Source organism: Streptomyces muensis, assembly GCF_021474425.1.
Classification (GTDB): Bacteria; Actinomycetota; Actinomycetes; order Streptomycetales; family Streptomycetaceae; genus Streptomyces; species Streptomyces muensis.
Map to the genome: position 1 here is coordinate 1 of NZ_JAKEIP010000001.1, position 54,296 is coordinate 54,296.

Genomic DNA, 54,296 nt, shown 5'->3' on the forward strand with positions numbered 1-54,296 from the left:
GGGCAGGGGCGTGTGCCGGAGGGGCGGGGACCTCGGCCGGGGAGCCGAAGTCGGCGCTGTCGGTGGCGTCCGTGGTGTCGGCGAAGAACGACTCCCCGGCGATCGGCGCCGTCGGCCGAGGCGCCGCGGCCGTTTCCGTCCTCGCCTCGGCCGGCTCCGCCGCCTGGCGTGCTCTCGCCTCCAGGTAGGGTCTCGCGCCCCAGCCGAGGACCGCCTCGGCCAGTGCGACGCCGAGCCCTTCGTTGAAGAAGAGGAGCTGGGCGGCGGTGTCACTGCAGTGCCCGCAGCGGTTCAGATGCCCGCGCAGGTCCGGGTCGACATCGACGCCGCCTCGCCGGTACGTCACGTCCAGCATCCGCAGGTACTGCCGGCACTCGTGCTCGGGGGCGAGTTCGCGGTGGACCTGGAGGCTCTCCTCGCGCAACCGCTCGCAGGCCCGGCCCAGTTCGAGACGGGCGGACTCCTCGTCGAGGCCGAGCAGTCCGGCCGGTACGGCCAGCGGTTCGGCCTCGACCTCGGTGTGCCACAGCAGGCAGCGGGCCGCCTGGGGAAGCCGCTGGAAGGCCCCGGAGAGCAGCCGTCGGTCGGCGGGCGGCAGCAGTCGGGCGGCGACGCGCTCCGCGCCCTGGGTCTCGGACCGCAGCTCGGGGTGGAGCAGTTCGCGACTGCGGTCGGTGTCCCATTCGGCGGCGATACGGCGCACGGTGACGAGGAGTTGGGGACGCCAGGCGGCCGTCGGTCCGGTCTGCCGCAGCGTTTCACCGAAGAGCCGGGTGAAGGCCGCGGTCGTGAGCATTCCCGCGGATCGGGCGTCGGCGGTGCACAGCCGTGCGTAGGTGAGGCCCGCTTCCCAGTGCCGATCGAGGAGTTCACCGACGGGGTGCAGCGCGGGCGACACCCCTGTCCACTTCTTCAGTTCGGCGCTCAGTTGAGCGTCCGTCACATCGAAGAGTCGGGCGTCGTCAGGCGAATTCGACAGGCCTGCGTCAGGCACGACGGCATTCCTCCGGAGGGCTTTCGGCATTGAAGGTCCATACCAACGGGTATGCTCCGGGCGCGACTCTTGTGAAGCCTGGGCACTGGGGAGCGAGGCACACCTTTGCACAGGTCAGGGACAGAGAACAAGCGATTCCAGTTTTTGTGCATTGCGTGCGCGACGATCACTGTTTGACGAATAGTCAATAACCCCGCAAGGCGATTACGACATCCGGGCGGGGCAATTGGAAACGGTATTCACTCAGCCCACTTCGCATGCGACCGAAAACCATTGAACGGCCGATCTCCGACTTTCATGCCTGGTCATACGGACGTACGGACCTTCACCGCGCCTTCACGAGTCATCCGCCAACCATTGGACCGCTCCCCCGGTACGCCCCCGGCGGCCGCCCGTACCGTTCACGGAACACCCGGTTGAAGTGAAAAGGACTGGCGAACCCCGAGGCGGCCGCCACGCGTTCCACTGACAGGTCGGTGCTCTCCAGCAGCCGGGCGGCGTGCCGCAGCCGGGCCTCGCGCAGCACGCGCATCGGTGACTGCCCGGTCTGCCGGGTGAAGAGGTGGGCGAACCGCGAGGGCGAGAGGGCGACATGCCCGGCGAGTGAGCGCACGGTGTGCGGTGCGGCCGGGTCGGCCGCGATCAGCGCCTGCGCCCGGCGCACCCGGGCGTCGATGCCGGGCCGGGGCGGCTGGGGCCGCGCGGTGCCGGCGGTCAGCAGGACGACCTCCTCCAGTGAGCACAGGGCGAGTTCGCGGGCCGCGGTGCCATGGGCCACGGCGACCGACTCGTCCCCCGCCTCGTCGCCCGGCGCCTCGCCCGGCTCGGGCAGGGGCGGCGCCTCCGTGCCCGTCCAGCGGGCGTCGGCGAGCATCCGGCGAAACGCCGCCTCGACGCGTCCGCGCACCGCGTCCGGCGTCGGTGTGACGACGTACATCCCCTCCCCGGCGTCGTACGGACGCAGCCAGGACCGCCAGGAGGGGCGGGCCTGGCAGTGCACCCACCAGAACCGCCAGTGCCGCGCGCCGGGCTCGACCTCGTAGCCGTGCGGAACGCCGGGTGCGAGCACCACGAGGTCCCCCGTCCCGGCCCGCGTCTCGGCGCTGCCGTGCCGCAGTCGGCCGCGGCCGCCGGTCGTCCAGGTGAACAGCCAACTGTCCGCGCCGCGCGGCCGGTTGATCCCGTACGTCGGCGGCTGATCGAAGTACCCGACGACCACCAGGCCTGGCGGCGGGGCGGGAACACCGGGCGCGGCAGTCTCGGGCAATCCGTCAGCGCTCACAGTCATCCTCCTGGGACGTGCGTCGGCCTAGCGTGGTCGGGCGAGGACACCTGACCGAGGAGGGCACATGACAGCCGACATGACAGTCACGGACAGGGGCGCGGCCGACGCCCCCATCCTGCCCGAGCGCGGGCTCCGGCAGTTCCAGGAGGAGGGCTTCACGGTCGTACGCGGGCTGTTCGGGAACGACGAGATCGACCGGCTCTGCGACCGGTTCGCGACGCTGCACGCGGCCGGGCCCGTGCCCGGGCACTTCGCGCCGCACCCGTCGGACAGCGACCCGCTGCGCGCCTACCCGAGGGTGATGCAGCCGCACGAGATCGACGAACTGTCACTGCGGGTACTGCTGGACGCGCGGTTGCGCGGGGTGCTGGAGGTGCTGCTCGGAGAGGAGGTGCTGGCCGCGCAGAGCATGTTCTACTTCAAGCCGCCGGGGGCGCGGGGGCAGGCGCTGCACCAGGACAACTTCTATCTGCGGGTCGAGCCGGGCACGTGTGTGGCGGCGTGGATCGCCTGCGATGTGATCGACCGGGAGAACGGGGGGCTCGAAGTCGTGCCGGGTACGCATGCGATGGAGCTGTTCTGTCCGGAGTTGGCGGACGAGGAGGTGTCTTTCGCGCGGGAGTACGTGGCGCCTCCGGCGGGGTTGGCCGCGGTTCCTGTCGACATGGAGCCGGGGGATGTTCTGTTCTTCAACGGCAGCCTGGTGCATGGGTCGCAGCCGAACCGTACGGGGGATCGGTTTCGGCGGTCGTTCATCGGTCACTATGTGGGGCGGTCGGCTGAGCGGATCGGGGCGTATTACCGGACGCTGTCGATGAGCGGGGATCGGGTGGCGTTGGAGGAGAGTGAGGGGGCGGGGCCGTGCGGTAGCGAGTTCGCGCCGTCCGGGCCCCACTAGTGTGTCGGCTGCGGGTGCGTCGTGGTTGATCGCGCCCGCGCGGCGGAGCCGCATATCGACACAGCCCCGCGCCCCTAAAGAAGGGGCGTTTCAGTGGCCGATGATCGGGTGGGGACTGTATGGCTGCTGTAGCTCCTCCAACTCCTTCTCCGTGAGCGTGAGTTCTACCGCCGCCACCGCGTCCTCGATGTGCTGGGACTTGGCGGCGCCGATGATCGGGGCCGTGACCGTGGGCTGGTGGAGGAGCCAGGCAAGGGCGATCTGGGCGCGGGGGACGGCGCGGTCGGTGGCGACGCGGGTGACGGCCTCGACGACGACGCGGTCGCTGTCGGCGTAGAGGCCGCTGCCGAAGTTGTCGGTGGCGCTGCGGTCGGTGACCGTGCCCCAGTCCCGGGTGAGGCGGCCTCGCGCGAGCGGGCTCCAGGGCAGGACGCCGACGCCCTGGTCCGCGCAGAGCGGGAGCATCTCGCGCTCCTCCTCGCGGTAGAGGAGGTTGTAGTGGTTCTGCATCGAGGCGAACTTCGTCCAGCCGTGCCGCTCGGCCGTGTACTGCATCTTGGAGAACTGCCAGGCGTACATCGAACTCGCCCCGATGTAGCGCACCTTGCCCGCCTTGACCAGGTCGTGCAGGGCCTCCATGGTCTCCTCGACCGGGGTGTGCGGGTCGAAGCGGTGGATCTGGTAGAGGTCGACGTAGTCGGTGCCGAGGCGGGTGAGGCTGTGGTCGATCTCGGTCATGACGGCCTTGCGGGAGAGGCCGGCGCCGTTGGGGCCGGGCCGCATGCGGCCGTTCAGCTTCGTGGCGAGCACGATGTCGTCGCGGCGGGCGAAGTCGCGCAGCGCCTTGCCGACGATCTCCTCGCTGGTGCCGTCGGAGTAGACGTTGGCGGTGTCGAAGAAGTTGATCCCGGCGTCCAGCGCATGGCGGATCAGCGGTCGTGAGGCCTCCTCGTCGAGGGTCCACTCGTGCGTGCCGCGGTCGGGGAGGCCGTAGGTCATGCAGCCCAGACAGATCCGCGACACGTCCAGGCCCGTCGAACCGAGCTTCACGTACTGCATCGTTGCTGCTCCTGCCTTCGCCGGTGGGGTACCTGGGGAGCGTACGTCGTCGGGTGCGGGCGCGGCCGGTTCGGTCACCGGTCCAGCAGGTCCAGGGCGCGCTCCCAACCGAAGTCCGGCCGGCCGCCGTCCTCCCCCGCCTCGCCGGCGTACGGCTCCCCGAAGCGCACGCCCATCGCTCGCAGCCGTAGCAGGCTGTCCCGGTAGGCGGGATGGGCGGCCAGCGCGTCGGCCACGCAGGGCAGGACGGCGATGGGGACGCCGAGGCCGTAGGCCTCGCACAGGGTGGCAAGGGCGAGGGTGTCGGCGATGCCGGCGGCCCATTTGTTGACCGTGTTGAAGGTGGCCGGTGCCGCGACGACGGCGTCCGGCGGCGGGAAGGGGCGCGGGTCGGCGGGGGTGCGCCAGGCCGAGCGGATCGGGCGGCCGGTGAGGGCCGCCACGGCCGCGGTGTCGAAGAAGCCGTTCATGGCGACCGGGGTCGCTATGACACCGACCTCCCAGTCCCGCTCCTGTGCGGCGGTGATCAGCTTGCTGACGTCGGCTGCGATGCCGGCGGCGCAGACGACGACGTAGAGGAAGGGTTTCCGGGCCTGTCCGGTCACGGCTGGCTCGGTCATGGCCTGTTCGGTCACGGCCTGTTCGGTCATCCGGGAACCCTACTCAAACGGGCTAGCGCAGCGGGAAGGACTGACCACGCTCGTCGTCCGGGCGCGGGCCGAAGACGCGGCGGTCCTTCTCCTCGATCGGCAGGTCGTTGATGCTCGCCTCGCGCCGGGTCATCAGGCCGTGCTCGTCGAACTCCCACAGCTCGTTGCCGTACGACCGCCACCACTGGCCCTCGGCGTCCCGGCACTCGTACTGGAAGCGGACGGCGATGCGGTTGCCGTCGAAGGCCCAGAGGTCCTTGCGCAGCGCGTACTCCCGCTCGCGCGCCCACTTCGCGGTGAGGAACTCGACGATCTCGGCGCGGCCGGTGACGAAGGTGTCGCGGTTGCGCCACACCGAGTCCTCGGAGTAGGCGAGCGCCACCCTGTGCGGGTCACGGGTGTTCCAGGCGTCCTCGGCGGCCTGCACCTTCTGAGCCGCGGTCTCGTGGGTGAACGGCGGCAGGGGCGGGCGGTCGGTCATGTCATCCTCCGGGGCCGGAACGGCGGTACGGAAAGCGGAGAACGAGCGTTCTCCGGCACGGCTGCTACCGTAGGAGAACGCTCGTTCTCGCGTCAAGGAGAGGTCGTACATGGACAGCGCCACCGCCCGGGAGCAGGCACTGGACGCCGCGGAGAAGCTGTTCTACGGGCGCGGCATCCAGTCCGTCGGCATGGACGACATCCGGGGCACGTCCGGGGTTTCACTCAAGCGGCTCTATCAGCTCTTCCCGGCGAAGGAGCAACTGGTCGAGGCCTATCTGGAGCGGCGCGACGTGCGCTGGCGCGGACGGCTCGCCGCCCACGTGGAGCGGCACACGGACCCCGAGCGGCGGCTTCTCGCCGTCTTCGACTGGCTGGAGGAGTGGTTCGGCGAGGAGGACTTCCGCGGGTGCGCCTGGATCAACTCCTACGGCGAACTCGGCGCCCGCTCGGAGCGGGTCGCCGACCAGGTCCGTGCCCACAAACGGGCGTTCCGCGACTACCTCGCCTCGCTGGTGACGGCGGCCGGGCTGCCAGAGGCGCTGACCGGGTCGCTGTATCTGCTGGCGGAGGGGGCGATGGTGACGGCGGGGATAACGGGCGGTACGCGTCCGGCGGCGGAGGCGCGGGAGGCGGCGCGGTCGCTGATGGCGGCGCGGTGAGATCGGCGGGCGGGGCGGCATCGGATACCGGCCCGCCCGCCGCCGTGGTCCACAGTGGTCTACGTACCCGGCGTCAACTCCCCGTTTCCGAGACGGTGATGGCACTCACCGGGCACGCCCGGGCCGCCTCGCGGACCATCGGGTCGCCGCCGCCGTTCTCGCGGCCGGGGAGCAGGGCGCTGAAGCCGTCGTCGTCCTGGGTGAAGACGGAGGGGGCGGCGAGGGCGCACTGGCCGGCACCGATGCAGAGGCCGTGGTCGATGTCGATGTGCAGGTTGTCTGATTCGCGCGTTTCGTTGTGCATGACCGGAGCCTCTTACCAGGTCACGGGGAGTTCCAGCATCCCCTGGATCGTGTCGCCGGGTTTGAAGGGGATTTCCTCCGCAGGGACCGCCAACCGGAGGGTCGGCAGGCGCTCGAAGAGGGTGCGCAGGGCGATCTCCATCTCGGCTCGGGCGAGGTTCTGGCCGAGGCACTGGTGGATGCCGAAGCCGAAGCCGACGTGGTGGCGGGCGGAGCGGTGCCAGTCGAGGGTGTCGGGGTCGGGGTAGACGGACTCGTCGCGGTTGATGACCGAGGTGGAGAAGACGACGCCCTCGCCCGCCCGGATGGTCGCGCCGTCCGTCTCGATGTCCTCGACGGCGACCCGCAGCATGCCGTCGGCGATGGACAGCATCCGCATCAGTTCCTCGACCGCAGCGGGCAGCAGCGTCGGGTCGGCCGTCAACTCGGCGAGGCGGTCGGGGTGTTGGAGGAGGGTGAAGGTGCCCAGGGAGATCATGTTTGCGGTGGTCTCGTGGCCGGCGACCAGCAGGATGGTCGCGAGGGCGATGACCTCCTCCTGGTCCAGCTCGCCCGTGCGCAGCTGCTGGTGGACGAGTTCGTCCAGTACGCCGTCGCCGGGTTCGGGCTGTTTCCGCTTCCGGTCGATCAGCTCCGCGAAGTAGGCCTCCAGCCGGTCGCGGGCGGCCATGGTGTCGGCCGCCGTGGGGCCGCGCAGCAGGCGTCGTGACTGTTCCTCGAAGAAGTCGTGGTCGGCGTAGGGGACGCCCAGCAGGGCGCAGATGACCATGGAGGGCACGGGCAGGGCGAAGGCGCTCACCAGGTCGGCGGGCGCTCCGCGGGCGATCATCGTGTCCAGCCGTTCGTCCACGATCCGCTGGATCTCGGGGCGCAGTTCGGCGGCGCGTCGCAGGGTGAAGCTGGGGACCATCATCCGTCGCTGGACCCGGTGTTCGGGGTCGTCGACGCCCAGCAGCGCGCCCTTGCGGTTGCGCAGCCCCGCGAACCGTTCGGTGGGCGCGGGGAAGTCGGGGCGGGTGCGGTCGGAGGAGAGCCGCGGGTCGGCCAGCAGGGTGCGGGCGAGCGCGTGTCCGGTGACCAGCCAGACCGGGCGGCCGTCGTAGAGGCTGATGCGGGCCAGCGGGCGGGTCTCGCGCAGGGGGTCGTAGGCCGTGGGCGGGTGGTAGGGGCAGGTCCGGCTCTGGGGGAAGGCGACGGTGTGCGGTTCCGTCATGTCCGTCATGGAAGACCTCGCAGACGAAGGTTGCGTCGTGCCGATCTTCATTAGATGCCTCAGGCATCTAGCGGACGACGCCAAGTTCGGCCAGATCAGCCGCCCGGGCAATCTGGCCGGGGATCGTCGCACAGAGCTTCGGGCACGGGGGCGTCCGGCCCGTCCCGCCGGTTCTCCCGGAGCCGGTCGCTGGAAAACCGCTTGTCGGCACGGGACCGCCGGCCACAGAATCCGGCCATGTCCACGACCCGCGCCTTCCTGCCGCCGACCGCCGCCGTCCGTCCGGTGGCGCTCCAGCAGCAGCCCGGCCGTCCATGGAGGCCCACGCTTCCCACGTCATGACGGCCGCGCTCGTCGCGGGGCTGATCGCGGGCTACGGCATCGCCGTCCCGGTCGGCGCGGTCGCGACCTACCTCGTCTCCCTCACCGCCCGAACCTCCCTGCGGACCGGGGTCTGCGCCGCGCTGGGCGTCGCGACGGCCGACGGACTCTACGCGCTCGTGGCCACCCTCGGCGGCTCCGCGCTGGCCGGCGCGCTGCGTCCGGTGCTGGTCCCGCTGCGCTGGGCATCCGCCCTGGTGCTGGCGGTGCTCGCGGTACGGGGCGCCGTCGTCGCCGTACGCCACTACCGCGACCGCCGCCTGGCCACCCGCTCCGCTTCCGCTGCTCCCCCGAGCCCGGCGCGGGCCTTTCTGGCGCTGCTCGGCATCACGCTGCTGAACCCGACCACCGTGATCTACTTCGCGGCCCTCGTCCTCGGCACGCGGGCGTCGGACACGGCAGCACCCCTGGAACAGGGGGTCTTCGTCCTGGCCGCGTTCGCCGCCTCGGCGAGCTGGCAGGTGCTGCTGGCCGGCGGCGGGGCGCTGCTGGGACGGGTACTGACGGGGCGTCGGGGGCGGTTGGTGACGGCGCTGGTGTCGAGCGGCGTGATCCTTGCGCTGGCCGTGGGGACGGCGGCGTAGGCGCGGCAGGATGATTTCCGCTGGTGCCTTTGTTGAAAGAGGGAACCAGTCAGCTTCAGGACACGACGATGGGACCGAAGCATGCCTCTCGACGGCGAGTACGAGCCCAGCCCGACCAAGTGGGTCCGCGACCAGGTGGAGTTGTACGAGAGCTCCGGCGGCACCCGGGGGACGACCCTGCAGAACACGGGGATGCCGGTGATCGTGCTCACGACCCGGGGTGTCAGGAGCGGCAAGATCCGCAAGACGCCGCTGATGCGCGTCGAGCACGAGGGGCGTTATGCCGCGGTGGCCTCGCAGGGCGGTGCGCCCAAGCACCCGGTCTGGTACCACAACATCAAGGGCGATCCCCATGTCGAGCTCCAGGACGGTCCCCTCAAGCAGGACATGAGGGCCCGCGAGATCACCGGCGCGGAGAAGGACGAGTGGTGGGAGCGGGCCGTGGCGGCGTATCCGCCGTACGCCGACTACCAGGAGAACACCGACCGGGTGATCCCGGTCTTCGTACTGGAGCCGCTCGACGAGGCCTGAACCGACCTCCGGAAACTTTTTCTCCGCACGGACGCATGAACCCCTCTTGGCCGGGCACACGTGCGTCAGGCCCCGCCGCGTTCCCCCGTCGCGGCGGGGCTTTCTCGGCCCTAGGTGTATTGACCCGCAGGGTTGTTCACGCGGGTGATGGGTGGGTGGCCGCCGAGTGCGGTGTGGCAGCGGTGGTGGTTGTAGGTGTGGAGGAAGTCTGTCAGGGCGTCGGTGCGTTCGGTGTTGTGGGTGTAGGGCCGTAGGTAGGCCCATTCGTCGAGCAGGGTGCGGTTGAAGCGTTCGACCTTGCCGTTGGTCTGCGGCCGGTAGGCGCGGGTGAGCTTGCCGGTTGCGCCCAGGTCGGCAAGTGCCTGCTGCCAGGCGAAGCTCTTGCGGTAGGGCCAGGCGTTGTCGGTCAGGACTCGCTCGATGCAGTCGATTCCCGACGTGGCGAAGAAGGCTGCGGCCCGGCGCAGGAAGCCGGCGCAGGTGGCTGCCTTCTCGTCCGGGTGGATTTCGCTGTAGGCGAGGCGGGTGTGGTCGTCGACGGCGGAGTGGATGTAGTCGAAGCCCATGGTGTTGCGGGTGGCGCGGCCGGCTTGGCGGCCCAGGACCTTGTGGCCGCCGCCGTCGGGGATCCGGCCGAGTTTCTTGACGTCGACGTGGATGAGTTCGCCGGGCCGGTCGCGTTCGTAGCGGCGGATGACCTGGCCGGTGGGCCGGTCCAGGTGGGCCAGCCGGTTCAGGCCGTGGCGGGACAGGATGCGATGCGTGGTGGAGGCGGGCAGGCCCAGGATCGGGCCGATGCGGGCTGGGCCGAGTTTGCGGTCCTGCCGCAGCCGGCAGACGCGGGCCTCCACGGTCGCCGCAGTGCGATGCGGTGTGGTCCGGGGCCGGCTGGAGCGGTCGGCGAGACCGGGCTCGCCCTCGGATCGCCAGCGCCGGATCCACTTGTGGGCGGTGGGACGGGAGATGCCCATCTCCGCGGCGACATGCGCGACAGGACGCCCTGAGCGGACACGTTCGACGAGCAGCCGCCTGCCGTGAACGGTCAGCCGGGCATTACGGTGGGACACGAAGGCCTCCGTGCGGTGAAGATTCGACACCTCCACCACACACGGAGGCCTTCGCCATGATCAAGCCCGCCCAGCGTTAACAACGCTCGTGATCAATACACCTAGGGCCTGTCCGGCGGATCATGCCGGCATCGCGGGGTCCGGCACGCACTCCCCCACACTCGAACCGGCTTCGTCCGGCTCGCGCGGGGGCACTCCCATCGCCCCGCTCGGCTCGGCTTGGCTGAAGCGGCGGACCGGGCGGTGCGCGGCGCTGCGGATCAGACTGCGGCTCTGGACCGTCCGCCTCACCCCCGCGCCGCTGACCCGCTGGACCGCCCGGACGACAGCTTCCGCGACGGCGATCAAGCGCACCGGCTCCCGCGTCGTCCTGACGACGTTGGCGGCCGGCGTGGTCTACCACCAGTCGGAGCACTTGGCCGGGGGGTCCGTGACCAGCGAGCCGCAGACCCGGAACTGGTACTGCGGGTCGGTGCTGGTCCGCCGGAAGGGCGTGGTCAGGCTCTGCCCCGCGGACCGGACGGTGAAGGGACCGCACTGGAGCCAGGGGTACACGGAGTCGGCGTTGTCCCAGCCGTTCGCCCGCCAGTCCATGTATGCCCAGGTGAGCGGTCCACTTCGAGATGCCGTTCGAGCCGGGAGCGAGGCGCGGGCGGCAGTGCCTCAGTCGGCGAGCAGGGCGTGCACCCACTGGTCTTCGCGCTGTTCGATGTACTCGGCGTCGCTTCGCCAGGCGTCGCCGTGGCCTGCTGCCCACAGTGTTGCCCAGGGCTGGACACCTTGGGCGGCCTGGTCGCGCAGGAAGTCGTGCATGGAACGCGTACGGCGGCCCAGCAGAGGGACCAGTCGACGGCGTTCGGCCTCATCGAGGCCGTAGGCGTTGGCAAAGACTCGTAGCCGGTCTCCCGCGTCGCGGCGTTGCCAGTCAGGATGCGCGGACAACGGGATGAACCCGTGCACGGCATACGCGACGTCCCACAGGCGGGAACCGGGGCCGGCTGTGTCCCAGTCGATGAAGGCCCACTGGGACTCGTCTGCGACCACAAGGTTCCATGGGGCCAGATCGTGATGGGCGATGATGTCGCTGCCCTCGGCGGGGATCAGCACCTGCCAGTGCGCGTCGGCTGGTGGTGTGAAGTCCTGCACTGCATCGTGGAACTCCCGGATCAGTCGTGCCACGCGAGCCAGTTGCAGAGTGGGTTCCAGCAGAGAGAACCCGTCGGGCCAGACCACATCTCCCGGCACGAAGGTCAGAACTTCGCGCCCCTGGTCGTCAATGCCCAGAGGACGAGGCGCCGCCCGGAATCCCACCTCGTGCAGGTGGGTGAGCAAGGCGTGCACTGCGGGAGTCCACGGTCCGGTCGGACGGCGGACGGTATCTCCGACTCGAACGACACCATCGCTCACGTTGCCGCCGGACAACGGCTGCTCTTCATCGTGCTGCACGTGCACACACTATGGCCTGCGCACGCTGCGACTTCTGCACCCCCAAGGACTCCACGAGAGCCCAACTCCCGGATGCCGAGGACAACTTGCAGAAATCCCGCAGGCCCGACACCCCGCGAACTCGACGAGCCGGCCACCGCACGCCTCCTGCCAAGTCATCGCCGTAAGGCAAGGCAGCGCAGGCCTGGGGTCGCGCTGATATCGGAGTGCGAAGTGGCTCGGGTGAGTGTCACAGTCACTGTCGTGACCTTGATGGACGTACTCGTCAGCTTCTCCCGTACCGGCCGGCTCGGGCCCCTGAACTGCGGAATGACCTTGGCTGAGGCTGAAGACCTCCTCGGCCCGGGGCGCCCGCACCCCGCCCACATCATGAAGGGGCCCGATATCGACGGTTATCCATACTCCTGGGACGGGCTGGGGCTGGTGGTCACTCAGCGGACCGTCAGCGGGATCTGGATCAACCTCCGGCCCGGTTCGGCCGCCAGACTTCCGCCGCTCGTCCTGCCCGATTCCGAGTCATTCGACGCCACCGTCCTCCGCGAGGAGTTGATCGCCGCCCTGGACAAGGCAGGCTGCCGGCATGCGGTCAACAGCACCCTCACCTTCGGCCGGCAGGCAAGCCTCATCACCCAACCCGCCGGCGTCTGCGCGGTCTTCAGCCTGCCGGGACGGGACGACGACGTGCCGCACCGCGATCGGCATTACCTCGACGTGATGCACAAGCACACGGCTTGACACTGCTGATTCCACGGAATGATCCGGTTGACGTGGCCCTCCACGGCGCCTGAGTCCCAGGTTGGGTGAGGTCGGCGACGACGGCGTCGAGAACGTCACAGATCGCCGGTTCTGACACGGCTTCTGAAATGCACCGCACCTCACAGCCGGCCTGATCCGCCGGACAGGCCCTCGCGTGCGGAGCGTTCGGTCACGTCGAGGAAGATCTGGTCGGCCTCCGCCACGGTTCGGGAGATGGAGCGCTTGATGCGGACGGCGACCTCCTCCACGTGTTCGCTGTCGAGGCCGGGTGCCAGATCGACCCGGGCCGCCACCAGGGCCGTTTCGAGGCCGGTCTTCATCGTGAACAGGGCTTCCACACTGTCGATCTCGGGTTGGGCCTCCAGCAGCGCGCGGATGCGGCCGGCCGCCTCGGGGTCGGCGGCCTCCCCGATCAGCTGGTCGCGGGCGTCGCGCCCCAGCCGGTAGGCGACGTAGACGAGGAGCGCGCCGATCGCCAGCGACGCGGACGCCTCCCAGACGACCTGCCCGGTGACCATGTGCAGTGCCATGCCCCCGAGGGCGAGGCTCACGCCGAGCACCGCCGTGGCGTCCTCGGCGACGACCGTGCGCAGCGCCGGGTCCCGCAGGCCGTGCGTGACGCCGCCCTGCCCGCGTACCTGGTACAGCGCCCGCACCAGCGACAGCCCCTCGGCGACGAAGGCGACACCGAGCACGATCATGCCCGCCACATAGCCGCTGAACTTCTCCTCGGAACCCCCGCGCAGCGCCTCGACGCCCTGGAAGAAGGAGAAGCACCCGCCCATCACGAAGATCCCGACGGCCGCGAGCAGCGACCAGAAGAAGCGTTCCTTGCCGTAGCCGAAGGGATGGCGGGCGTCGGCGGGGCGGCGGCTGCGGCGCAGTGCGGCCAGCAGGAAGATCTCGTTCATGCTGTCCGCCACGGAGTGCGCGGCCTCCGACAGCAGCGCGGGCGAGTGGGCGACGACTCCGCCGACGGCCTTGGCGACGGCGATGACGAGGTTGGCGGTGAGGGCGACCAGGACGGTGACCCGGGTCCTGCGGTCCGCCTTCGGTGCGTCGGGCGTGCTGCTCATTTTCCACCGACTGCCCCGGTCGATCCCGCTCACACCGTGCCGTCGGCGGAAATCGGGGGACTCGGTGGGATCAGGAACCCCGGCACGGGACGGGGACGTACGGCAGAGAGGAGCCGGGTCATGAGCGGCGGGGGCAACACCGCCTACGGGAGGAAGTCGTTCCAGCGGTCGAAGGCCCACTTCACGGACCGGATCACGGCCGACGGGCGGGAGGGCTGGCCGGTGGAGGCCGGTCGCTACCGTCTGGTGGCCAGCCGTGCCTGTCCGTGGGCGAGCCGGGCGGTGGTGTCCCGGCGGCTGCTCGGCCTGGAGGACGCCCTGTCCCTCGCGGTCGCCGACCCGATCCAGGACGACCGGAGCTGGCGCTTCACGCTGGACCCCGACGACCGCGACCCGGTGCTCGGCATCCGCTTCCTCAGCGAGGCCTACGACAGGCGGGAGACCGACTACCCGGGCGGCGTCAGCGTGCCCGCGATCGTGGACGTGCCCAGCGGCAGGCTCGTCACCAACGACTACCAGCGGATCACGCTCGATCTCGCCACCGAGTGGACGGCGCTGCACCGCGCGGGGGCGCCCGATCTCTACCCCGAGCCGCTGCGGGACGAGATCGACGCCGTGATGGCGGAGGTGTACGAGGACGTCAACAACGGTGTGTACCGGGCGGGGTTCGCCACCGGCCAGCAGGAGTACGAGGAGGCGTGCGCGCGGCTCTTCGAGCGGCTGGAGCTGCTGGGCGAGCGACTTGCCGGGCAGCGCTATCTTGTCGGCGACACGATCACCGAGGCGGACATCCGACTGTTCACCACGCTGGTCCGGTTCGACGCCGTCTATCACGGTCACTTCAAGTGCAACCGCTGGAAGTTGACGGAGCATCAAGTGCTGTGGGCGTACGCCCGCGACCTCTACCAGACGCCGGGATTCGGTGACACCGTCGACTTCGACCACATCAAGCGGCACTACTACCAGGTGCACAGCGGCATCAACCCGACCGGCATCGTGCCCCTCGGACCGGACCTGTCGGGCTGGCCGACCCCGCACCACCGTCAGGAGCTGGGCGGCAGGCCGTTCGGCGACGGGACGCCGCCGGGGCCGCCCACTCAGGCCGAGCGGGTCGCGGCGCGCGGACGACCCTGACCGACGAAGGAGGCACACGGACATGGCCAAGAAGCGGAAGAAGGCGAAGCTCCCCCTCGCCTACAAACCCCTGGGATTCGCCCTCGGCTGGGCGAGCGGCGCGCTGGCCGGGCTCGCCTTCCGCAAGACCTGGATGGCGATACGGCACGAGGAGGACGCTCCGGACGCGCTGGACCGTGAGCGCGGCTGGGGCGAGATCCTGCTGGCGGCGGCGGTCCAGGGCGCCCTGTTCGCGATGGCCCGCAGTCTGGCGGACCGCACGGGCGCCAAGGCGATCGAGCGGTCGACCGGCGTGTGGCCGGTCAGCGACAAGGGCGGGCGGGACTGAGCACTGCTTCGGTGCCGTTCAGCCCTGCTTCGGTGCCGTGGGGGCCTGGCGGCGCAGGGTGAAGGAGTGGCCGGCCGGGTCGGAGTAGCCGCGTTCCCCGTAGGGGCCGGCCGCGTCCTTCGCCTCCAGCGGCCGGCCGCCGAGCCCGACGATCCTGCGCTCGGCCTCGTCCAGGTCCGCCACGACGAAGTCCAGGTGGGCCTGGAGGGAGTTCTCGGGGCGCGGCCAGCTCGGCGGCGTGGCGTTCATGTCGCGGCGGAACGCGAGCCGGGTGCCGTCGGCACCCCTGATCTCCACGCGGTTGGCGGTCGCCTCCGTCTGTTCGCCGTCCAGAAGTTCCCGGTAGAACACGGCGAGCTTCTCCGGCTCGGCGCAGTCGAGCACCACGAAACCCGCTGTCACCAGTGGCATGACTCCTCCGAAGGGTCCGGGGCACGGGACGGACCTGTCCCGCCGCCCTGTCCCCGACGGGTGTCCCTCTCAGGCGGTTTCAGTCCGCCACCAGCCACTTCCCGTCCCGCATCAGCAACCGCCCCGCCAGCTCGTCGGCCTCGCGCCAGGCCTGTCCCCGGGTCGGCACGACACGGAAGTACAGCTAGGGCTTGCTGAGCCGTCCCAGAGGAAGGAGAGCGGCACGAGGAACGGCACTCCCCCGCCGGCGTCGGCGGTGGCGACCCACACGTCCTCGTCGATCTTTTCGAGGCGATGCAGGGTGTCCTTCTTGCGCTGCTCGGCGGGGCGTGCGGGTGACGGGGCCATCGGCGAGGTCTCTCGTCAGGGGACGGCTTTGGCGGACGAGTCCGGTGTGGCCGTCGGGTGCCCGGACCGGGAGCGGATTTCCGCCAGTCGGCCCGCCGACGCGCCGAGGAGCAGTTCCAGGGCGGCCGGATAGGAGCTGCGCGCCATGTCGGCCACGAGGTGGCGGGCGGTGGCGGCGATGTGCGGGTGGGTGTCGGCGGGCAGGCGCGCGTACGTCGCCCGCCAGACGGCCGCCTCGGCCTCCCGCGCGGCCTTCGGCATCGCCGCGCTCGCCGAGTCGAGGGCGCCGTGGGCGAGGGCCTGGTCGACGAAGGCGTGGTAGATCCGCACCGCCTCGGCGTCGGGGAACCCTGCCTCGCGCAGTACGCCGAGGACGGTCTCGACGGCCTGGATCTCGTACTCCCGCCCGGTCACCCGGTACGAGCTGAGCACGGCGGCACGCGGGTGCGCGAGGGCCCCCGCGTGCATCCGCAGACCGAGGTCGCGCAGGTCGGCGCGCCAGTCGCCGGTGGGGCGCCAGGTGCGCAGCGTACGGCCGATGAGTTCGTCGGCGATGGCGAGCATCAGGTCGTCGGTGTGCCGGAAGTAGCGGTACAGCGAGCTGGGGTCGGCGCCGAGGGCGCGGCCGAGGCGGCGTACCGAGAGGGCGTCGGCGCCGTGTTCCTCGATGAGCCGCAGGGCCGTGTCGACGATGAGCTCCTCGGACAGGACGACGCCGTGCTTGGTGGGGCGCCTGCGCCGGCGGGCGGCGGGCGGGACGACGCGCTCGCTCATGGACTGCCTCCCATGACTGCTTGCCTCGGGCCGGGTGTCCCGCACCTTATGACAACACCGTTGACCTGTTAACCTCTCGGACAGTTTCATGTCCGCTCATCGGGGCCGTCCAGGCCCCCGGTGCGAGCGGAGTCCGGCCATGCCCGACGAGCAGTCCTACAGCGTCGACCCTCCAGCGCGGCCCGAGCTGCGCAAGTCCCTGGGTGTCCTGGACGGGGTCGCCATCGCCGCGTCCAGCACGGCCGCGACCACCAGCATCGGCATCGGGCTCGGCGTCACGGCCGGCGTGGTCGGACTGCATCTGCCGGCGATCATGCTGCTGGCGTTCCTGCCGGTGCTGGGCATCGCGGGCGCCTACTCGCGGCTGAACAAGGTCGAGCCGAACGCGGGCAACGGCTATGTGTGGGTGGGCCGTTCGCTCACGCCCTGGCTGGGCTTCATGGTCGGCTGGGTGAACATCGTGGCCGTGGTGGCGTTCCTCGCGTACACCACGGCGGTCACCGGCTCCGCCCTGCTGCAGCTCGCCGGGGACGCGGGGCTGCACCGGATCGGCGGCCTCGCGCTGGACCCGGGTTCGACCGCGCAGACGACGGCGCTCGGCATCCTGGTCCTGGTGGCGGTCACACTGACCGCCGTCACCGGCATCCGCACCGCCGCCCGTCTCCAGGCCGGGCTGCTGGTCTTCGAGTACGTCGTCCTGCTGGGCTTCTGCGGCTACGGCATCGTCACCGGCCCGCACGACTTCAGCCTGAGCTGGTTCGACCCGTTCGCGATCCCGTCGGCGACGACCCTCGCGCAGGGCATGCTGCTGTCGGTGTTCTGCTACTGGGGCTTCGAGTCGGCGTTCAGCGTCAACGAGGAGGTGCGTGACCCGCGCGACGCCTCGCGGGCCGGGATCACCACCCTGTTCACCATGCTGGCGCTGTTCCTGCTCGGCTCGGTGGCCTTCCAACGGGTGCTGTCCGAGGAGGAGTTGGTCGGTCACGGCGCCGAGGGACTGGCCTTCTTCGGCGACCGGCTGGCGTCCCAGCCGTGGGCGGCGCTGCCCTTGATCGCCCTGATGTTCTCGGCGGTCGCCTCGCTGCAGGCCGGGGTGATCCCGACGGCCCGGGCGATGTTCGCGATGAGCCGGGACCGTACGCTCGGGCCGGTGTGGTCCAAGGTCAGCCCCCGGTACGGGACTCCGGCGGCCGGCACCGTGCTGATCGGCGCGCTGGCGGCGGGCGTCGCGGGCCTGGCGCTGGTCATTCCCCGGCTGGCCGACATGATCATGGCGACGGTGAGTGCCGTGGGCATCGTGGTCGCGGTGTCGTACGCCCTCACCGCGCTCGCGGCCGCCGTCCGGTTCCGCGCGCTGCTGCGGGAGGACTGGTGGCAGGGGGTGCGCGCGGTCGTCCTGCCCACGCTGAGCGCCCTCGCACTGCTCGGCCTCGGCGGCTACCTCGGCTGGTCCTTCTACACCTCCGCCGAGCACTTCGAAGTCAGCGCGGACAACGGCTGGTTCCTGCTCGCCACCCCGCTGGCGATGATCGCGTCCGGCTTCGTGGCCGCGGCGTGGGCCAGGTGGGTGCGCAGATCCCCGTACTTCCGCACCGGCAAGGGCACGGACGCCGACGCGCCGCAGCTCCTCGCCGCCTCCCGATAACTCGCCACCAGGACAAGGACCATGCACGCAGATCTCCTGTTCACCGGCGGAGCCGTCCTCACTCCCAAGGGCCGCACCGCGACCGCCGTGGCCGTCACCGGCGACCGTGTCACGGCCGTAGGACGCGAGGAGGTGCACGATCTCGCCGGGCCGCGGACCGAGGTGGTGGACCTCGCCGGGCGGCTGCTGCTGCCCGGGTTCCAGGACGCGCACGTGCATCCGGTGCCGGCCGGGCTGGAACTCTCCCAGTGCGACCTGACCGGCGCGAGGACGGCCGACGAGACGCTCGCCGCGGTCCGCGCGTACGCCGACGCGCATCCGGAGCGGGAGTGGATCACGGGCGGCGGCTGGTCCATGGAGGCCTTCGCGGGCGGTACGCCGACGAAGGAGCTGCTGGACGCGGTGGTGCCCGACCGGCCGGTGTACCTGCCCAACCGTGACCATCACGGGGCCTGGGTCAACAGCCGTGCCCTCGCGCTCGCCGGCCTCACGCGGGACACCCCCGACCCGGCCGACGGGCGGATCGACCGGGACGCCTCCGGTGAGCCGAGCGGAACCTTGCAGGAGGGGGCGATGCAACTGGTGGGGCGGCTCACCCCGCCGGCCACCCCCGCCGACCGGCTGGCGGCGCTGCTGCACGCCCAACGGCATCTGCACGCGCTCGGCATCACGGCCTGGCAGGACGCGCTGGTCGGGGACTTCCTCGGCATGGACGACCCCGCGGAGGCGTATCTGGCGGCCGCGCGGGACGGCTCGCTCACCGCCCGCGTCGTCGGCGCGCTGTGGTGGGACCGGGAGCGGGGCGCCGAGCAGGTTCCCGAACTGGTCGAGCGGCGGGCCGCGTTGAGCCATGGCCGCTTCAGCGCGGGCAGCGTCAAGCTGATGCTGGACGGCGTCGCCGAGACCGGCACGGCCGCGCTGCTCGACCCCTATCTCGACCGGTGCGGCTGTGCCACCGCCAACCGGGGCACCAGCTTCATCGACGCCGGTCAACTGCCCAAGTACGTCACCGAGTTGGACGCCCTCGGCTTCCAGTGCCACTTCCACGCCCTCGGTGACCGGGCCGTACGCGACGCGCTGGACGCGATCGAGGCGGCGCGTGCCACGAACGGGCCGAGCGACACACGGCCCCACCTCGCCCACCTCCAGGTCGTCCAGCCCGCCGACGTACCGCGGTTCGCCACGCTCGGGGCCACCGCGAACATCCAGCCGCTGTGGGCGGCGCACGAACCGCAGATGGACGAGCTGACGATCCCGTTCCTGGGGCCCGAACGGGCCGCGTGGCAGTACCCGTTCGGCGCACTGCTGCGCTCCGGCGCCCGGCTCGCGGCGGGCAGCGACTGGCCGGTGAGCAGCCCCGACCCGCTCCACGGGATCCATGTGGCGGTCAACCGCGTGAGCCCGGGCGGCGACACTCCGGTCTTCCTGCCCGGCGAACGCATCGGGCTCACCGAGGCGTTGACCGCCTACACGGCCGGCTCGGCGTATGTGAACCACCTCGACGACACGGGCGCGGTGCGGGCCGGCGCGCTCGCGGATCTCGTGGTCCTGGACCGCGACCCGTTCACCGGACCGCCGGAGGCCATCGCGGACACACGGGTCGCGCTGACCTATGTGGGAGGGGGGAGAGTGTACGCGGCTCAGGAGGCGTGAGTACGCGAGGCGCACGCCTGCTATCGGTCGGCCGACGCCTGGAACGTGCGGCGGTACGCCTGGGGTGACACCCCGATCGCGGCGTGCAGGTGCTGGCGCAGGGAGGCTCCCGTGGCGAAGCCGACCTGGCCGGCGATCCGGTCCACCGAGAGGTCGCTGGACTCCAGCAGGTGCCGGGCGCGGGCGACGCGCTGCTGGATCAGCCAGCGGCCGGGGCTGAGGCCGACCTCGTCGTGGAAGCGGCGGGCGAAGGTGCGCAGGCTCATCCGGGCGTGGGCGGCGAGGTCGGTGAGGGTGAGGGGTTCGTCGAGGTGCTCCAGGGCCCAGGCGCGGGTCGCTGCGGTGTCGGCGGCGCCGCTCTCCGGAACGGGCTGCTCGATGTACTGGGCCTGGCCGCCGTCCCGGAACGGGGGCACGACGCAGCGCCGGGCCACCGCGTTGGCCAGTTCGTGACCGTGGTCGACCCGGACGATGTGCAGACAGACGTCGACACCGGAGGCCGCGCCGGCCGAGGTGAGGATCCTGCCGTCGTGGACGAAGAGGACGTCCGGGTCCAGGTCGACCCCGGGATACCGGCGTCGGAACGCCTCGGTCACCTGCCAGTGCGTGGTGGCCCTGCGGCCGTCGAGGAGGCCCGCCGCGGCGAGGACGAAGGCGGCGGTGCAGATCGACACGATGCGTGCGTCCGGGCGGATCAGCGCGAGGGCGGCGGCGACCTCGGCGGTCAGCTCCGTGGGGATGTACGGGGGCGCCATGGACGCGACGACGACGGTGTCGGCCGTGGCGAGGATCTCCGGGCCGTACTGGACGCCGATCGTGAAGTCGGCGTTGCTGTGCACGGGCCGGCCGTCGACGCTGCACGTCAGCACCTCGTACCGGCCGTCAGCCGCGCCGAAGATCCGGCTGGGGATACCGAGCTCGAAGGGGTAGACGCCGTCCAGGGCCAGCACCACGACCCGCTCGACCCGTTCTGCTTGTCGTTCACCACGCATGGCACGATTCTATCGAAGGTTGGCAATCGTGCCATTTTCCGGAGCGGCGGCTCCGGGCAGGCTTTTCCACCATGAGCACTGTGAACACGATGCGAGCCATCAGCCAGGACGTCCTCGGCGGTCCCGAGGTTCTGAAGGAAGTGGAACTGGAGCGCCCGACGCCGCGCCCGAACGAGGTGCTGGTGCGGGTACGCGCCGCGGGCGTCAATCCGACCGACTGGAAGCACCGCGCGAACGGCGGATTCCTCGGCGAGCCGCCCTTCGTCCTGGGCTGGGACGTCTCAGGCGTGGTCGAGGCGGTCGGCATCGGCGTCGCCCGCTTCCAGCCCGGCGACGAGGTCTTCGGCATGCTGTCCTACCCGTTCGGCCACGGCTCGCACACCGAGTACGTCACCGCACCGGCCCGCACCTTCGCGCCCAAGCCGGCCTCGATCGACCACACGCAGGCGGGCGCGCTGCCGCTGGTCTCGCTGACCGCCTGGCAGGCCCTGGTCGAGTACGCGGACGTACAGCCCGGTCAGCGGGTGCTGGTCCACGCGGCGGCCGGCGGGGTCGGGCATGTGGCCGTGCAGATCGCCAAGGCGCGGGGCGCGTACGTGATCGGCACGGCGAGCGCGGGCAAGCACGAGTTCCTGCGGGGCCTCGGCGCGGACGAGGTGATCGACTACCGGGAGACGGACTTCGTCGAGGCGGTGAAGGACGTGGACGTGGTGCTGGACACCCTGGGCGGCGAGACCTCGGTGCGCTCGCTGAAGGTGCTGCGCCCGGGCGGCGTCGTCGTGTCGATCCTGCCGGTCGGGTCGGACGAGTTCCACGAGGAGGCCGAGCGGCTCGGCGTACGCGCCGTGCGGATGCTCGTGGACGCCGACCGCGCCGATCTGCGGGCGATCACGGACCTGGTCGAGAAGGGGCAGCTGCGCGTCGAGATCGCCGGCACCTTCCCGCTGGCCGATGCCGCCGAGGCGCACGCGCTCGGCGACACCGGCCGGACCACGGGGAAGCTGGTCCTGACGGTCGACTGACTCGTACGGTCGGTGACTCGTACGGTCGACCGACTCGGAACGGTCGACTGAATCAGAACGTGAGCACGGGCTTGATCGCCTTGCCCGCGCCCATGTCCCGCACCGCCTGGTCGATCTCCGCGAAGGGGTAGGTGCTGATCAGGCGGTGCAGCGGGAGCCGCCCTTCCTTCACCAGCCGGACGAGGGCCGGGATGAAGGTCTGCGTCTCGGCGTCGCCGAGGGTGAGGCCGACGACCTGCTTGCCGCCGAGCAGCCCGTTGACGTCCAGGGCGACCTCGGTGCCGAACGGCGGGGCTCCGACGACGACCAGGGTGCCGCGGGCGGCGAGCGCGTCGACGCCCTGGCGCAGGACGCCGACGTTGCCGGTGGTCTCGACGACGCCGTCGGCGCCCTGTCCGCCGGTGATCCCGGCGAGCGCCTCGCCGGGGTCGGTCTCGGCCGCGTCGACGGTGTGGGTGGCGCCCAACTCCTTTGCCAGCGCCAGCCGTTCGCCGATGCGGTCGACGGCGACGATGTTGGTGGCCGGGGTCAGGGCGGCGGCCATGACGGCGGACAGGCCGACGGCTCCGGCGCCGAGGACGACGACCGTGCTGCCGGTGACCGGCTTCAGCACGTTCCAGACGGCGCCGACTCCGGTCTGCACACCGCAGCCCAGCGGGGCGATCGAGGTGAGCGGCACCTCCGGGTCGACCTTGACCAGGCTGCGCTCGTCCACGAGTGCCCGCTCGGCGAAGGAGGACTGTCCGAAGAAGTGGCCGCCGAGTTCCTCGCCGTCCCGGCTGATCGTGCCGGTGCCGTCGGCCCGGCGGCCGCCGATGAGGTTCAGCGGCAGCCAGGTCGCGCAGTACGCCGGGTGTCCGCCGCGGCAGTTGCGGCAGTCACCGCACGAGGTGAAGGACAGCACCACATGGTCGCCGGGCGCGACGCCGGTGACGGCGGGGCCGACGGCCTCGACGACGCCCGCGCCCTCGTGGCCGAGGACGCCGGGCAGCGGGAAGGGCAGTCCGCCGCTCGCCACACCGAGGTCGGTGTGGCACAGGCCGGTCGCCACCATGCGGACGACGGCCTCGTTCGCTCCGGGCTCGGCGAGTTCGACGTCGGACAGGGTGAAGGGCGCTCCGCCGGACTCGACGACGGCGGCGCGGGTGGGGATGGACATCGCGGGATCTCCTAGGCGGGGGCGCTCAGTCGAGCGAGACGACGACGGACTTGGTCGTGGTGTAGGCGTCGAGGGCCTCGGGCCCGTACTCGCGGCCGAAGCCGGAGTCCTTGACGCCGCCGAAGGGGACCGCGGGGTCGAGCATCGCCCAGTCGTTGACCCAGACGATCCCGGCCTGGAGCCGGTCGGCGACCCGGTGGGCGCGGGCCAGGTTGCCGGTCTGGATGCCCGAGGCCAGACCGTAGGGCGTGGAGTTGGCGAGTTCGACGGCCTCGTCCTCGGAGTCGAAGGGCTGGACGGTGAGGACGGGGCCGAAGATCTCCTCCTGGATCACCCGGGAGTCGTTCGGCAGGTCGGCGATCACGGTGGGCTTGTAGTAGTAGCCGCCGTCGAGGTCGAGGCGCTCACCTCCGCAGACGATCCGGCCGCCCTCCTTGCGGGCCAGGTCGACGTACTCCTCGACCTTGCGCAGATGCCGCTCCCCCGCCATCGGGCCGATGACGGTCTCTGGCTTGCGGGGATCGCCGAGCGGTACGCCGGGCACGGCGTCGGCGAGGATGCCGAGCAGCGTGCTGTAGACCTGCCGGGCCACCAGGAGCCGCGGTCCGCCCATGCAGAACTGTCCGGTGTTGAAGACGAAGCCCTTGATGACCGCGCCGACGGCCTTCTCCAGGTCGGCGTCCTCGAAGACGACGTGGGCAGCGTTGCCGCCGAGTTCCATGGTGACCGGCGTGAGGGACTCCCCGGCGAGGGCGGCGACCTTCCTGCCGACGCCGGTCGAGCCGGTGAAGGCGACCTTGTCGATCCCGGGGTCGCGCAGCAGTGCCTCGCCGGCCGCCGGGCCACCGGTGACGACGTTGACCACGCCGTCGGGGACACCGGCACGCTTGAGGAGGTCGGCCATGTACAGGGCGCTGAGCGGGGTCTCCTCGGCCGGCTTGTGCACCACCGTGTTGCCCGCCGCGAGCGCCGGGGCGATCTTGGAACCGGCCAGGATCAGCGGGAAGTTGTACGGGGTGATCGCGGCGACCACGCCGAGCGGCCGGCGCCGGACGTAGGCGAGGGCGTTCATGGGGGTGTCGCGCACCGAGCCGTCGAGGGCGTGGGCGAGGGCGGCGAAGTGCTCGTAGTCGTTGGCGGCGTTGGTGACGTCGACGGCGTGGGCGAGCGTGATCGGTTTGCCGACGTCGCGGCTCTCCAGCTCGGCGATCGTGTCCGCGTTCTCCCTGATCAGCGCGGCGACCCGGTGCAGCACCCGGCCCCGCTCGCGGCCGCTCAGCCCGGACCAGGCGCCGTCGTCGAAGGCGTCCCGCGCGGCGCGCACGGCCGCTTCCACGTCGGCGGCGCCGGCGTCCGCGACCGTGGTGAGGACCGTGCCGCGGGACGGGTCGACCACCTCGGTGCGCGCTCCGTCGGCGGCCTCGCGCCACCGGCCCCCGATGAACAGCCGACCGGGTTCGATCTCGAAGGTGGTCATCGCCACTCCCCAGCTTCATCGCCAAGATTTCAACCAACAGGATTCCTGTTGGTTCGCAGTCTGATCCGCAGTCTCATTACAGACAGGTTTCCTGTCAATGCTCTAGGCTGAACTCATGCTCGACGCCCAGGTGACCAAGGCAGCTCCGTCGCTTCTCTACATGGTGAAGCAGGTGGAGCTGGTCGTGCGCTCCCACCTCGACGAGCTGGTCAAACCGTCCGGGATCACCGCCCTGCAGTACACGGCGCTCACCGTCCTGGAGCGGCACGACGGGCTGTCGGCCGCCCAGCTGGCCCGCGACTCCTTCGTCACGGCCCAGTCGATCGCCGATCTCGTACGGTCCCTGGAGGGCCGTGGGCTGGTACGGCGGGAGCGCAATCCGCGCAACCGCCGGGAGCTGCTGATCCTGCTGACCGACACCGGCCGTGCGCTGCTGGCGCGCCACGCGGGGCCGGTGCGGGAGCTGGAGGCGCGGATGGTGCGGGACCTCACGGCCCACCAGGCCGAGCAGTTCCGCCAGGCCCTCAGCAAGTCCTGGCACGCGTTGTCGTAGTCACGACCCGTCCAACTCGCGCATTCCGCACGTCAGTTGGCGAAGCGTCTGTCGCAATTCGAAGACATATGTCAATCGAACATGCTCAAATTCGGTCGTTCGAGGGTAACTTGCAGGGCGGGGACTGGATTTGAGCACCCCGCCGCAAGTGAGCAGGTTGGAGGCGATGTCGTCGTGCAGCAGGATCCTGCGCCGTTCAGTCGGCATCTGCGCGTCCACCGGCACCGGGGGCACACGGTGCTGGAGTTCCACGGTGAGATCGACATCGCGGCCGCGGTCGAGATCGCGCCATACCTGGACCGGGTGACGGCCCACCCCGACGCCCGGGTGGTGATCGATCTGCGGAGGATCGAGTTCTTCGACTGCTCCGGGCTGCGTCTGCTCTACCGGGCCCGCAGCCGGACGCTCGACCACGGCGGGCAGCTGCACCTGGTCTGCACCCACTCGCTCACCCTGCGCGTCCTCAGGATCACCGGCCTCGCCCGGCTGCTGCCCCCGCACCCGACGCTGGACGCGGCCCTGAACCAGCCGGAGGCCACGTCCGGCACTCTGTGAAGGCCCTGTCCGTTCCCTGCCTATTCGGTTCCCGGCGCGTCGAACAGGGCGCTGACCGACTCCCCGTTGTGAATGCGGCGCACGGCCTCGGCGAGGGCCGGGGCGATGGACAGGACGCGCAGCTTGTCGGTGCGCTCCTCCGCCGGGATCGGCACGGTGTTGGTGCACACGATCTCCAGTACGTCGGGCTGCTCACCGATCCGCTTGAGCGCACCGGCCGCGAACAGGCCGTGCGTACAGGCGACGCGGATCGAACGCGGCCCCAACTCCCGCAGCCGATCGAGGAGTTCGATGACCCGGTCGTCCCCGAACCGCTGCTTGGCGCCGGCGGCCACCTGGGCGCCGATCATCCGCGCGAACGCGGCGGCCTCCTTGGCGTTGCCGAGGTCCGGTGAGACGACGGTCGTACGGGTCAGGTCGTACTGCCGGAAGTGCGCGGCGAGTTCCCGCAGCGCGTGCAGGTGGTCGACCGGCACCGTGAAGAAGCCGTGCACCTGGGGCGCGTGCAGGGTCATGGCGAGCACGCGGCTCGCGCCTGCCGCCACCATCAGGTCCGCGACGAGCCGGCCGCCGAGGGAGATGCGGGGCGCGTCCTTCTTGTCGGAGCGGGCGTAGGAGTAGTGCGGCATGACGACCGTGATCCGGCGCGTAGCGCTCCGCAGGGGCACCGTTTCGGGTTTCGCCGTGAGGGTGCGGTGATCTGCGGGCTGCGGCTTTGTCGTGGTTGCTCGCGCAGTTCCCCGCGCCCCTGAGGGCGTCCACCGCACGGCGTTATCCGCGCGGTAGACGTCCCGCTTCACGCTACGGGGACCCCGAAATTCGCTTGCCGTCCGCCGGTGGAGCCGCGCCATGATGGCCGCGTCCGTGTTCCCTCACGTCAGGATCCCTCGCATGCGCCGACTCCTCGACAGCACCCAGCGCCCCTGCCGGCCCACGGTCATCGAGGACTCGACCCCGTATGCACACCCCGAACATCTCGCACACCCCGCACGTCCTGAACATCGGCATCCTGGCCCACGTCGACGCCGGTAAGACCAGCCTCACCGAGCGGCTGCTCTTCGACCACGGCGCGATCACCCGGCTCGGCAGCGTCGACGGCGGCGACACCCGCACGGACGACGGCGCCATCGAGCGGCAGCGCGGCATCACCATCCGCTCCGCCGTGGCCGCGTTCACCGTCGGCGACACCCAGGTCAACCTGATCGACACCCCCGGACACTCCGACTTCATCGCCGAGGTGGAGCGCGCCCTGGAGGTCCTCGACGGCGCGGTACTGCTGCTGTCCGCCGTGGAGGGCGTGCAGGCGCAGACGCGGGTGCTGATGCGCACCCTGCGGCGGCTGCGGCTGCCGACGGTCGTGTTCGTCAACAAGATCGACCGGGCGGGCGCCCGCTCGGACGACCTGCTCGCCGACATCCGCCGCAGGCTGACGCCGACCGTCGCGCCGCTGAGCTCGGTGACCGGACTCGGCACCGCCGACGCCCGCGTGCGGCCGTACTCGCCGGCCGATCCCCGGGCCCGCGCCGACCTGGCGGAGGCGCTCGCGGAGGTGGACGCCGACATCCTGGCAGGGATCGTGGACGGCCCCGAACCGACCGCCGACGAGCTGCACAGATCGCTCGCCGCTCGCACCGCCGACGGCTCCTTCCACCCGGTCTTCTTCGGCTCCGCGCTCGGCGGCCAGGGCGTGCCGGAACTGGTCGAGGGCATCACCCGCCTCATCCCTCCCGCACCGGCGTCCGCGACCGGTGCCCCGCGCGGCACGGTGTTCGCCGTACGGCCCGGCCCCGGCGACGAGCGGACGGCGTATCTGCGGTTGTACGACGGTGAGGTGGCCCGGCGTCAGCGGCTGACGTTCCTGCGCCGCGCGGCCGACGGCCGGACCACCGAGGTCACCGGCCGGGCCACGCGCCTCGACGTGATCGGCGGCGCCGAGACCCTCACCGCGGGGAACATCGCCGCGCTCACCGGCGTCCCGGGCATCCGCGTCGGCGACCGGCTCGGCGAACTCGACGACCGGACCCCGCAGTTCGCGCCGCCGACGCTGGAGACGGTGGTCCGCTCCCGCAACCCCGTCCAGGCGGCGCCGCTGCGCACGGCCCTGCTGACCCTGGCGGACCAGGACCCGCTGATCCATGCCCGCCCCACGCCCACGGGCGCGACCGCGCTTCTGCTGTACGGCGAGGTCCAGATGGAGGTGCTCGCGGCGACCCTCGCGCAGGACTTCGGTGTGGAGGCCGAGTTCGAACCGGGCCGGGTGCGTCTGCTGGAGCGCCCGCGGGGTGTCGGCGAGGCCTGCGCGGAGATGCCGTGGCACGACCACACCAAGTACTGGGCGACGATCGGGCTGCGCGTCGAGCCGGGACCGCGTGGCTCGGGCGGGGTGTTCACCTACGAGACCGAACTCGGTGCCCTCCCCCGCGCCTTCCACCAGGCCATCGAGGACACGGTCCACGCCACGATGGAGACGGGGCCGTCCGGCGCGCCGGTGACCGACTACCGGGTCACACTGATCCGGTCCGGCTACTGCGCGCCGATCAGCACCGCCGCCGACTTCCGCGGACTCACCCCGATCGTGCTGCACCGCGCGCTGGAGCGGGCGGGGACCCTGCTGTACGAGCCGTACCACGCGTTCGAGACGGAGGTCCCGCTGGACGCCCTGTCGCCGGTGTCGGCCCAACTCGCCTCGTGCGGAGCCGAGTTCACGGGCACGACGGGCGGATCGACATCGTGGCTGATCACCGGCGAGCTGCCGGCCCGGCGGGTGCGGGAGGTCGAGCTGCGACTGCCGGGGCTGACGCACGGTGAAGGGGTGTGGTGGTCGCGGGTGTCCGGGGACCGGGAGCTGAAGCGGCCCTGATGGTCGGCCAACAGACAGGTCCGGCAAGGGATTTGGGGGTACTTGGTTGAAGAGGGAAGGAGAAACGTCGCCATGACGACTCCCATCAAGCGCATCGACAAGCGCATGCCCGGCTGGGCGAAGGCGGTGAGCGCCCTGATCCTGGTGCTCGTCGTCTTCTTCGCCGGGATCCGGCTGAGCGTGATCCCCGGCCTGAAGGACCTCTTCGGCACCGAGACCAACGACCGTTCGGGTCCCGCGCTGCTCCAGTCCATCCAGGACATGAGCCGCTACGACGCCGCCTCCGGCAACTTCCAGATCGTCGTGGATCTGGAGAAGGACGCCAAGTTCCTGCCCGACGCGATCCGCGGCACCCGCACGCTGTACGTCGGCGCGGGCACCGTGGACGCCTATGTAGACCTCGGAAAGGTCGGCGAGAGGGACGTCACGGTCAACGACGACCGTACGTCCGCCACGCTCCGGCTGCCGCACGCCGCCCTCGGCAAGCCGGCCCTGGACCCCGACCGCTCCTACGCCGTCTCCAAGGAGCGCGGTCTCCTCGACCGCCTCGGCGATCTCTTCTCGGACAACCCCAACAGCGAACAGGCCGTGCAGCAACTGGCGGTGAAGCACATCGGCGAGGCGGCGAAGGAGAGCGCCCTGACCGCACGCGCCGAGACCAACACCACCGGGATGCTCGAAGGTCTGCTCCACTCCCTGGGCTTCAAGGAGGTGAAGGTGACGTACGGGACATGAGCCCCCGTGGCCCTGGCTACGACAGCAGTCCCGGCAGGGCCAGCGCGCCGAGCACCGTGGTGCCCACCAGCACCCAGGCCACGTAGTCCCCGACGTGCCCGGACTGCAGGCGTCGCAGCGGGCGCGCGCGGTCCGGGGCGGCCAGGAGCGTCGGCCGGGTGACGGCGAGGGCCGCGAGGCCCAGGGCCAGCAGGGTGGACGCGAGGTCCAGCAGCACACCGGCCGGGCTCCAGTGCGGTGCGGGCACCACCGCGCCGCCTGACCCGGCCTCGTTGACGGCGTGCGCCACGACCTCGCCGAAGCCGGGGGCCACGCCGACGGCGAGCGAGCCGGCGAGCAGCACGGCGGGGACGACGGTCATGGTGTCGGGGACGCGGCTGAGCCGGTGCCGGGTCTCGGGGCGCTCCCCGGCGCCGGTCGTCTCGTAGTCGGCGTCGTCCTCGGGCGTCGGGCCGAGCCCGAGGAACACCCGTGCCGCGACCCGCAGTACGGCCCCGGCGGTGACCGCGCTCACGGCGACGTACAGCACGACGAGCGGGCCGCCCACGGCCTCTTCCGTGACGGCCTTGCCGAACGCCGTGCCGAAGGGCGGGAGTCCGGCCAGGGCCAGTCCGGCCACGGCGAACAGGACGGCGACGCACCGCAGTTCCCGGGCCCGGCCGTGCAGGGCGTGCTCGTCGACGGTGCCGTACCGGTCGAGGAGGATGCCCGTGCAGGCGAACAGGGCGGCCTTCACACCGGCGTGTCCGAGGACGTACAGCGCGACCCCGTCGTCGGCCTCGGGCGTGAGTGCGCCCATGCCGATGAGGAACAGCCCGGTGTGGGCGACCGTCGAGTACGCCAGCAGTCGTTTGAGGTGCCTCTGGTACCAGCACATGAGCGCGCCGAGCGCCGCCGTCACCGCGCCCGGTACGAGGAGGACCCGTTCCAGGTCGGCGGCCGGGATGCCGCCGGGGCCGGCGAAGACGGTGCCGTACACCCGCCAGACGCCGTACACGCCGAGTTCGACCATGACGCCCGACAGCAGCATGCACACGGGCGTGGGCGCGACGGCGTGCGCGTCCGGGAGCCAGAAGTGGAAGGGCACGGCGGCGGCCTTGACCAGCAGTCCGGTCAGGACGAGGACGAAGGCGGCGAGGACCAGGGCGTCGGGCGGGCCGTGCGCGTCGAGGCCGCGGCCGATCTGCGTCATGGCGAGCTCGCCGGTGCGGGCGTAGAGCAGCGCGATGCCCATCAGCATGGCGTACGCGCCGAGGGAGGTGACGACGCCGAAGGTCAGCGCGCCCTGTACGGCCCTGGCCTCCTCGACGCGGGTGCCGGTCAGGGCGTAGGCGACGACGCTCATCAGCTCGAACCACACGAACGCGTTGAACAGGTCGCCCGCGATCGAGAACCCGCACATCCCGGCCTGGAAGAGCAGCATCAGCGCGGGGAACGAGCCGGCGTGCCGGCGTGGGGGCTCCTCGAAGTAGTGCCAGGAGTACGCCAGCGCCGCGAGGGTCAGCAGGGAGGCCAGGGCCGCCATGCCGAGCCCCGCGCCGTCCCCGACCAGGACGATGCCGACGCTGCGGCCGTCGACGGGCGTCCAGCCGCCGACCCATTCGGTCATCGGCGGCGAGGAGTTCAGCAGCAGCACCAGCGCGAGCCCGGCCGTGCCCGCCGAGACGGCGCAGCCGACGGACTCGGCGAGGACGCGGGGCACCCGGCGTCCGCCCGCGACCAGGAGTGCGGCACCGAGGAGCGGTACGGCGACGAGCAGGGGCAGCAGGTCGTTCATCAGCCGCGCAGCTCGGAGAGTTCGTCGGGGTCGACGGTGCCGTGCCGCTTGCCGACCTGGATGACCAGGGCGAGCAGGAGCGCGGTGACGGTGGCACCGACGACGACGTCCGTCAGGGCGAGGGCCTGCACGACCGGGTCGACGACGGGGCGCGAGCCGGGCTCGATGTCGGAGAAGACGGGCGCGGTGGCGTCGTCGCGGTAGCCGACGGCCAGCAGCAGGACGTAGGTGGCGGACTGGCACACGGACAGACAGCCGACGGCGTGGATCAGATTGCGGCTGGTGGCCAGGCCGTAGCAGCCGGCCAGGAAGATCCACACGGCGACGAGGTACGGCAGGACGTCCATCACGGCGCTCTCACTTCCCGCTCTCCTCCACGATCTCGACGGCCTGGTCCAGGAAGCGGGCGAGCAGCACGACGACCGCGCAGGCGACCTCCATGCCGATGGCCGCGTTCAGCAGCGGCACGGTGCCGCCGGAGGACAGGGTGTTGAAGGTGCCGTACGGCAGCAGGGTGTTGGCGAGGAACGCCGTACCGCCGATGAGGCCGGCGAGGCCGGTGACGACGTACGCCGCGGCCGACACGGCGTCGCCGACCTCGTACAGGCCGACCGGGCGGACGCGTTCCAGGGCGCGGTAGTCGGCGCCGAGGTAGAGCAGGTGCAGGGAGGTCGCGGCGACGACGCCGCCCTGGAAGCCGCCGCCGGGGCTGAGCTGGCCGTGCGCGATGACGTACAGGCCGGTGGCCAGGGCGATCGGCAGGACGATCAGGGCGTAGCGGCGTACGGGCGGGGTGACGTCGGCGGGTTCGGGGCGGGCGCGGTGTTCGTCGCGGGTCTGTCGCAGCAGGACGACACAGCCGACGACGGCGGCGAACAGGATGGTCATCTCGCCGAGGGTGTCGAAGGCGCGCTGGTCGAAGTTGACGGAGGCGACGGTGTTGGCGGTGTGCCGGGCGAGGGAGGTGTGGACCGCGCGGTCGCCGTACGGGTGGCTGTCGCCGCCGAAGCGCGGCAGTCGCAGACAGGCGGCGACGAGGAGCACGGCGAGGCCGGTGCCGGCTACGACGACGAGCGCGAGCCGGGTGCGCGGGTTCATCGCTCACGCCCCTTGCGCCGCTTGACCTTGCGGACCGCGAGGAGCAGCAGCAGCGGGGTGAGGGCACCGCCGACGGCCAGCTGCGACAGGGCGACGTCCGGTGCCTGTACGGCGGTGAAGAGCACGGCGAGCACGACGCCGAGGACGGCCAGGACGAGGGCTTGGCGCACGGGGTCGCGGACCACTACGGCCGTGGTCGCGGACCCGGCGACCAGCAGCAGCGTGACGACGACGACCGCGTCAGCCACCGCGCACCCCCGCGATACCGCCGGACAGCGCGCGAGAGGCGACGACGTTCCCGCCGATCAGCAGCGCGCCGACGAGGAGGAGCTTGGCCATCGCCCGGCTCGGCCCGACCGCCGCGCACAGCGCCACGACCACGGCCGCGCCCAGTCCCGCGGCGGCCCAGGTCACGCCCCGGGCGCGGGGCGGGTCGTCGGCGAGTTCGTCGGTGAGCAGACGGGCGAACACGAGGGTGCCGACGGGGCCGAGCAGGGCGAGGACGAGGGCGAGATCGACGTAGGCGGGGCGGTCGTAGCCCTGGGCGAGGAGGAGCAGTCCGGGGCAGGCCAGGGCGGTGGACAGGTTCTGCGCCACGACGCGGCGCCTGAGCGGTCCGGTCGCGACGCCCCAGAGGGTCGCGCCCACTCCCCCGCCGAGCACGACGGTGGCCGCGACGAGCCAGCCGTTCATCGTCCGGTCACCGCCCGGCGCGCGGCGACGGCGGCGAGCGCGGCCACGGCGGCGACGCCCGCGCCGACGGCGAGCTCCAGGGTGTCCACGGCGCTGATGAGGACCAGCCACAGCACGGCGAGGGCGGCCCACCAGGCCAGGAACTCGACGGTGGTGACGAGCGCCGTACGCCGGTCCATGCTGCGTCACCTCCGCGGGCCAGATGTCCGTTACTTCCGTTCCGCGCCATCCAAACACCGCCTCGGGTGACAAAGGCGGCGGCGCGCGGGCCTCCGCCCGGAGTGCCCCGACAGCGTGAAGGGAAACCGCGGGCGGGCGCGACCGGAGTCCGCACGGCGGGCATCGTGACGCCGGGCCGGGGTAATCCCCTTACTACAAAGGGAAGTTGAAGACTGGAGGACCGCATGGCCCGTGGAACCCCACGTTCGCGTGGCGCGTTGCACCCCGGCACTCCCGATCCCAAGTCCGCGGGCGCCGGCGCCACCGGTCGCGGCGCGAAATCCCGAGGCGCGGGCAAGTCGGCGAAGGGCGCGAAGTCCCGCCGCGCCGCCAAGACCGGGCGCACCGCCGAACCTGGCCGCGGCGCCAAATCGGGGCGCGACGCCAAGCCCGGGCGCACCGCCGCCAAGTCCTGGCGCACCACCACGTTCTGGCGCACCGCCAAACCCGGGCGCGCCAAGCCCAAACGCACCGCCAAACCCGAGCCGGCCCCGCGATCCGGGCGGCAGCCCTTGCGCTTCCTCGCCCGGCTGCTGGCGATGGTGTGCGCGTTCGCGTTCATGGTCGCCTTCGCCGTGGTCCTGGCGAAGCTCACCCTGGAGCCGTCCCCCGCGTCGGAGGCGCTGACGCACACCAACCTGCGGCCGGGCCGCTCACTGCGGGCCTACCTGGACCAGCCCGAACTGCGCGACGCGGTCCGGCAGATCGGGGGCAATCTGCTGCTGGGTGTGCCGTTCGGCGTCCTGGTGCCCGTCGTCGCCCCGCGCACGCGCGGCGTGCTGCGTGTGCTCCTGCTGACGGCGACCGTCATGCTCCTCGTCGAGTTCGCCCAGGGCGCCCTGGTCACCGGGCGCGCCTTCGACATCGACGACGTCATCCTCAACACCACCGGGGCCCTGGTCGGCTACCTGCTGCTGGGGCGGCGGCTGAGCCGCGCCGTGCACGCGTGGGGGTCGCGTTCCGGGAAGGCGCAGGGCAAGACCTCCTAGAACCGCAGGACCAGCTGGACGACGGCCACGGTGCCGACCACCACGATGAACGTGCGCAGAACGGCGGGACGCAGCCGGCGGCCTACGGTGGCTCCGAGATGGCCGCCGGCTGCGGACCCGACGGCGAGGAGGGCCACGGCCGTCCAGTCGAAGTCCGCGACGACGAGGAAGAACAGCGCGGCGACGGAGTTGACCACGGCGACGAGCACGTTCTTGACGGCGGTGAGGCGTTGCAGGTCGTCGTCGAGGAGCATGCCCATCAGGGCGACGTAGATGATGCCCTGGGCGGCGGAGAAGTAGCCGCCGTAGACGCTGGCCAGGGTCAGTCCGAGGAGCAGCAGCGGGCCGCCGTCGGGGCGCGCGGCGCGTTCCTTGCGTGCCCGGCGCGCGTGCAGTCTCCTGCCGATCAGCGGCTGGAGGGCGACCAGCACGAGGGCGAGCCCCACCAGGACCGGCACGATCCGTTCGAACGCCGAGGCGGGCAGGGCGAGCAGCAGCGTGGCCCCGGTGAGCCCGCCGAGCAGGGCGCCGGCGCTCCACTGCAGGATGCGGCGGCGCTGGCCGCGCAGTTCGGCGCGGTATCCGACGGCTCCGCTGATCGACCCCGGGATCAGTCCGAGCGCGTTGGAGACCGTCGCGGTGACCGGCGGCAGGCCCGTGGCGAGCAGGATCGGAAACGAGATCAGCGTCCCCGACCCGACGGCGGCGTTGACGGCTCCGGCGGCCGTGCCCGCGCCGAGGATCGCGAGCAGCTCACCGATGTGTGCGGCGTTCATGGTGAGCAGCCTAGGAACGCGACGGTTCGGCGGCGGACGAAGGTTCCTCGCCGGCTTCTGCCGACTTCCGCGGCCTCCACCCACCCTGCGCCGACTACTGGTCCGTACCAAGGTATTGACGACCTCTTATCTCACTCCTTAAATCAAGTGGCGACACCTTCACCCCCCACCTCGGTCGGCGCACCCCGCCCCGCGGGTCGCCGTACGGAAGGGAGCACGATGGCCTCCCCACGCCTGCTCCGCACGTGTCTGCTCACCGCACTGTCCGCCGCCTTGGTCGCGTCCGCCGCGGTCGTGCCTGCGCGGGCCGGGCAACCGGACGTCGCGGCCGCGGCGGTGACGTTCTCCGACAGCTTCGACGGGCCCGCAGGAGCCGCGGTCGACTCCTCGAAGTGGCAGATCGAGACCGGCGACAACGTCAACAACCACGAGCGGCAGTACTACACCTCCGGCAACAAGAACGCCGCCCTGGACGGCCAGGGCCATCTCGTGATCACGGCCCGGCGCGAGAACCCCGCCAACTACCAGTGCTGGTACGGCACTTGCCAGTACACCTCGGCCCGGCTGAACACCGCCGGGAAGTTCACCGCGCAGTACGGGCACGTCGAGGCCCGGCTGAAGGTGCCGCGGGGGCAGGGCATGTGGCCCGCGTTCTGGATGCTGGGCACGCCCGTCAACTGGCCGGACTCAGGTGAGATCGACGTCATGGAGAACGTCGGCTTCGAGCCGTCGACCGTGCACGGCACGATCCACGGTCCCGGCTACTCCGGCTCGGGCGGCATCGGCGCCGCCTACTCCCTGCCGGGCGGGCAGGCCTTCGCCGACGCCTTCCACACCTTCGCCGTCGACTGGGCGCCCGACTCCATCACCTGGTCCGTGGACGGCAACGTCTACCAGCGCCGCACACCCGCCGACCTGGGCGGCAGGCAATGGGTCTTCAACAAGCCGTTCTTCCTGATCCTGAACCTGGCGGTCGGCGGCTACTGGCCCGGCGATCCCGACGGCTCCACGGTCTTTCCGCAGCCACTGGTGGTGGACCACGTCTCGGTGACCACCGGCGCCGGCGCAACGGCACCGCGGACGGTCGGATGATCCGCCGGGCAGGCCCTAGTGGTGGTGCCAGGTGAACTTGTCCCCGCCGACCCAGCGGACCACCTCCGGGTCGTCCAGGTCATGGACCGTGATGCCGAAGGCGGCGGCATACTCCAGGACGTCGGTGATGGTCCTCGCCTGACCGACGACCATGCCGTCGATCTCCATGATGCGGAACGGGGGTGTACCCGGCTGAACCCCGAGCACCATGATCCGCGGGTGTGACATGTGCGGGCTCGCGCTTTCGGTCATGAATAGAGCGTAGAGCGCTACCCGCGTCGACGGTTCCTTCAGCCGTCAACGGTTCCTCCGGACGTCCGGGGGTGCGGCCCCGGGCGGCCTGGGGAACTCTGGAGGGGGAGGTGGCGATGGACCCCGTCGAGGCCCTGGAGCGGATCGCCTTCCTGCTGGAGCGGGCCCTGGCGCCGACCTACCGCGTCCGTGCGTTCCGGACGGCCGCCCGGGTGCTCGCCGCGCTCCCCGAGGGCGAGGTGCGCGAGCGGGCGGAGGCCGGGTCGCTGGAGTCGCTCAAGGGCGTTGGCCCGAAGACGGCCCAGGTGGTCCGCGAGGCCCTGGCCGGTGGGACGCCGGGGTATCTGGAGAAGCTGGAGGGCGAGGCCGAGGAGTCCTCCGGGACCGCCGCCCGGGCGGGCGGGCGGCTGCGGGCGCTGCTGCGCGGGGACTGCCATCTGCACTCCGACTGGTCCGACGGCGGCAGCCCGATCGAGGAGATGGGCCGGACAGCGGCGGAGCTCGGCCATGAGTGGGCGGCGCTCACCGACCACTCGCCGCGGCTGACCGTGGCCCGCGGCCTGTCGCCCGAGCGGCTGCTGCGGCAGCTGGACGTGGTGGCGGCGCTGAACGAGACGTGGGCGCCGTTCCGGCTGCTCACCGGTATCGAGTGCGACATCCTGGAGGACGGCTCGCTGGACCAGGAGCCCGAGCTGCTGGACCGGCTGGACGTCGTGGTGGTGTCCGTGCACTCCAAGCTGCGGATGGACGCCCGCTCGATGACCCGGCGGATGGTGAAGGCCGTACGCGATCCGCACGCCGACGTGCTCGGACACTGCACGGGCAGGCTGGTGGCCGGGCGGGGGCGGCCGGAGTCGGAGTTCGACGCGGACGAGGTGTTCACCGCGTGCGCCGAGTCGGGCACGGCGGTGGAGATCAACAGCCGTCCCGAACGGCTGGACCCGCCGCGCCGGCTGCTGCGCCGGGCCGTCGACGCGGGCGTGCTGTTCTCCATCGACACCGACGCCCACGCGCCCGGACAGCTGGACTGGCAGATCCTCGGCTGCGCCCGCGCGGAGGAGTGCGAGGTGCCCGCCGAGCGCGTGGTGACCACCTGGAGCCTGGAGGAACTGCTGGCCTGGACCCGCGAGGGCCGGACACCCGCCCGAGTGGCGGGCCTGTGACGTGGTACTCGTCCGGCGACAGGAACGGTTCGCGCCAGGAAGGGGCAGTCCATGGAACGGGCGGCGGTGTTCGACGTCGACGGAACCCTCGTCGACACCAATCACCTCCATGTGACGACCTGGTGGGAGGCCTTCCGCCAGGCCGGGCACCGGGTGCCCATGCACGCCGTCCACCGGGCCGTCGGACTCGGCTCGACCGATCTGATCGCCCACCTCCTCGGCGAGGACCGGGACAAGGACCGGGACGCCGAGCTGAGCGCCGCGCACAAGGCGCTGTACGGCCAGTACTTCGACCGGCTGCCCCCGCTGCGGGACGCGGACCGGCTGCTGCGGCGGCTCGCGCGCGAGGGCTGGCGCGTCGTCCTCGCGACATCGGCCGGCGGCGCGGAGCTGTCCGCGCTGCGCCGGGCGATCTCCGCCGACGACGCGATCGACGCCACCGCGAGCGCCGACGACGTCGAGGAGGGCAAGCCCGCACCGGAGCCCGTCGAGCACGCCCTGGAACTGGCCGGGGTGCCCGCCGGGCGCGCGGTCTTCGTCGGCGACACCGTGTGGGACATGCGGGCCGGCACCCGGGCCGGGGTGCGCTGTGTGGGCGTCCTGTGCGGCGGCATCCCCCGCGCCGACCTGCTCGACGCGGGCGCGCAGGCGGTCTACGACGACCCGGCCCATCTGCTGGCGACGCTCGCGGACAGCCCCTTGGCCGACGTGCCGGGCGGCCCGGACACGCCCACGCCCACCGGATGACGCGTGCGACGAAGGCGGTGCGTCGGCCTGCGCGCCGGGTCACCAGGGCGACGGAGTCGATGCGACGGCAGGCGCACGGGAGTGCCCATGTGATCAACGCGCTACGGCGGGAGGGGCACTCCGTCGGCAGTGCCGCCCGGGCCGCCTGGGCCGGGCCCGGCCGGGAGCGTGACCTGGTCGTGCAGTCGCTCAAGGCGGCGGCCGCGGCGCTGCTGGCCTGGCTGGTGGGGAGTGTGTGGCTCGGCGATCCGATGGCCCTGATGGCGTCCTGGGTCGCGCTGATCCTGGTGCAGGCCACCGTGTACAGCTCACTGCTCCAGGCGGCGCAGCAGTTCACGGCGATCTGCGCCGGGACCGTGCTCGCGTCGGCCGCGCTGGCGCTCACCGGCAGCACTCTGGGCGCGCTGGCCGTGTCGATCCCCCTGCTGATGCTGCTGGCCAACTGGTCGCGCTTCGGTGACCAGGGTGTCTTCGGCGCGACGACCGCGCTGTTCACCCTGGCCACGGGCGCGGCCGGGGCGTCGGCCGTCGGGCACCGGGTGGGGCAGGCGGCTCTCGGCGCCGTGATCGGGGTCGCCGTCAACGCGCTCGTGCTGCCGCCGATCCATCTGCGGGACGTACGGGAGAACCTCGCGGCGCTGGCCCGGGAGGCCGGGGACCTCCTGCACAGCGTGGCCGCGGATCTGCGGGAGACCGAGTGGAACGCGCAGAGCGCGGCCGGCTGGTCGAGTGCCTCGGCGCGACTGGAGCGCCGTCTGGAGACGCTGCGCTCGGCGCGGGGCTGGAGCCGGGAGAGCCTGCGGCTGACGGCTGGACCGCTGCGGGTGCGGCGCCGGCCTCCTCCGGCGCCGCCGGAGGAGGAGGACGAACGCTGGAGCCGCGTCACCGGGCACATCAGGGCGCTGACCCGGACCCTTGCCGTCGCGGCCGACGATGGGCGCACGCCGCTTCCGCCCGACGGGCCCGCGCTGCACGCGTACGCCGGGCTGCTGGATCTGATCGGCGACGCGTGCCACGTGGAGGGCAGTCGTCTGCTGGGGACCGACGCGGACGAGACGGTCGACGCGGATCCGGACGGCCGGGTCGAGGCGTCGATGCTGCGGCTGCGGAGCGAGCTCCAGGAGTGGCTGCGGGAGCACGCCGGGCAGGGTGCGGCTCGGGCGACGGTGCTCGGGACGCTGCTGTTGCAGGCGGAGAACGTGTGGAGCGAGACCGTTTCGGCAGGTCAGCGGGGGTGACGCAGATCACCTTCCATCTTTCCCCGTGCTGGAACACCCAGGGGTGGTTGCCCGTTGAACAACTCGTGGGTGTGGATGGGACAGTGTCCCCGGGCCTCACCTTTTGCCCACAGGGACGATCGTTCGGCTGAAGCCCTGTGGAGCCTTTCGCCGAGAGGCGACCGCCATCCGCACCCACACACAGACCGCCCCGACCGTGGTTCCCCCGTCCCGGTCGGGGCTTCCTTCTGTCCGGGCGCACCCTGCCGGGTCGGCTTGACTTCGAGAGCACTCCAATTCGTAGCGTTTCGGACATGAGCACTGCACAGCACAAGATCGGCTCGGGGTTCGGCGCCCACAGCACCGCCGACGACGTCCTGAACGGCATCGACCTCTCCGGCAAACTCGCGGTCGTCACCGGCGGCTACTCGGGGCTCGGCCTGGAGACCACGCGTGCCCTCACCAGGGCGGGCGCCCGGGTCGTCGTACCGGCACGGCGGCCGGACACCGCACGGGACACCCTCAACGGCGTGGACGGTGTCGAGGTGGACGCCCTCGACCTCGGGGACCTGCAGAGCGTGCGCGCCTTCGCCGAGCGGTTCCTCGGCTCGGGGCGCACGATCGACATCGTGATCGACAACGCCGGGATCATGGCCTGCCCGGAGACCCGGGTCGGGCCCGGCTGGGAGGCCCAGTTCGCGACCAACCACCTCGGTCACTTCGCGCTGGTCAACCGGCTGTGGCCGGCGATCGAACCCGGCGGCGCCCGGGTGGTGTCCGTGTCCTCGCGCGGCCACCACTTCTCCGGCATCCGCTGGGACGACGTGCACTGGCGGCAGGGCTACGACAAGTGGCAGGCCTACGGTCAGGCGAAGACCGCGAACATCCTGTTCGCCGTCCAGCTCGACCGGCTCGCGGCGGACCGTGGCGTCCGGGCCTTCGCACTGCATCCCGGTGGCATCCTCACCCCGCTCCAGCGGCATCTGCCGAAGGAGGAGATGGTGGCCCACGGCTGGATCGACGAGGCGGGCAACCCGATCCCGCAGGACGGCTTCAAGACACCCGAGCAGGGCGCCGCGACCCAGGTGTGGGCGGCGACCTCGCCCCAGCTGACCGGCATGGGCGGCGTCTATCTGGAGGACTGCGACATCGCCGAGCCCGCCCCGGCCGACGGTGAGCGCGCCGGGGTGAAGGACTGGGCGGTCGACCCGGAGCAGGCGGCACGGCTGTGGGCGCTCTCGGCGGAGCTCACCGGGGTGGACGCGTTCGCCGCGTAGTGCGGTCCCCCGGGGCGTGCGAGCGTCCCCGAAGCGGGGTACTCGGACGCTCCCGTCCCCACTCTTCGTAAGGAGCCGCAGGTGAGCAGGGAAGCGGGCCGCAGGATCGTGGTCACCGGTGCCACGGGCAATGTCGGTACGAGTGTGGTGCGGCTGCTCTCGGAGGATCCGGAGGTCGGCTCCGTGCTGGGGCTGGCCCGCCGGATCCCCGACTGGTCGCCGCCGAAGACGGACTGGACGGCGGTCGACCTGGGCTCCGAGCAGGCCGACCTGGCGGGCGTCTTCGAGGGCGCCGACGCCGTCGTCCATCTGGCCTGGGCGTTCCAGCCGACGCACGATCCCGCGCGGACCTGGCGGACCAACGTGCTGGGCGGCATCCGGGTCTTCGAGGCGGTGGCCGCGGCCAAGGTCCCGACGCTGGTGCACGCGTCGTCGGTCGGCGCGTACTCGCCGGGGCCGAAGGACCACGCCGTGGACGAGTCCTGGCCGACTCATGGCTGGCCCGATGCCGCGTACTGCCGGGAGAAGGCCTATCTGGAGCGCACGCTGGACACCTTCGACCGTGCCCATCCCCGGGTGCGGGTGGTGCGGATGCGGCCGGCGTTCCTGTTCAAGCGGGAGTCGGCGAGCGAGCAGCGCCGGATCTTCGGCGGCCGGTTCCTGCCGGGCCCGCTGGCCCGGCCCGAGCTGCTGCCGGTCCTGCCCGACATCCCGGGGCTGCGGGTGCAGGCCCTGCACACGGACGACGCGGCGAAGGCGTATCAGCTCGCCCTGAAGTCCGCTGTCCGGGGCGCGTTCAACCTGGCGGCCGAGCCTCCGGTCGACGCGGGGCTGCTGGGCGAGATGCTCGGCGCCCGCCCGGTCCGGCTCCCCCGGCCGGCGGCCCGCTCGGCCATCGCCGCCGCGTGGGGGCTGCACCTGCTGCCGGCCTCCCCGCACCTCTTCGACGCGGTGCTGCGGCTGCCGCTGATGGACTGCACCAGGGCCCGTACGGAGCTGGGCTGGGAGCCTGAGCGTACGGCGACCGAGGTGCTGGAGGAGTTCCTTCAGGGCCTCCAGCGCGGTGAGGGCGCGCCGACGGAGCCGATGCGGGGCCGCAAGGTCGGCTGACCCTCAGCCGGGCGGTTCCTCGGGTGCCGGATGTTCCGGATGGACCGCGCCCGTCTGAGACGCACCCTGTCGACCCGTTCCCGCCTCGTCGGTGTCGGGGACGTCGTCGCCCTCGCCGGTGTCGTCGGCGGGCTCGACCGGCACCTCCCAGGGGTCCTCCTCCTCGCCGGCCTGCTGGTCCGGCAGATCCCGCGGAACCGGCCCGCCGTTGTCTTCCGGCGCCTCACGACGGTCGTCGGCCATGGTGCACCTCCTGCGCGTCGTCCAAGGTCGGAGCACCGCGAGTACCGCTCCCGCGACCGGCGAAACCTCAGTGCGGCACCCACTCCGCGGAAGCCGCGTCCCAGGCCGGGCCGGACCCCTCCGCCGCCGGTTCGGCGCGTCGGCCACCCCGCGCGAAGAAGTCGGCGAGCGGCAGGATCGCGGCGCCCACGGTGACCGCGTCCGGACCGAGCCGGCCCAGGTCGACCGTGACCTTCTGCGCCGGATGCCGCAGGGCGTAGGAGGCCGCGTACCGGCGTACGGCGGGCAGGAAACGGGCGCCGAGCTGGAGTCCGGCCCAGCCGCCGATCAGGATGCGCTCGGGCTGGAAGAGGTTGATCAGGTCGGACAGGCCCGCGCCCACGTACTCGGCCGTCTCCTCCAGCACGGCGAGCGCCACCGGGTCGGCCGCCCCACCCTCGGCCGGATAGGCGCCGGCCAGCATCGCGGCCAGCGCCGTCTCCTCGTCGGCGCCCTTCGGCGCGCGCCCCCCTCCCTCGTACCAGCGGGCGAGCAGTGACTCGGCGCCCGCGTACGCCTCCAGGCAGCCGAGGGCACCGCAGCGGCAGCGCCGCCCCCGGACCCGTACCGTCAGATGCCCCCACTCGACGGCCCGCCCGTGCTCCACCTCCGGAGTGACCAGACAGGCGCCGACGCCGGAGCCGAAGAGCACGACGAGCGCGTTGCGGGCGCCGCGTCCGCCGCCGAACCACATCTCGGCCTGGCCCAGGGTCCGGGCGCCGTTGTCGATGAAGTACGGGACGCCGTCCGGCAGCGGGGAGCCGGCGCGCAGGAGCTGTTCCAGCGGTACGGCGTCCCAGCCGATGGTCTGTCCGTGCACGACGGCTCCGAGGCCCGGTGTGTGTTCGACGATCCCGGGGACGCCGATGCCGACGCCGAGGAGCCGCTCGGGCCCGACGCCGGCGCCCGAGAGGACCTCGGCGACGCCGTCGCGCACATGGCCGACGATGCCCTCGACCTCGTACCGCGTCGGCGTCAACGGCCGTTCCGCGCGGGCGAGTTCGGTGAGGGTGAGGTCGAAGAGCCCGATCCGTACCCGGGTCTCCCCCACGTCGACGCCGATCATGTGGCCGCTGCCCGGGGCGACGCGCAGCAGGATGCGGGGGCGGCCGCCGTCGGAGTCGACGCTGCCGGCCTCCTCGACCAGGCCGTCGGCGATCAGCTCGGCGACGACGTTGCTGATGGACCCGGAGCTGAGTCCGGTCGCCGGTCCGAGTTCGAAGCGGCTGAGCGGGCCGTCGAAGTAGAGGCGTTGCAGCACGGCCGTACGGTTGCCCCGTCTGAGGTCCCGTACCGTGCGTCCGTTCCGCCCCGCCATGCGGCTCCCTCCCGACCAGCCCTGTTCCCCACCTGCTCGAACGCTCCCCATTGTGGACCACGAGCGGGTCTACGAGGTCAGGTCCTCGATCTCGGTCAGTGCGGCCACGAGCTCCGGGGCGACCGTGTCCTGGACCCAGCGGTGCTGTGCGGCGTCGGCCGCGCGGGGGACGGTCTCCGTGAGCATGATCAGATAGAGGTAGGAGCGGTAGAGGGCCAGGCGCAGTAGGGCCGGGGTGTCGAAGGCGGCCCGGCCCCCGGCCTCCCGGTAGCCGGCGAGGAAGGCGTCGTCCCGCTTGATGTCGCCGAGCAGCGCCAGGGAGACGAAGTCGGCGAGCGGGTCGCCCCAGAACATGCGCTCGCCGTCGATGAGGCCGCCTATCCGGGCCTGTCCCGACGCCCGGTCCACCAGGATGTTGCCCGGCCACAGGTCGAAGTGGACCAGGCACGGGACGGTGACCTCGTCGAGCGCGTCGTACGCGGCCCGGAGCGTGTCCGCTACGGCGTCGGCGGGGCGGGGCAGCACGGCCCGGTAGTGGCGGGCGTCGTCGAGGACTGCGTCGAGCATCCCGGTGAAGGCGGTCCGCCAGTCGGGGGCGAGCGAGCCGAGGGCACCGGAGGGATAGCCGAAGGCGGGTCCGGTGACCCGGTGCAGCCGGGCGACCTGGCGGCCCAGCTCCGTGCGCAGGGCTACTCGTTCGGTGTCGGTGAGCTCGCCGTTCCAGGATTCGCCGGGGCAGGCCGTCATCAGCAGCCGCTCCCCGTCGGCCACCACACGCGGCGCGGGCACGTCCGCCTTGGCGGCGCCCCGGTAGAACTCCACCTCGGACACCAGCAGCCGCTTCTCGTGGCTGAGTCCCGGGACGGTGGCCGGCGGCGGCACCTTCAGCACCAGGCGGCGGCCGTCGGTGAGGAGGAGTTCCTCGACCGTGTTGTAGGTGCCGCCCGTCAGCGGGCGGAGGTGGGCGAGCTGCTGCGGCGGTATGCCCGCAGCGTCCAGGACCTGCCGGGCCCGTTCCCAGGAGTCCACCACCGTGCGCCCACCCCGCCCCTTCGATTCCCGTCGGTCAGCCGGCCGCGTACACGTCCTCAACGTAGCGGCCGGCCGCGACCAGTGCGTCGAGCCACCGCCCGGCCGCCGCGTCGTCGGCGCCCGGCGTGCGCTCCCGGTACAGCGTACGGAACGCCTCCCGCACGCCTGGCGCCATCCGCGCACCGTCGCCGCACACGTACACCCGGGCGCCCGTGCCGAGCAGTTCCCACACCTCGTCGGCCTCGGCGGCGAGGCGGTGCTGGACGAAGGTCACGCCGTCCTGCGGGGCGGCGCTGAAGGCCGGCCGGAGGGAGACGGCGCCGACGGCCTCGGCGGCGCGCAGTTCGTCGGCGTGCAGGAAGTCGGCGTCGGGGGCGTCGCAGCCGAAGTAGCAGAGGGCGGGGGCGAGTTCGGCGCCGGACGCGAGGGCCGCCGTACGGTCGGCTATGGCACCGCGGAACGGGGCGAGCCCGGTGCCTGCGGCGACCATGACGACGGGAGTGCCGGTGTCGATCCGGAAGGCCTCCCGGCAGGGCTGGACCCGTGCGTACACCGTGTCGCCCGGCTCGACGCCGATCAGGTGGCCGGATCCGGTGCCCCGGTAGCGGCCCTTGCCCGAGCGGGCGGGGGCCTCCAGCAGGGAGATCATCAGGTCCGCGTGGCCGGGGTCGACGGCCGGGGAGGAGGAGATGGAGTAGTGGCGGGGGCGCAGCGGGGTGAGGATCTCCAGGAGTCGCGGCCAGTCGAGGGCGCCGCGCAGGGCGGGGAAGTCCTCGATCACCTCGATGAGGGTGCGTGGATCGCCGGTCAGGTTCGCCAGGGCCGTGCGCTCGGGCGGGCAGGGGTTGGCGGCGGCGAGGGCGGCGAGCTGGGTGGCGCTCGGGCGTTCCTGCAACTCGACGTGGACGGTGAGGAGTTGACGTACGGTCACGGGCCGGTCGACCGCGAGGCCGTCCCGGCGGGGGCGGGTGGCGCGGATGTCCAGGACGGTGTCGAGGTCGACGCCGAGCGCGGCCGCGGCTCGCTCGACCAGGGCGGGGGCGTTGGCGGGCAGGACGGTGAGGTGGTCGGCGGTGCGGTAGATGACGCCGTCCGGCAGGGCGACGCGGACGAAGCGCTTGCGGCGGGGGTGGCCCGGTGCGGTGAGGTCGCGGGCCTCGGTGACCTTCATGGGGACGAGTCCGTGCCGTTGCGCGAGGGCGTCCAGCGGGCCTCCGGTCAGCGTGCGGACCTCGTACGCCGTGGTCGGCTCGGCGTCGGCCGGGGCGGTGGCGTCCGGGTCGCCGTACCGCTCCAGCAGCGCGGTGCGGAGCTGGACCGTGAAGTCCCGTACCGCGCCGGTGAGATCGCCGGAGGCGTCGGCGGCGGCGCGGTCGGTGAGGCGGGTGGCGCCGAGGTCGGCGAGGCGCTGGTCGAAGCGGGTGGGGACGTGCTGGTAGGTGGCGGCCCAGTTGCGGTCGCCGACGCCGAGGACGGCGTAGGTGATGTCACCGGCGTCGGAAGCCTCCTCCAGCCAGGCGGCGAAGGCGGTGGCGTCGTCGGTGGGGCGGCCGTTGTAGGAGGCTGCGGTGATCACGATGGGGCGGTCGGTGGGCAGGCCGCCGGCGTAGTCGTCGAGCGGCGCCACCCGCGTCTCGCAGCCGATCGCCGCGGCCTCGTCGGCGAGTTGGGCGGCGAAGTCGCGGCAGGTGCCGTAGTTGCTGCCGTGCAGGAACAGGGCGCCGGTGCCGGGGCGGACGCGGGCGGGGAGCACGGCAGTGTCGGACACGGCTTGCGTGGCCGTCGGGGTGGCGCCCGGCAGCGGGGTGTGCACGCGGTCGGCGGTGGTGCGCGGGGTCAGGGTGAGGGTGAAGCCCTCGGGCTTGAGGGTGATGGTCTCCTTGACGGTGAGGCGGTAGTCGGCGTGGTCGTTCAGCCGGTAGCGGTGGACGAGCATCGCCAGCAGCATGGTCGCCTCGTGCAGCGCGAACTGCCGCCCGATACAGGCCCGTTCACCGGTGCCGAAGGGCTTGAAGGCGTGCACCGACCGGGCTTGTTCGGCCTGCGGTGTGAAGCGCGAGGGGTCGAACAGCTCGGGGTTGTCGCCCCAGACCGGCTGGCGGTGCAGCATCGGTGTGAGCACCAGGGCGGCCTGTCCGGCGCGCAACGGAACGCGCCCGCCGAGCAGGGTGTCCTCGCGGGCCTGCCGGGAGAACACGGCCGCCGTGGGCCACAGGCGGAGCGCCTCGTTGAGGACCTGACGGGTGTACGTCAGCTTCCCTACCTCGTCGTACGTCGGCTCGGGGTCGGCCCGCTCGCCCCACAGCTCGTCGACCTCGCGCCGGACGAGCTGGAGCGCGGTCGGGTGCTTGGCGAGGTGGTACAGGGCGAAGGACATCGCGCCGGAGGTGGTCTCGTGGCCGGCGATCAGGAAGGTGATGACCTGGTTGCGGATGTTGGCGGTGTCGAGGGTCGCGCCGTCGGCCGGGTGCTCGGCGCTGAGCATCAGGCCGAGCAGGTCGTCGGCCGCGCTCTGGTCGGTGCCGGTGCGGGCGGCGATGACGTCGTCGACGACCTGGGCGAGATGGGCGGAGTCGGTGCGGAAGGCCGCGTCCGCCGCCGAGTAGTCCCGGCCGGGGACCCGGGCGAGGCGGGTCATGCTCCACTCCAGGCAGCGGACCATCGACTCCACGAAGGGGTGCGGCTCGGGACGCTCGAAGGAGCCGAAGTCGTAGCCGAACCCGGCGAGCCCGATGGTGTCCAGGGTCATCCGCGTCATGTCGTCGGGGACGTTCACCGGCCGTCCGGCGCGGGCGTCGCGGTCCCAGGAGTCGATGAGCCGGCGGGCCACCTTCAGCATCACCGGGTGGTAGGTGCGCATCGAGCCGAGCGCGAAGGCGGGCATCAGGATGTCGTGGGCCTTGGCCCAGTTGGGCTCGTCGTTGTACGCGGTGAACAGGCCGTCGGCGGCGAACTCGCGGACGTTCTCCAGACCGGGCCCGACGTGCTTGGCGAACCGCTGCTCGTCGGCGAGCTCGGCCACGAGATCCAGGTCGCCCACGAACAGGGTGTCCCGCCCGTACAGCCGCCGCACGAACACCGGCCCGTGCTCCCGCATCAGCGCCATGGCCTGCTGGATCGGGGTGCCGCCGGGTCCGACGGAGGTGATGTCGACGACGGGCACGCCGGGAAGGGTGTCCGTGGTCTGGGGGTGCACGGCGGTGGGGGGCATGGCGCGACAACTGCCTTTCGCGGTACGGGGGTCCTGCGATCAAGCGTGGTCGACGGGTACCGGCCGCCCGCGCCCCGGCGCTACATGATTGTGTAGTACACGGACGTACGTCGCTCTTGCGCCGAGGGACCGGAGGTGTTCGTGGACTGGCTTCACCCGGAGGCCGTGGTGTGGCGCAACCGGGCGCTGATGGTCTTCGACCGCGTCTCGGTGCCGATCGCGGTCTGCGATGTGTACGGCACCGTCCTGCTGGCCAATCCGGCGATGGCGGCGGAGTGCGGTGCGACGCCGGGGCGGCTGCGCGGCCGGGACGTGCTGGAGCTGTTCCGGCCGCAGGAGGCGAACCAGGTGGAGCGGATCGCCGAGGCGTTGCGGCTGCGGCACCGCTCGCGGTACCAGGTGTCGGTGCGCTGGCAGGCGCCGGACGGGGCGGAGCGCTGCGGCGAGCTGACGGCGGACCCGGTGAGCGACACGGTGGAGGAGACTCCGACGCTGCTGGTGATGCTCCGGGTCCTCGGCGACCGCGAGGCACCTGAGCGAAGGCCCGCGGAGGTGGCGCCGATCGAGGCCCGCGTCCTGGCCCTGCTCGCCGGGGGTGCCACGACGGCGCGGGCCGCGCGGGAGACCGGGCTGACGGTGGACGGGGTGAACTACCACCTGCGGCGCCTGTCGGCACGGTGGGGCGCGGCGAACCGTACCGAGCTGGTGGCCCGGGCCTACGCGAGGGGCGTGCTCGCCCCCGGGGTGTGGCCGCCGGAACCGACCGCGCCGTAATTCACTGGCATCACCGCCTCCCCCCTGCCATCCTGCCTAGCCTAGGCAAAAACCTAGAGCCCCTAGTTTTGCAGGATCGACACCTCAGGAGGCCACCCCATGAGGCCGCTCACCGACCAGGACATCCGCAACTCCTTCATCAACTGCTCCAAAGGCGAGGCCAAGCGGCTGTCCCTCCCCCGTGACCTCGACGAACGCCCGTGGGACGACCTCGACTTCCTGGGCTGGCGGGATCCGGGAGCGCCCGATCGCAGCTATCTGGTGACCGAGCGGGAGGGACGCCCGGTGGGCGTCACGCTCCGATTCCCGTCCTCGCAGCGCGGCTTCCTGCACCGCAGCATGTGCTCGGTGTGTCTGACGACCCATCCGGGCGGCGGCGTCTCCTTGATGACCGCGCGCAAGGCGGGCCCCGCCGGGCGTGAGGGCAATTCGGTCGGCCTGTACATGTGCACCGACCTCGCATGCTCCCTCTACCTGCGCGGCAAGAAGGTCCCGGAGCCGGGCGGCCGCTTCGAGGAGAGTCTGACGCTGGAGGAGCAGATCGCCCGTGCGACGGGCAATCTGTCCGCCTTCCTCGACAAGCTGTACGCCTGACGGGCGCCTACAGGTCCCGCAGCCGCGCCGCCCGCACCTCGTGGAGATGGATCAGTACGTCGTGGCTGCGGGCGAGCGCGATGTCGTGCGGGCCGTCCGGGTAGGCGGTGCCGATACTGCGCGTCGGCCTGGCCCGGTGCAGCCACTCGCGGGCCGGCGTGCCGACGGACCGCAGGTCGAGTACGTAGTCGCGGTACCGGACCCGGTCCAGCGTCCGCTCGTTGCCGTCCGGGCCCGCGGGTCCCAGCGTCCAGCGGCGGATCACGTCGTCGTCCGGGCCGGTGGCGTTGAACGAGCCCCGGCCGAAGGTCACACCGACGCTCACATAGCCCGCGCCGAGGCTGTCGCGCAGGAACGCGCCCTGGACCTCGGGGTTCTCGGCGGGTTCCTCCGGGACGTAGCCGACGTGGTTGTCGTGCGCCGCCAGCAGCACCTTGGTGCCGGTGTGCCGCTGCCACCACACCACGTTGGCCGCCATGGTCCGGTCGCGGTAGCGCATGGCCTCGGCGATCCCGGCGGGGTCCTCGAAGTCGAAGGCGTACTGCCGGGCGGTCTGGTCGATCACGGTCGCCTGGCGGATCGCCCGGTCGTGGGCCGCGCGGTCGCTGCCGGGATCCGTGCGCCTCAGCAGCCGCAGCGCCTCGCCCGTGCGCGCCGCCCGGTCCTCGCGTTCGGCGTACGGCAGCTTCAGGTACTGCTCGATGTACGGGCCGGTCGGTACGGTGGGCCGAAGCCCGCGGTAGAGCTCGGCGAGCCGGGCGCTCAGCTCGGGGTGGGCACCGGCGGCGTGGGCCTCGACCTCGTCGTACAACTCGGGCCCGCTCCAGGCGATGTCGTCGCCCATGAAGCGGACGGGGTCGTCCGGGTGGCGGACGTTGTACGCGCGCATCCACTCGATGAGCCGCAGATAGTCGGCGTTGTTCCACCACAGGAAGTCCCGCTGGAACTCCTCGCGCATGATGCGCCGGGGATCGCCCTTGCCGTGCACCACATAGGCGTCGAGGCGCAGGCCCGTGCTCCAGGGGGCCTCCAGCGCGAAGGTGCGAAAGCCCTTCTCCGCGACGAGATGACGGAAGACCCGGGCCTTGAGAGCGAAGAACTCGTGCGAACTGTGCGTGGCCTCCCCGAGGCCCACGACCCGCGCGTCGCCGATCATCCGGTCCAGGGGACGCAGGTCGCCGGTGTCGCCGCCCGGTTCGACGGTCCGCAGCGGGTGGGCGGCACGGTCGAGCGCCTCGACGACCGTGGGCGCGGACGGTGCCGCCGTGGCCGGGATGCCGGTCGTCAGGGCGGCGAGGATGATGAACAGGGTCAGCACTGATCCGGTGAGATGCCGATTCATGATCCAAGGCTTGCGCCCCGGGCGGGCGAGGACCATCCGGTGGTCCTCCGTCCCCGGGTGCGGACAACCACGGGGTGGCGGCGGGGGTTTTCCTCAGCCCCGGACCCGGTCGGGCGCCCGGCCTCGCCTCGCGCGGGTGTCGACGATCACCAGCCCGGCCCCTTGCCGTACCACGGGCGCTGCGATCACTCTGGGGGTCCTTGCGGACGGTTACGTTCCGCAAGCAGGGTGTGGGAAGCATCTGTGGATGGAAGGGGAACAGCCCGAGGATGCGAGAGGCACGTGAGGGGACGCCGGTCCTGGAGCGGCTGGCGAAGCTGCGCCGGGACCCCGTGGTGGTCCAGACGCTGCGTTCGGCGGCGGCGGCGACGATCGCCTATGTCATCGCGCTGCGCCTGAGCCCCGAGGCCGCGCCGCTGACCGCGCCCCTGACCGCGCTGCTGGTCGTCCAGGTCACCTTCTACGCCACCCTCACCAACGGCATCCGCCGCGTCAACTCCGTGGTGGCCGGCGTCCTGGTGGCCATCGCCTTCAGCCTCCTGGTCGGCCTGACCTGGTGGAGCCTCGCCCTGCTGATCGTGGCTTCGCTGGCCGTCGGCCATCTGGTGCGCGTGAACGAGTACGTGCCCGAAGTGGCGATCAGCGCGATGCTGGTCCTCGGGGTCACTACCGTCGGGGACACCGCGTGGGCGCGGGTCGTGGAGACCCTGATCGGCGCGGTGGTCGGGCTCGGCTTCAATCTGCTGCTCGCGCCGCCGGTGTGGGTGGAGGAGGCCGGTGAGTCCCTGGAGGGACTGGCGCGCAGGCTGCGGCAGTTGATGCTGCGCATCGGCGAGGAGGCCGCCGGTCGCCCCGCGTTCGAGCAGGCCGCGGCCCGGCTGCACGAGGCGCGTCGGCTCGACCACGACATCGTCGAGGTGGACGCGGCGCTCCGGCAGGCCGAGGACAGCCTGCGGCTCAATCCGCGCGTGCGCGACAGCCTGCTGCACCGCGTGGTGCTGCGCACGGGCCTCGACACGCTGGAGATCTGCACGGTCGTCCTGCGGGTGCTGGCGCGCACCCTGACCGACCTGGCGAAGGAACGCGAACCCGAGCCGTTGTTCGCGAAGGAGACGGGCGCGGTCCTGGAGCAGTTGCTGTCCGAGATCGCCGACGCGGTGGTCAGCTTCTCGGTGCTGGTCACCACGCATGTCAGCAGCAACGCCGACGCGGCGGAGTCCCGGCTCGCCGCCGAGTTGCGCACGGCGGCAGGTACCCGCGACAAGCTCGCCCTGCTGCTGCGCGAGGAGGCCGAGCGCGAGGAGCGGCACTGGCAGCTGCTCGGCGCCGTGCTCACGGAGGTCAACCGCATCCTCGACGAGATGGACACCGAGCACCGCTCGCGCCGGCTGCTGGAGGAACTGGACCGCGTCTCGCAGGAACAGCGCGCCCGGATGCCGCGGCTGAACCGGCTGCGCGAGCGGATGGGCGTTCAGGAGCAGCTGTGGAACCGGACGGGGATCGGCGGGCGTTCTTCGTGAGGAAGCGCCGGGACGGGGCCGGCGCCTGGAGCGAGGGAGCGGGCCGATGGCCGAGTCCGGCGTGCGGATCGACGGAAACACACTGCGGCTGCCGGGAGGCGTGGCGGTGCGGTTCATCCGCACACTGCGGCTGCCCGAGAAGGGCACGCATCCGCTGCCGCCGGGGCTCGGCGAGTTCCCGGTCCGCAGGGTGGCGGACTTCGCGGACACGGTTCCCGAGGCGTGGCGGGCGCGCGGCGGTGTGATGCTGCCGGTCTACCTGCGCGAGGCGATGTGGCTCAGCTTCGGAGGCACGACCGAGCCGGCCGCCTTGCAGGTCGGCGTCGGCAAGGTGTGCGCGGTCTCGGGGAAGCCGTGGAGCGACCGGCTCACCCGCAAGCCGCAGAACTATGTCGTACTGCCCCGCCAGCCGTGGCTGGACGGCATCAACTCCGGGAAGGGCACGGTCCGCCAGTTCGTCGCGGTGCCGCTCGGGCTGGGCGCGACCGTCGAGGGCCAGGTCACCGGCGAGGAGGTCTGGGGCGGCGTACAGCTGCAGTCCTTCGCGCTGAAGGAGCCCCAGCTGGCCGCGTGGCGCGCGGAGGAGCGGCGGCGGGCGGAGGCGGCGCGGGCGATGCCGCAGTACGGCGGCTACGGCGCCGCCATGCCCATGGCCGCGCCGCCCGCCCCGGGCGCGGTCCCGGCACCGGCCGCCGCTCCGGCCGGCGGGACGCGCCGGGCGGCCGCGGCGATGGGCCTGGGCGTGGGCGGCTCGATGCGCCAGGAGGTCTACGAGGACGACCGGTCGCTGTCGGACTGGGCCGACACCCCGGCCGGCCGGGTCTTCGTCCATCTGGTGACGCCTCCGGAGTGGCGCCGTATCACCGGCGAGGCTCCCCCGCCGTCGCCGGTGGACCGGGCCGCGTACACCCGGGCGGGGCTGCCCTGGTTCGACTACTACGACCAGGACGCCGAGGATCTGACGCCCACGGAGACGCTGGAGGCGGTGCGGCCGGTCGGTGACTGGCTCGGCGACGACCACGAGCCGTGGCAGGCGCCGACGCCGGGCCAGGTCACACCGCTGGGGGACGCGCCGGGCAAGCCGGTGCAGGACGGGGACTGGTAGCCGGCCGGAACTCCGATCAGCCCACCACACCCATTGCACCCTGCGCAACGCGCGTTGCCCTTCTTGCGCTCGACGGGTGATCCACGCCAAGGTTGCTGTCGCGACCACGACGACCGACGACCTGAGGTGTGGACATGGGCAGTGGTGGGCTGAGCAGGCGCCGTTTCGTCGGCACCCTCGCGGGATCGGCCGCAGGTGTGACCCTCCCCGCGGCCACGGCGTGCGACGACGCGCCCGCCCCGCAGGACACGGCCGGCACGGCGCCCGAGGGGACCACGCCCGGGACCCGTCCGAGCGCCCAGACCGAGAGCCGCGCCCCGTCCGGCCCGCGCCCCCTCTACCTCGGCACGTACACCTCCGTCGAGGGCGGCGGCAAGGGCATCGGGCTCGCCACGTACGACCCGGACACGGGCCGCATCACCGGCACCGGCACGATCACGGACGTCGCCGACCCCTCGTATCTGGCGCTGCACCCGAACCGCCGCACGCTGTACGCGGTCGACGAGCGGGAGGACGGCGCCGTGACCGCGGTCCGCCTCGCCGACCGCGAGATCCTGGGCAGCCGGAGCACCGGCGGGGCGGCGCCCTGCCATCTGTCGGTGCATCCGGGCGGACGCTGGCTGCTGAGCGCCAACTACGGCACCGGCAGTGTGGCCGTGCACCCGATCGACGCCTCGGGCGCGCTCGGCGAGCGCACCGACCTGGTCACGCACTCCAGTCCGGCGCCCGGCCCCGGCCAGGACGGCCCGCACGCCCACCAGTTCATCACCAGCCCCGACGGCGGCCATGTGCTCGCCGTCGACCTGGGCACCGACACGGTGTACACCTACCGTCTCGACCAGAAGGCCGGCACGCTCACCGAGGTCGCGCGGGCGCGGACGAAGCCGGGCGCGGGCCCGCGTCATCTCACCTTCCACCCGGGCGGCCGGTACGCGTATCTGGCCAACGAGGTCGACAACACGGTCGCGGTCTGCGCGTACGACCCCGGCACGGGCCGGCTGACCGTCGGCGAGGAGCAGGAGACGGGCACGGGTCCGGGGACCAGCTATCCGGCGCAGATCGTGGTGACGCCGAACGGCCGGTTCGCCTATCTCGCCAACCGGGGCCACAACAGCCTGGCGCGCTACGCGGTGGAGGCGAAGGGCGCCCGGCTCAGGCTGCTCGACACGGTGCCGGTGTCCGGGGACTTCCCCCGGCAGATCGCCCTGTCACCGGAGGGCACGCTGCTGTTCGCGGCGAACCAGCGGTCGAGCACCGTGAGCGTCTTCCTCGTCGACGACGAGTCCGGTGAACTGCGGCTCGCGGGCGAGCCGTTCGCGTCACCCGTCGCCGTCTGCGCGCTGCCGCTGTAGGGCGCGTGAGCAGGAGGCGGCACTGGCCTGGGCGAGCAGGACGTGCATGCGTTCGGTGAGCTGGGCGACGTCGTCGGCGGGCCGGTGGAACGGCAGTCGTACGTCGCCGTCGGAGCGGGCGCGCTCGATGCGCAGCGTCAGTCCGTGCCGGTCGACGGCGAGGGGCTGGACGCGCACGGCGCCGTGCAGACTGTCGGGGTCGACGAGGCGGGTGAGCCGCTCGACGGCGTCCGGGTGGCAGTCGGCGAGGTGGGTGAGCAGCCGGGCCTCGGCGGTGGCCAGCGGGTCGGGTGCGGCGGCGGCGAACTCGTCGAGGCCGACGACC

54 protein-coding genes and 4 pseudogenes (1 of these 58 running past the window's edge) are annotated in these 54,296 nt (G+C 72.1%); 26 read left to right on the forward strand and 32 right to left on the reverse strand.

The features are described 5' to 3' along the window. Both L0P92_RS00005 and L0P92_RS00010 read right to left on the reverse strand, forming a co-directional pair. Positions 1-994 (reverse strand): annotated as a pseudogene (locus L0P92_RS00005) (hydrolase); the annotation flags it as partial. Between the two features lie 343 nt (positions 995-1,337). Continuing rightward, positions 1,338-2,282, reverse strand: coding sequence for a helix-turn-helix domain-containing protein (locus L0P92_RS00010; protein WP_234760259.1), 945 nt, complete (start codon positions 2,280-2,282; stop codon positions 1,338-1,340). Between the two features lie 73 nt (positions 2,283-2,355). Between L0P92_RS00010 and L0P92_RS00015 the strand changes: the two genes are divergently transcribed. Beyond that, entirely contained in the window at positions 2,356-3,177 is an 822-nt protein-coding gene (locus L0P92_RS00015; protein ID WP_234760360.1) for a phytanoyl-CoA dioxygenase family protein, read from the forward strand. 90 nt (positions 3,178-3,267) lie between these two features. Here the strand turns inward: L0P92_RS00015 and L0P92_RS00020 are convergent, their stop codons facing one another. From L0P92_RS00020 to L0P92_RS00030, 3 genes are all read right to left on the reverse strand, one after another. Continuing rightward, a complete protein-coding gene (locus L0P92_RS00020; RefSeq protein ID WP_234760260.1) occupies positions 3,268-4,236 on the reverse strand; it encodes an aldo/keto reductase in 969 nt (322 codons plus the stop codon). Positions 4,237-4,310: 74 nt separating this feature from the next. Continuing rightward, positions 4,311-4,886, reverse strand: a complete 576-nt coding sequence (locus L0P92_RS00025; protein WP_372497183.1) for a flavoprotein — start codon at positions 4,884-4,886, stop codon at positions 4,311-4,313. A 22-nt stretch (positions 4,887-4,908) separates the two neighbouring features. Then, positions 4,909-5,367, reverse strand: a complete 459-nt coding sequence (locus tag L0P92_RS00030; RefSeq protein ID WP_234760261.1) for a nuclear transport factor 2 family protein — start codon at positions 5,365-5,367, stop codon at positions 4,909-4,911. A 109-nt stretch (positions 5,368-5,476) separates the two neighbouring features. Here L0P92_RS00030 and L0P92_RS00035 point away from each other — a divergent pair, with 109 nt between their 5' ends. Next, positions 5,477-6,028 carry a TetR/AcrR family transcriptional regulator gene (locus L0P92_RS00035; protein ID WP_234760262.1) on the forward strand — a complete coding sequence of 184 codons (552 nt, stop codon included), beginning with the start codon at positions 5,477-5,479 and terminating at the stop codon, positions 6,026-6,028. Positions 6,029-6,101: 73 nt separating this feature from the next. On the opposite strand, the gene L0P92_RS00040 is transcribed toward L0P92_RS00035, so the two are convergent. Then, positions 6,102-6,302, reverse strand: coding sequence for a ferredoxin (locus L0P92_RS00040; protein WP_234760362.1), 201 nt, complete (start codon positions 6,300-6,302; stop codon positions 6,102-6,104). Positions 6,303-6,344: 42 nt separating this feature from the next. After that, positions 6,345-7,553, reverse strand: coding sequence for a cytochrome P450 (locus L0P92_RS00045; RefSeq protein WP_234760263.1), 1,209 nt, complete (start codon positions 7,551-7,553; stop codon positions 6,345-6,347). A 305-nt stretch (positions 7,554-7,858) separates the two neighbouring features. On the opposite strand from L0P92_RS00045, the gene L0P92_RS00050 reads away from it, so the two are divergent. After that, the gene (locus L0P92_RS00050; protein WP_505016534.1) at positions 7,859-8,509 is read left to right on the forward strand and encodes a LysE family transporter; all 651 of its coding nucleotides are present in this window, start codon (positions 7,859-7,861) and stop codon (positions 8,507-8,509) included. 81 nt (positions 8,510-8,590) lie between these two features. Further along, positions 8,591-9,040: a nitroreductase family deazaflavin-dependent oxidoreductase gene (locus tag L0P92_RS00055; protein ID WP_234760265.1), complete on the forward strand. Its 450-nt coding sequence runs from the start codon at positions 8,591-8,593 to the stop codon at positions 9,038-9,040. Positions 9,041-9,150: 110 nt separating this feature from the next. Here the strand turns inward: L0P92_RS00055 and L0P92_RS00060 are convergent, their stop codons facing one another. From L0P92_RS00060 to L0P92_RS00070, 3 genes are all read right to left on the reverse strand, one after another. Further along, positions 9,151-10,107 carry an IS481 family transposase gene (locus L0P92_RS00060; RefSeq protein WP_234760266.1) on the reverse strand — a complete coding sequence of 319 codons (957 nt, stop codon included), beginning with the start codon at positions 10,105-10,107 and terminating at the stop codon, positions 9,151-9,153. 396 nt (positions 10,108-10,503) lie between these two features. Continuing rightward, positions 10,504-10,701 (reverse strand): hypothetical protein, encoded by a 198-nt coding sequence (locus tag L0P92_RS00065; RefSeq protein WP_234760267.1) that lies wholly within the window; start codon positions 10,699-10,701, stop codon positions 10,504-10,506. A 69-nt stretch (positions 10,702-10,770) separates the two neighbouring features. Further along, on the reverse strand, positions 10,771-11,553 hold the full coding sequence (locus L0P92_RS00070; protein WP_234760268.1) for a phosphotransferase enzyme family protein: 783 nt from the start codon (positions 11,551-11,553) through the stop codon (positions 10,771-10,773). 243 nt (positions 11,554-11,796) lie between these two features. Here L0P92_RS00070 and L0P92_RS00075 point away from each other — a divergent pair, with 243 nt between their 5' ends. Continuing rightward, positions 11,797-12,288 (forward strand): hypothetical protein, encoded by a 492-nt coding sequence (locus L0P92_RS00075; protein ID WP_234760269.1) that lies wholly within the window; start codon positions 11,797-11,799, stop codon positions 12,286-12,288. Positions 12,289-12,428: 140 nt separating this feature from the next. Here the strand turns inward: L0P92_RS00075 and L0P92_RS00080 are convergent, their stop codons facing one another. After that, entirely contained in the window at positions 12,429-13,385 is a 957-nt protein-coding gene (locus L0P92_RS00080) for a cation diffusion facilitator family transporter (protein ID WP_234760270.1), read from the reverse strand. 120 nt (positions 13,386-13,505) lie between these two features. Between L0P92_RS00080 and L0P92_RS00085 the strand changes: the two genes are divergently transcribed. After that, positions 13,506-14,519, forward strand: coding sequence for a glutathione S-transferase family protein (locus L0P92_RS00085; RefSeq protein ID WP_234760271.1), 1,014 nt, complete (start codon positions 13,506-13,508; stop codon positions 14,517-14,519). Positions 14,520-14,541: 22 nt separating this feature from the next. Continuing rightward, positions 14,542-14,847, forward strand: coding sequence for a DUF4235 domain-containing protein (locus tag L0P92_RS00090; RefSeq protein WP_234760272.1), 306 nt, complete (start codon positions 14,542-14,544; stop codon positions 14,845-14,847). Between the two features lie 18 nt (positions 14,848-14,865). Here L0P92_RS00090 and L0P92_RS00095 read toward each other — a convergent pair whose 3' ends face one another. The 3 genes and pseudogenes from L0P92_RS00095 to L0P92_RS00105 form a co-directional block, all read right to left on the reverse strand. Beyond that, positions 14,866-15,258 (reverse strand): VOC family protein, encoded by a 393-nt coding sequence (locus tag L0P92_RS00095; RefSeq protein WP_234760273.1) that lies wholly within the window; start codon positions 15,256-15,258, stop codon positions 14,866-14,868. Between the two features lie 79 nt (positions 15,259-15,337). Then, positions 15,338-15,606, reverse strand: a pseudogene (locus tag L0P92_RS00100) (hypothetical protein). Positions 15,607-15,621: 15 nt separating this feature from the next. Further along, complete coding sequence (locus L0P92_RS00105; protein ID WP_234760274.1) at positions 15,622-16,380, reverse strand: TetR/AcrR family transcriptional regulator; 759 nt, start codon at positions 16,378-16,380, stop codon at positions 15,622-15,624. A 139-nt stretch (positions 16,381-16,519) separates the two neighbouring features. Here L0P92_RS00105 and L0P92_RS00110 point away from each other — a divergent pair, with 139 nt between their 5' ends. Continuing rightward, complete coding sequence (locus tag L0P92_RS00110; protein WP_234760275.1) at positions 16,520-18,025, forward strand: APC family permease; 1,506 nt, start codon at positions 16,520-16,522, stop codon at positions 18,023-18,025. A 21-nt stretch (positions 18,026-18,046) separates the two neighbouring features. After that, complete coding sequence (locus L0P92_RS00115) at positions 18,047-19,678, forward strand: amidohydrolase (protein WP_234760276.1); 1,632 nt, start codon at positions 18,047-18,049, stop codon at positions 19,676-19,678. 20 nt (positions 19,679-19,698) lie between these two features. Here the strand turns inward: L0P92_RS00115 and L0P92_RS00120 are convergent, their stop codons facing one another. After that, entirely contained in the window at positions 19,699-20,670 is a 972-nt protein-coding gene (locus L0P92_RS00120) for a GlxA family transcriptional regulator (RefSeq protein WP_234760277.1), read from the reverse strand. A 71-nt stretch (positions 20,671-20,741) separates the two neighbouring features. Between L0P92_RS00120 and L0P92_RS00125 the strand changes: the two genes are divergently transcribed. Then, entirely contained in the window at positions 20,742-21,692 is a 951-nt protein-coding gene (locus L0P92_RS00125) for an NADP-dependent oxidoreductase (RefSeq protein ID WP_234760278.1), read from the forward strand. Between the two features lie 52 nt (positions 21,693-21,744). Here the strand turns inward: L0P92_RS00125 and L0P92_RS00130 are convergent, their stop codons facing one another. Both L0P92_RS00130 and L0P92_RS00135 read right to left on the reverse strand, forming a co-directional pair. Beyond that, the gene (locus L0P92_RS00130) at positions 21,745-22,851 is read right to left on the reverse strand and encodes an NAD(P)-dependent alcohol dehydrogenase (RefSeq protein WP_234760279.1); all 1,107 of its coding nucleotides are present in this window, start codon (positions 22,849-22,851) and stop codon (positions 21,745-21,747) included. A gap of 25 nt (positions 22,852-22,876) precedes the next feature. Continuing rightward, entirely contained in the window at positions 22,877-24,328 is a 1,452-nt protein-coding gene (locus L0P92_RS00135; RefSeq protein WP_234760280.1) for an aldehyde dehydrogenase family protein, read from the reverse strand. Positions 24,329-24,443: 115 nt separating this feature from the next. On the opposite strand from L0P92_RS00135, the gene L0P92_RS00140 reads away from it, so the two are divergent. Both L0P92_RS00140 and L0P92_RS00145 read left to right on the forward strand, forming a co-directional pair. Beyond that, positions 24,444-24,881, forward strand: a complete 438-nt coding sequence (locus tag L0P92_RS00140; protein ID WP_234760281.1) for a MarR family winged helix-turn-helix transcriptional regulator — start codon at positions 24,444-24,446, stop codon at positions 24,879-24,881. Between the two features lie 174 nt (positions 24,882-25,055). After that, positions 25,056-25,436 carry an anti-sigma factor antagonist gene (locus L0P92_RS00145; RefSeq protein WP_234760282.1) on the forward strand — a complete coding sequence of 127 codons (381 nt, stop codon included), beginning with the start codon at positions 25,056-25,058 and terminating at the stop codon, positions 25,434-25,436. Between the two features lie 20 nt (positions 25,437-25,456). Here L0P92_RS00145 and L0P92_RS00150 read toward each other — a convergent pair. After that, positions 25,457-26,092, reverse strand: a pseudogene (locus tag L0P92_RS00150) (ribose-phosphate diphosphokinase); the annotation flags it as partial. Positions 26,093-26,394: 302 nt separating this feature from the next. On the opposite strand from L0P92_RS00150, the gene otr(A) reads away from it, so the two are divergent. Together otr(A) and L0P92_RS00160 are read left to right on the forward strand one after the other, a co-directional pair. Further along, positions 26,395-28,296 (forward strand): tetracycline resistance ribosomal protection protein Otr(A), encoded by a 1,902-nt coding sequence (gene otr(A) / locus L0P92_RS00155; protein ID WP_234760283.1) that lies wholly within the window; start codon positions 26,395-26,397, stop codon positions 28,294-28,296. Between the two features lie 72 nt (positions 28,297-28,368). After that, complete coding sequence (locus L0P92_RS00160; protein ID WP_234760284.1) at positions 28,369-29,031, forward strand: DUF4230 domain-containing protein; 663 nt, start codon at positions 28,369-28,371, stop codon at positions 29,029-29,031. 16 nt (positions 29,032-29,047) lie between these two features. Here the strand turns inward: L0P92_RS00160 and L0P92_RS00165 are convergent, their stop codons facing one another. From L0P92_RS00165 to L0P92_RS00190, 6 genes are read right to left on the reverse strand one after another with little or no spacing between them, the layout of a single operon-like run. Continuing rightward, complete coding sequence (locus tag L0P92_RS00165) at positions 29,048-30,808, reverse strand: complex I subunit 5 family protein (protein WP_234760285.1); 1,761 nt, start codon at positions 30,806-30,808, stop codon at positions 29,048-29,050. Next, positions 30,808-31,155: a sodium:proton antiporter gene (locus tag L0P92_RS00170; protein ID WP_234760286.1), complete on the reverse strand. Its 348-nt coding sequence runs from the start codon at positions 31,153-31,155 to the stop codon at positions 30,808-30,810. The genes L0P92_RS00165 and L0P92_RS00170 overlap by 1 nt, the downstream gene beginning before the upstream one ends. A 10-nt stretch (positions 31,156-31,165) precedes the next feature. Further along, complete coding sequence (gene mbhE / locus L0P92_RS00175; RefSeq protein ID WP_234760287.1) at positions 31,166-31,906, reverse strand: hydrogen gas-evolving membrane-bound hydrogenase subunit E; 741 nt, start codon at positions 31,904-31,906, stop codon at positions 31,166-31,168. Continuing rightward, positions 31,903-32,154: a hydrogenase subunit MbhD domain-containing protein gene (locus L0P92_RS00180; RefSeq protein ID WP_234760288.1), complete on the reverse strand. Its 252-nt coding sequence runs from the start codon at positions 32,152-32,154 to the stop codon at positions 31,903-31,905. The genes mbhE and L0P92_RS00180 overlap by 4 nt, the downstream gene beginning before the upstream one ends. Beyond that, on the reverse strand, positions 32,147-32,599 hold the full coding sequence (locus L0P92_RS00185; protein WP_234760289.1) for an MrpF/PhaF family protein: 453 nt from the start codon (positions 32,597-32,599) through the stop codon (positions 32,147-32,149). Before L0P92_RS00185 ends, L0P92_RS00180 begins: the two co-directional genes overlap by 8 nt. Further along, positions 32,596-32,778, reverse strand: a complete 183-nt coding sequence (locus tag L0P92_RS00190) for a hypothetical protein (protein WP_234760290.1) — start codon at positions 32,776-32,778, stop codon at positions 32,596-32,598. Before L0P92_RS00190 ends, L0P92_RS00185 begins: the two co-directional genes overlap by 4 nt. A 552-nt stretch (positions 32,779-33,330) precedes the next feature. Here L0P92_RS00190 and L0P92_RS00195 point away from each other — a divergent pair. After that, entirely contained in the window at positions 33,331-33,807 is a 477-nt protein-coding gene (locus L0P92_RS00195; RefSeq protein WP_234760363.1) for a VanZ family protein, read from the forward strand. Here L0P92_RS00195 and L0P92_RS00200 read toward each other — a convergent pair. After that, positions 33,804-34,583, reverse strand: a complete 780-nt coding sequence (locus tag L0P92_RS00200) for a sulfite exporter TauE/SafE family protein (RefSeq protein ID WP_234760291.1) — start codon at positions 34,581-34,583, stop codon at positions 33,804-33,806. The two genes, L0P92_RS00195 and L0P92_RS00200, sit on opposite strands and share 4 nt — an antisense overlap. 219 nt (positions 34,584-34,802) lie before the next feature. Here L0P92_RS00200 and L0P92_RS00205 point away from each other — a divergent pair. After that, positions 34,803-35,651 (forward strand): annotated as a pseudogene (locus tag L0P92_RS00205) (glycoside hydrolase family 16 protein); the annotation flags it as partial. A gap of 39 nt (positions 35,652-35,690) precedes the next feature. Here L0P92_RS00205 and L0P92_RS00210 read toward each other — a convergent pair. Beyond that, the gene (locus tag L0P92_RS00210) at positions 35,691-35,927 is read right to left on the reverse strand and encodes a hypothetical protein (RefSeq protein ID WP_234760292.1); all 237 of its coding nucleotides are present in this window, start codon (positions 35,925-35,927) and stop codon (positions 35,691-35,693) included. A 116-nt stretch (positions 35,928-36,043) separates the two neighbouring features. On the opposite strand from L0P92_RS00210, the gene L0P92_RS00215 reads away from it, so the two are divergent. The 5 genes from L0P92_RS00215 to L0P92_RS00235 all read left to right on the forward strand — a co-directional run bounded on the left by L0P92_RS00215 (position 36,044) and on the right by L0P92_RS00235 (position 41,441). Then, entirely contained in the window at positions 36,044-37,090 is a 1,047-nt protein-coding gene (locus L0P92_RS00215; protein WP_234760293.1) for a PHP domain-containing protein, read from the forward strand. A 51-nt stretch (positions 37,091-37,141) separates the two neighbouring features. After that, positions 37,142-37,837 (forward strand): HAD family hydrolase, encoded by a 696-nt coding sequence (locus L0P92_RS00220; protein WP_234760294.1) that lies wholly within the window; start codon positions 37,142-37,144, stop codon positions 37,835-37,837. A gap of 59 nt (positions 37,838-37,896) precedes the next feature. Continuing rightward, the gene (locus L0P92_RS00225) at positions 37,897-39,075 is read left to right on the forward strand and encodes an aromatic acid exporter family protein (protein ID WP_234760364.1); all 1,179 of its coding nucleotides are present in this window, start codon (positions 37,897-37,899) and stop codon (positions 39,073-39,075) included. A gap of 293 nt (positions 39,076-39,368) precedes the next feature. After that, positions 39,369-40,331, forward strand: a complete 963-nt coding sequence (locus tag L0P92_RS00230) for an SDR family NAD(P)-dependent oxidoreductase (protein WP_234760295.1) — start codon at positions 39,369-39,371, stop codon at positions 40,329-40,331. Between the two features lie 81 nt (positions 40,332-40,412). Then, on the forward strand, positions 40,413-41,441 hold the full coding sequence (locus tag L0P92_RS00235; RefSeq protein ID WP_234760296.1) for an SDR family oxidoreductase: 1,029 nt from the start codon (positions 40,413-40,415) through the stop codon (positions 41,439-41,441). Positions 41,442-41,444: 3 nt separating this feature from the next. Here L0P92_RS00235 and L0P92_RS00240 read toward each other — a convergent pair whose 3' ends face one another. From L0P92_RS00240 to L0P92_RS00255, 4 genes are all read right to left on the reverse strand, one after another. Continuing rightward, the gene (locus L0P92_RS00240) at positions 41,445-41,684 is read right to left on the reverse strand and encodes a hypothetical protein (RefSeq protein ID WP_234760297.1); all 240 of its coding nucleotides are present in this window, start codon (positions 41,682-41,684) and stop codon (positions 41,445-41,447) included. A gap of 67 nt (positions 41,685-41,751) precedes the next feature. Next, on the reverse strand, positions 41,752-43,041 hold the full coding sequence (locus tag L0P92_RS00245) for an ROK family transcriptional regulator (protein ID WP_234760298.1): 1,290 nt from the start codon (positions 43,039-43,041) through the stop codon (positions 41,752-41,754). 69 nt (positions 43,042-43,110) lie between these two features. Continuing rightward, a complete protein-coding gene (locus tag L0P92_RS00250) occupies positions 43,111-44,073 on the reverse strand; it encodes a phosphotransferase family protein (protein WP_234760299.1) in 963 nt (320 codons plus the stop codon). 34 nt (positions 44,074-44,107) lie between these two features. Continuing rightward, entirely contained in the window at positions 44,108-47,284 is a 3,177-nt protein-coding gene (locus L0P92_RS00255) for a bifunctional cytochrome P450/NADPH--P450 reductase (protein ID WP_234760300.1), read from the reverse strand. Positions 47,285-47,473: 189 nt separating this feature from the next. Between L0P92_RS00255 and L0P92_RS00260 the strand changes: the two genes are divergently transcribed. Beyond that, on the forward strand, positions 47,474-48,058 hold the full coding sequence (locus L0P92_RS00260; RefSeq protein WP_234760365.1) for a PAS domain S-box protein: 585 nt from the start codon (positions 47,474-47,476) through the stop codon (positions 48,056-48,058). Between the two features lie 99 nt (positions 48,059-48,157). Further along, positions 48,158-48,652, forward strand: coding sequence for an FBP domain-containing protein (locus L0P92_RS00265; RefSeq protein ID WP_234760301.1), 495 nt, complete (start codon positions 48,158-48,160; stop codon positions 48,650-48,652). Between the two features lie 7 nt (positions 48,653-48,659). On the opposite strand, the gene L0P92_RS00270 is transcribed toward L0P92_RS00265, so the two are convergent. Then, the gene (locus tag L0P92_RS00270) at positions 48,660-49,994 is read right to left on the reverse strand and encodes an erythromycin esterase family protein (RefSeq protein WP_234760302.1); all 1,335 of its coding nucleotides are present in this window, start codon (positions 49,992-49,994) and stop codon (positions 48,660-48,662) included. 269 nt (positions 49,995-50,263) lie between these two features. Between L0P92_RS00270 and L0P92_RS00275 the strand changes: the two genes are divergently transcribed. From L0P92_RS00275 to L0P92_RS00285, 3 genes are all read left to right on the forward strand, one after another. Beyond that, positions 50,264-51,514, forward strand: a complete 1,251-nt coding sequence (locus L0P92_RS00275) for an FUSC family protein (RefSeq protein WP_234760303.1) — start codon at positions 50,264-50,266, stop codon at positions 51,512-51,514. A gap of 46 nt (positions 51,515-51,560) precedes the next feature. Next, a complete protein-coding gene (locus tag L0P92_RS00280) occupies positions 51,561-52,619 on the forward strand; it encodes a hypothetical protein (RefSeq protein ID WP_234760304.1) in 1,059 nt (352 codons plus the stop codon). A gap of 134 nt (positions 52,620-52,753) precedes the next feature. Next, on the forward strand, positions 52,754-53,971 hold the full coding sequence (locus L0P92_RS00285; RefSeq protein ID WP_234760305.1) for a lactonase family protein: 1,218 nt from the start codon (positions 52,754-52,756) through the stop codon (positions 53,969-53,971). Here the strand turns inward: L0P92_RS00285 and L0P92_RS00290 are convergent. Beyond that, on the reverse strand, positions 53,939-54,296 hold the end of the coding sequence (locus tag L0P92_RS00290; protein ID WP_234760306.1) for a DUF2470 domain-containing protein. 368 nt of this gene lie beyond the right edge of the window; the window shows 358 of its 726 coding nt (coding positions 369-726); the start codon falls outside the window, past its right edge; it ends in the stop codon at positions 53,939-53,941. The genes L0P92_RS00285 and L0P92_RS00290 overlap by 33 nt on opposite strands.

Excerpts from the sequence above, each read along its gene's own strand:
- L0P92_RS00210 (WP_234760292.1), bottom strand. The coding sequence starts at position 35,927 with ATGACCGAAAGCGCGAGCCCGCACATGTCACACCCGCGGATCATGGTG.
- L0P92_RS00215 (WP_234760293.1), top strand. The coding sequence starts at position 36,044 with ATGGACCCCGTCGAGGCCCTGGAGCGGATCGCCTTCCTGCTGGAGCGG.
- L0P92_RS00020 (WP_234760260.1), bottom strand. The coding sequence starts at position 4,236 with ATGCAGTACGTGAAGCTCGGTTCGACGGGCCTGGACGTGTCGCGGATC.
- L0P92_RS00285 (WP_234760305.1), top strand. The coding sequence starts at position 52,754 with ATGGGCAGTGGTGGGCTGAGCAGGCGCCGTTTCGTCGGCACCCTCGCG.
- L0P92_RS00200 (WP_234760291.1), bottom strand. The coding sequence starts at position 34,583 with ATGAACGCCGCACACATCGGTGAGCTGCTCGCGATCCTCGGCGCGGGC.
- L0P92_RS00025 (WP_372497183.1), bottom strand. The coding sequence starts at position 4,886 with ATGACCGAACAGGCCGTGACCGAACAGGCCATGACCGAGCCAGCCGTG.
- L0P92_RS00225 (WP_234760364.1), top strand. The coding sequence starts at position 37,897 with ATGCGACGGCAGGCGCACGGGAGTGCCCATGTGATCAACGCGCTACGG.
- L0P92_RS00140 (WP_234760281.1), top strand. The coding sequence starts at position 24,444 with ATGCTCGACGCCCAGGTGACCAAGGCAGCTCCGTCGCTTCTCTACATG.
- L0P92_RS00125 (WP_234760278.1), top strand. The coding sequence starts at position 20,742 with ATGAGCACTGTGAACACGATGCGAGCCATCAGCCAGGACGTCCTCGGC.
- L0P92_RS00090 (WP_234760272.1), top strand. The coding sequence starts at position 14,542 with ATGGCCAAGAAGCGGAAGAAGGCGAAGCTCCCCCTCGCCTACAAACCC.
- L0P92_RS00275 (WP_234760303.1), top strand. The coding sequence starts at position 50,264 with ATGCGAGAGGCACGTGAGGGGACGCCGGTCCTGGAGCGGCTGGCGAAG.
- L0P92_RS00160 (WP_234760284.1), top strand. The coding sequence starts at position 28,369 with ATGACGACTCCCATCAAGCGCATCGACAAGCGCATGCCCGGCTGGGCG.
- L0P92_RS00135 (WP_234760280.1), bottom strand. The coding sequence starts at position 24,328 with ATGACCACCTTCGAGATCGAACCCGGTCGGCTGTTCATCGGGGGCCGG.
- L0P92_RS00255 (WP_234760300.1), bottom strand. The coding sequence starts at position 47,284 with ATGCCCCCCACCGCCGTGCACCCCCAGACCACGGACACCCTTCCCGGC.
- L0P92_RS00280 (WP_234760304.1), top strand. The coding sequence starts at position 51,561 with ATGGCCGAGTCCGGCGTGCGGATCGACGGAAACACACTGCGGCTGCCG.
- L0P92_RS00165 (WP_234760285.1), bottom strand. The coding sequence starts at position 30,808 with ATGAACGACCTGCTGCCCCTGCTCGTCGCCGTACCGCTCCTCGGTGCC.
- L0P92_RS00085 (WP_234760271.1), top strand. The coding sequence starts at position 13,506 with ATGAGCGGCGGGGGCAACACCGCCTACGGGAGGAAGTCGTTCCAGCGG.
- L0P92_RS00030 (WP_234760261.1), bottom strand. The coding sequence starts at position 5,367 with ATGACCGACCGCCCGCCCCTGCCGCCGTTCACCCACGAGACCGCGGCT.
- L0P92_RS00185 (WP_234760289.1), bottom strand. The coding sequence starts at position 32,599 with ATGAACGGCTGGCTCGTCGCGGCCACCGTCGTGCTCGGCGGGGGAGTG.
- L0P92_RS00110 (WP_234760275.1), top strand. The coding sequence starts at position 16,520 with ATGCCCGACGAGCAGTCCTACAGCGTCGACCCTCCAGCGCGGCCCGAG.
- L0P92_RS00055 (WP_234760265.1), top strand. The coding sequence starts at position 8,591 with ATGCCTCTCGACGGCGAGTACGAGCCCAGCCCGACCAAGTGGGTCCGC.
- mbhE (WP_234760287.1), bottom strand. The coding sequence starts at position 31,906 with ATGAACCCGCGCACCCGGCTCGCGCTCGTCGTCGTAGCCGGCACCGGC.
- L0P92_RS00245 (WP_234760298.1), bottom strand. The coding sequence starts at position 43,041 with ATGGCGGGGCGGAACGGACGCACGGTACGGGACCTCAGACGGGGCAAC.
- L0P92_RS00260 (WP_234760365.1), top strand. The coding sequence starts at position 47,474 with ATGGTCTTCGACCGCGTCTCGGTGCCGATCGCGGTCTGCGATGTGTAC.
- L0P92_RS00230 (WP_234760295.1), top strand. The coding sequence starts at position 39,369 with ATGAGCACTGCACAGCACAAGATCGGCTCGGGGTTCGGCGCCCACAGC.
- L0P92_RS00010 (WP_234760259.1), bottom strand. The coding sequence starts at position 2,282 with ATGACTGTGAGCGCTGACGGATTGCCCGAGACTGCCGCGCCCGGTGTT.
- L0P92_RS00045 (WP_234760263.1), bottom strand. The coding sequence starts at position 7,553 with ATGACGGACATGACGGAACCGCACACCGTCGCCTTCCCCCAGAGCCGG.
- L0P92_RS00170 (WP_234760286.1), bottom strand. The coding sequence starts at position 31,155 with ATGGACGTCCTGCCGTACCTCGTCGCCGTGTGGATCTTCCTGGCCGGC.
- L0P92_RS00265 (WP_234760301.1), top strand. The coding sequence starts at position 48,158 with ATGAGGCCGCTCACCGACCAGGACATCCGCAACTCCTTCATCAACTGC.
- L0P92_RS00270 (WP_234760302.1), bottom strand. The coding sequence starts at position 49,994 with ATGAATCGGCATCTCACCGGATCAGTGCTGACCCTGTTCATCATCCTC.
- L0P92_RS00065 (WP_234760267.1), bottom strand. The coding sequence starts at position 10,701 with ATGGACTGGCGGGCGAACGGCTGGGACAACGCCGACTCCGTGTACCCC.
- L0P92_RS00190 (WP_234760290.1), bottom strand. The coding sequence starts at position 32,778 with ATGGACCGGCGTACGGCGCTCGTCACCACCGTCGAGTTCCTGGCCTGG.
- L0P92_RS00050 (WP_505016534.1), top strand. The coding sequence starts at position 7,859 with ATGGAGGCCCACGCTTCCCACGTCATGACGGCCGCGCTCGTCGCGGGG.
- L0P92_RS00035 (WP_234760262.1), top strand. The coding sequence starts at position 5,477 with ATGGACAGCGCCACCGCCCGGGAGCAGGCACTGGACGCCGCGGAGAAG.
- L0P92_RS00105 (WP_234760274.1), bottom strand. The coding sequence starts at position 16,380 with ATGAGCGAGCGCGTCGTCCCGCCCGCCGCCCGCCGGCGCAGGCGCCCC.
- L0P92_RS00130 (WP_234760279.1), bottom strand. The coding sequence starts at position 22,851 with ATGTCCATCCCCACCCGCGCCGCCGTCGTCGAGTCCGGCGGAGCGCCC.
- L0P92_RS00240 (WP_234760297.1), bottom strand. The coding sequence starts at position 41,684 with ATGGCCGACGACCGTCGTGAGGCGCCGGAAGACAACGGCGGGCCGGTT.
- L0P92_RS00115 (WP_234760276.1), top strand. The coding sequence starts at position 18,047 with ATGCACGCAGATCTCCTGTTCACCGGCGGAGCCGTCCTCACTCCCAAG.
- L0P92_RS00015 (WP_234760360.1), top strand. The coding sequence starts at position 2,356 with ATGACAGTCACGGACAGGGGCGCGGCCGACGCCCCCATCCTGCCCGAG.
- L0P92_RS00095 (WP_234760273.1), bottom strand. The coding sequence starts at position 15,258 with ATGCCACTGGTGACAGCGGGTTTCGTGGTGCTCGACTGCGCCGAGCCG.
- L0P92_RS00220 (WP_234760294.1), top strand. The coding sequence starts at position 37,142 with ATGGAACGGGCGGCGGTGTTCGACGTCGACGGAACCCTCGTCGACACC.
- L0P92_RS00080 (WP_234760270.1), bottom strand. The coding sequence starts at position 13,385 with ATGAGCAGCACGCCCGACGCACCGAAGGCGGACCGCAGGACCCGGGTC.
- L0P92_RS00120 (WP_234760277.1), bottom strand. The coding sequence starts at position 20,670 with ATGCGTGGTGAACGACAAGCAGAACGGGTCGAGCGGGTCGTGGTGCTG.